Below are 57,671 nucleotides of genomic sequence, written 5' to 3'. Positions count from 1 at the left end.
ACCCACCTGGTTGAGTAAGGCTATTGTTAAGCAAACCTTGTATACCTTCATTTGGTTTTATGATTGATGCGGATTCATCTTTATCACTTACAGACCAGTTCAAATGGCTAATCTTGTTTTCTGTCATCCAATTTACCCATTTTTGAGCTTCTGTCGGGTTATAACCTCCATTTCCGCTTGAGTGTACAGAACCCCATTCGGTAGCCATTAAAGCAATACCATCATTCATCGCCTGATCGGCTCTATCTCTAAGCCATTCTCTGTGAGAATCGGCATAAAAATGTAAGGTATAGGCTAAATTAGGATCTCCTGTTATAGGGCTTGCTGCGGCAAGATGTACATCTTGCGACCAGGTAGGAGTGCCGACGATGATAAGATTGTCAGGATCTTTACTTCTGATAGCAGCAATGACTGGTGCTGCATAATTCTTAACTGTCTCCCAGGTGGTTGTATTTAGTGGTTCATTATAGATTTCATAGATCACATGATCATTATCTCCATATGTTTCTGCCATTTCTGTAAAAAATGTGATAGCTTCTCGCTGATAATCTTCTGCGTGATGTGTATGAAAGTCTATAATTACGTAGATACCTTCACTGATAGCTGCGTCTACTACAGTTTTTACTTTATTTAACTCAGCTTGAGGATTAAATGCATATCCAAATCCGGCTTCTTCAACACCCATGGCTGCTCTTGTAATAGGAGTTTTCCAGTCTGTAGCCAAATGATTTACTACTTCAGCAGTATAAAATTTTCCACCTACATCCTGAAAACTACTCCAAAATAAGCTCATACCAGCAAGGCTTATTTTGTTTCCATTTTCTGCGGTTACATGGCTTCCGTTTACTTGTAATCTTCCAAATCTTTCTACAATAGATTGCGATGTTACATGTTGGTAACTAAATAATGTTACCAATGATAACATGGCAATTTTTGAAAATTGACTTTTTTTAAAAAATGTAAAATTTAGTTTCATAATTTAAATTTTTGAGTTGTGTAATAAAAATTGAAATTTTCCTCAATTTTAGAATTATGAATTAACGAAGTAATTTTCATTTTAGTACAAGTAATAATCAACTATTCGTTATGATGAACATTTAAACGTTAAAGAAACTTGGAGGTAGGAGTGACAGGAAGAATTTTCTTTCTGAGTTATGATGAAGTATAGTATTTCTAAAAAAAGAATCCTATCATTTTGAACAAATAGTTCAAAAGATAGGATTCTTTTACTAAATTATTTAGACATATTATTCTTTAATAAACTTATATGTTTGATTTTGATCATCAATAAATAGTTGTATCATGTATATCCCATTTTTTAGGTCAGAGGTGTTTACAGAACCATTATATTTAGATTCAGAAATTAATTTCTTACCAGTGATATCAAAAATACTGTACTTCACATCTGCATTTGTCGCTGTATTTATATACAAGTTGTTTGTAACCGGTACTGGAGAGATACTCACTCCTAATTCTGCATCAAATGTTGGTACACCTAAAACAGCATTATCGTATTCATTATCAGGAATAACGTAAAACGACTCAATATTCATAGAACCTGAAAAATTCTCTCCAATAGCTATTCTTATATTTTGCGAATTATCACCTAATTGCACATTACGAATCGTAACAATTTCATATTCATTAAGGCTTGTGCTTGTTGTATTCTCTCCACCAATAAACTCGAAACTGTCATCTAATAGTAATACAAAGTTATTTGCAGCACTAGAAGAAAGAACTATCTGAATAGCATAAGTATTATTTGGAAGAAAACCATTTGCATTTACAACTACAGACTCTCCTGGTTTAAATCCTGATAAAATACCTTCTCCATCAAAGTCACCAATTGATAAATCTGGAGATATAAAATCAATTCTTGAATTGGTACTAGCATCTAATTCTGTTGGTCTTTCTACTTCAAATTTGATCCCAAAACCATTTGGAACTAAAGCACTATCACCACCTCCTGGTCCATCTGTGATTACGGCTTCACAGGATCCAAAAGAGTTGTCTTCCCAATTTTCAATAATACATTTTACAAAATTTCCAGAGCTTGTCAAATCATTATTTAATAAACCATCAACGCCTCCATTTCCAGTGATAACCGAAGCACCTTCAAACTTATCAGAGATTGACCAGTTCGCGTGACTGATGTTGTTTTCTTTCATGAAATCCATCCATACCAATGTTTGATCTTGATCAACATCACCATCACCACTTGCTGCAACTGTACCCCATTCTGTAACAAATAAAGCAATGCCTTGATTCATTGCATCTGTAGCACTTTGAATTAATGCATCGTGCTCGGTTTGAGCTGCATAAAAGTGTAATGTATAGGCTAAATTTAAATCTGCTCCGTTTAAATTTAAGTCTGATTCTCTTATTTGATTAGCAGCTGCTGCTCCAACTCCCTGAGAAAAACCTGGAGTACCTACTACAATTAGATTGTCTGGGTCAATAGCTCTAATGGCATTTATAACATTTATTGCATAAGGCTTTATAATATTATCCCAAGTTTGAGTAAAATTTGTTGGGCTAAAAGTATTAGGATCTCCTGTAATTCTAAAATCGTTAGTGTTAATTGGTTCATTAAAAATTTCATATATTATATGATCATTATCGCCATATTCCTCAGCTATTTCTTCAAAAAATCTAATTGCTATATCTTCAAAGTGATGTGCAAAATGGGTATGGAAATCCACAATGACATAAATATCATTTGCTATAGCGGCATCGATAATTACTTTGGCTTTAGCTAATTCAAATTCATAATTATTAAAAAGACCACTTCCACTAGGATTAGGTACTAAGCCTTGTGGAAAATTAGTGTTAAAATTGGTGATGTTAACCAGATCAGCTTCTTCTACGGCTATAGCTGCTCTAACAACCTGAGAGCCCCAGTTTTGTGCTAAATGATCAACTACTTCTGATTTGTAAAATTTACCACCAACGGTTTCAAATCCACTCCAGAAAATACTATTTCCAGCTACACTATAGGCTTGTCCATTTTTATTTTCAATACGATTGCCATTTACTTTTAGAAGACCATTATCAGTTACTGTAGTATTTTGGGCAAAAGCGATAGTCGAAATAAAAATAGATAACACAAAGGCTATGTGTCTACCATATGAGATTAGCGTATTAATTAATAAAAAGTTTTGAGTAAAAATAATTTTCATGATTTATGTTTAAATTAAGTTAATAAAATAAAGATTTATTTATCGTTTAGTCTGATTTAGATTTGTGATTAACGAAGTGTTTTTGTGTTTAGTATGATTGTATTGGATTATTCGTTGATGTATTCATTTAAGTAGGTTAAAAACTGTAATAGATATGTATAAGAAAGAATTTTCTTTCAATTTTTCCTTATTTAATGAATTGTTAATAGTTTTGTAATTTAAATTGGAGAATTCCTTTACCTTTTTAGATAAGGAATGAATAAGAGATATTTAGAGGCAGTGTTAAACTACTTGTTATACATTAAAAATCTATTTTATCGGTGAACTATTTGAAATACTATGCTAAGCTATTTTTTTAAATTTTAGCACAGCATACATGCTATCCAGAAACTAAGAAAAAGCCAGTGCTTATTAGATCTCAAAGCTTCATAACGAAGTTCTACAGTATAAAGAGGAGTAAATTTTTTCGATAAATTTAGTTAATCGATGATACCTAGTTTCCAGACTACAATAGCCATAGAAAGGATTGCAATTATAAAAAAACCTATAAAAAAATATAAACTTCTCTTTTTGAGAGAGGAGTTAAAACCTCCAGAAGGTTTCATAACAGTTCGATTTTATTGATTGATGTGTTTTTATAAGACGGTATCTAGATGTAAATGTTACACTTTCTGCGGTTTAAATTGTAAAATTCTTTTAGTAAACGTTGTTGCTTCTAAAGGATTTAATACAGAATCAAACAATTCCATCAGTTCTGAAGTATGATTCCAACGTTTTTGTTTTAGTAAATTAAAATGTACAAAAGAACTCCACATCACTGCTTTTAATTCTGTTTTATCGTGATTCCACATACGTATCTCTACATGTAACTGGCTTTCAGAATAATCAAATAGCTGAGAATCAATATGTACTGTTTCCATTAACAGCGCTGGTTTTAGATATGCAATTTGGTTCGTTCCAACTACCCAACTGATTCCCTGAGTTTTTGCCATCTTAAATAGATCGAGATCATAATGATCAATAATCTGATCTTCACGGGCATTAATCATATAATTTATATATTCTGCATTGTTTAGGTGATTAAATGGATCGCAATGTTGAAATCTTATTTTGGCTTTGCTTTCTAAATTTTTTGGCAGTGTAGTCATAATTAAAATAGTTTTTATACCAATTGGTATATTTTGGTTTAAAAAAATTATCGTTTCAATTCTTTAAGTATCATTTCGTCAATAAGATCCATAGTTTGTAATAAATAATTTACATCATCCATCGTATGTGTCATAAAAATGGCTCCGGTAATCATTGTATATAATCTTTTGGCGTATATAAGAGAATCAACTTTTCCCCGTATTTCACCTGCTTCTTTTCCAGCATCAAGTAGTTTGGCAATATTTGTTTCAATCTTAGAGATAGTGTATTGTACATATTGAAATAATGGAGTGTTCTGATGCTTTGCATCAACCCCCATATTTAATATAGGGCATCCTCCAATTTCCTGGCTGTAATCGTAATATTTTCTGTAAAAATCTGTAATCAACAATAATTTCTCAATCGGCGAGCTGGTCAGAGATTGATGATCAGTTATACGTCTAAGCATCTTTTTAACTGTCATTGTAAAAGCTGCTATGGCTAATTCTTCTTTATTTTTGAAATTCCCATAAATGGCACCTTTCGTTAGGGCAGTAGCGGCAGTTATATCACTTAAACTTGTTGCGGCATACCCATTTTTATTAAATATAGGAGCAACGGTCTGAATTATAAACTCTTTAGTCTGTTCTGCCTTTGTGAGCATATGAATAAAAATTGTACCCAAATATATTCAAAATATACCAATCAGTATATTTTAAATTGGTTTTTAACATTGAAGTGGTTTGATTTTTTTTGATTCTGGCGAGAAATGGCTGTTTTTTGATCAATTGAACAATTTTTTGCACTTCATAGAAAAGACTATAGAAACCTGTTGTGCATTTAGACATTTTTGAGATAAATTTTTTATTGAATCTCCCTAATTGACGCTTTTTTAACATAATTGTTTCTAAACGCACAACAGTTTATAGAAATGTAGTAGTATGCTCAATTCAGGCTGGAAATGCTATTAATCTTAATAAAAATATAACGTAAGAAACAATAGATTATAGCTATCTTGTGATATCAATCGTATGCTGATGAAAGAGTTTTGTTTTTCCTTTGTTATAGTTATAATTAGTAACTTTTCTTACGGACAATTAGTAATTAATGAATTAGATTCCAGTACTCCCGGTATTGATGATCTGGAAATTATAGAAATCAAATCCGATACTCCTAATTTTTCTACAGATGGTTATGTTTTAGTGTTGTTTAATGGTTCTTCCAGTGGAAACGATGCAAGTTACTTTTCATTAGATCTAGATGGATATACTACAGATATGAATGGATTGCTTCTTATAGGTAGTTCCAAAGTTTCTCCTGTGCCAGATTGCATTCTTTTTGATAATACCATTCAGAATGGGGCTGATGCAATTGCTATTTACTTGGGAAATGAAATTGATTTTCCTGAATTTACACAGGCAACCACGGCCAATTTAATTGATGCATTAGTGTATGATACGGGTCAGAGTGATGATAGTAATCTATTAAACTTATTAGGGGAGACAGTACAGATTAACGAGGCTCAAAATGGAAATAGAGACACAGAATCCATACAGCGCAAAGATGATGGGACTTATGAGGTAAAAACACCAACTCCAGATGTTCTTAATGACGGAGGAGGGATACAAGATAATGGGATTTCATTTACCACGTTCCAGAATCAGTATGATGAAGGAGATACCATAGCTATTGTGTTTACCACAGAAACCAATGTGACTGATGATCTCATTTTTGATTTTTCTGTTACGAATGATGGTTTTACAACTGCAGATTATTCAGGGAGTATTTCTGTCATAATTCCTGGTGGAATGAATACTGCGACGAATACCATCCAGCTTATTGACGATACTGATGATGAGGGTGATGAGGTGATGAAAATTACCTTTGGAGTAATTCCCTCAGGTTTTAGGCGTCTTACTGATAATAAGGAAATCAGGATTGTAGATAATGATTTTACGATGGCTCTCTGGGGATCACCATTAGATCCTACTTTTGATATTGTTACTAATACTGCTCCTGTAAATTATTATGATTCACTAGAAGGTTTATCAGATGCTATTCTGGTTCAGGCGATACAGGATATTATTGCAGATCCAGCGACAGTAAGATCACAGACATATGCGGATGTTATTGATATTCTTAAAGCAGCAGATCAGAGTCCGTTGAACAGTAATAAAGTATGGTTGCTATATACAGAACAAGAGCGATCTAAATTAGATTTTCAGACTAGTGGAGGTAGCAGTACCGGTCGATGGAATAGAGAACATACGTATCCAAGATCAAGAGGAGGTTTTGATAGTATAGAAGCAGATGATTTTGCAGATGGAATAGATATATTTACCGCTACACGAGCAGATTCTCTAAGGCATGCAAATTCTGATGCTCACGGATTAAGAGCAGCAGATGGTCCAGAGAACAGCTCCAGAGGAAATCAGGATTATGGAGAATATTCTGGACCCCAAGGCACTTTGGGGAGCTGGAAAGGCGATGTAGCCAGAAGTGTTTTTTTTCTTGCAATACGATACAATGGAATAGCAGTAGTCGATGGGGACCTGCCTAATAGTACTATGGGACAATTAGGAGATTTAACCACTTTGTTGGACTGGCACAGAAATGACCCTCCAGATGATTTTGAAATGAACCGGAATAATATCATTTATTCCTGGCAGTTTAATCGCAATCCTTTTATTGATCAACCTGATCTTGTAGAATATATTTGGGGAGATAATATAGGTGAAATATGGTTTAATTCATTGTCTGTAACGAATAATGAACTTACAAAAATATCAATATTCCCTAATCCGACTAAAGAATTTTTATTTGTTGAAGGCATATCCAATAAAAGCACTATAGAAATTTTTGATATAGTAGGAAATAGCCTTTTATCGTTACATTTTGATCAAGATATACGTATTCCTGTAGAGAGTTTTGCGAAAGGAGTTTACATTGCAAAAATAGTTTCAGAGGGAAGAATAATACAAAAACGAATCATTATTCAATAGGTTTATAGATCTCCTTTTATGATATTTAGGTAAGGTAATTATTAAGGGCTATAAAAATATCAGGTAAACCGATTTGTGATCAATTCACCTGATGTTTTAGAGTATCTGTTTGTTTGTTAGTTGTTTAGGTTACTAAATCCGTTTGATTTCTGAATACCAGATTATTGTCAAACTCATCTAATAATATGATACTATCAGTGGATACATTTCCTGCTAAAATTTCCTTAGATAATGCATTGAGTACCTCTTTCTGAATGGTTCTTTTTACAGGTCTGGCTCCAAATTCTGGTTGATATCCTCGTTCGGCCAGAAAATCAATTGCTTCATTTGTAGCATCCAATGTGATATGTTGTTTTGATAACATTCTGGACACTTGTTTCAGCTGTAGCTTTACAATTTCATTGATATTGCCTCTTGTCAAAGGAGTAAATACGATAATATCATCAATTCTGTTTAGAAACTCTGGTCGAACAGATTGTTTTAATAGTCCCAGAACTTCTACTTTGGCACTTTCCATAGCTGCGTCTACATTATCGACTGCCTTGAATTTATCCTGAATGATATGTCCTCCCAGATTGCTGGTCATAATAATGATGGTATTTCTAAAATCAGCAACTCTCCCTTTATTATCTGTTAGTCTGCCTTCATCAAGTACTTGCAATAGAATATTAAAAGTATCAGGATGTGCTTTTTCGATTTCATCTAATAATACTACAGAATATGGTTTTCTTCTTACTGCTTCTGTCAATTGTCCTCCTTCATCATAGCCGATATAGCCAGGAGGCGCTCCTACTAATCTACTTACAGAATGACGCTCCTGGTATTCACTCATATCAATACGAGTCATTGCTGTTTCATCATCAAACAAATAATCAGCCAGTGCTTTTGCTAATTCTGTTTTACCAACACCAGTAGTACCCAGGAATAAAAAAGATCCTATAGGTTTTTTTTGGTCTTGCAATCCTGCTCGACTTCTACGAACAGCATCACTTACAGCCAGTATTGCTTCAGACTGCCCTACAACGCGCTTTTGTAATTCTTTTTCGAGAACTAATAATTTTTCGCGTTCACTTTGTAGCATTTTGGTAACCGGAATTCCAGTCCATTTGGCAACGACTTCTGCAATATCATCATTAGTCACTTCCTCTTTTATAAGAGAAGAAGCATTCTGCTGTTGATCTAGTTGTTCCTGTAGTGTTTCTAGCTGTTCTTGAACGTCTTTAATTTTTCCATAACGTAATTCAGCAACTTTTCCATACTCTCCATTACGCTCAGCACGCTCAGCTTCCTGTTTGTAGGTTTCTATACTAGTTTTAGCATTTTGTATTGCATCAACCACTTCTTTTTCACTTTGCCATTTTGCAAATATCTCATTACGTTCTTCTTTAAAATTAGCAAGATCAGCGTTTAATGATTTTAATTTGGTTTCATCATTTTCACGTTTAATTGCTTCAATTTCAATTTCTAGCTGCATGATTTTACGATCCAGAACGTCTAATTCTTCGGGTTTAGAGTTGATCTCCATCCTAAGCTTAGAAGCAGCCTCATCCATTAGATCAATGGCTTTGTCTGGTAAAAATCTATTAGTAATATATCGTTGAGATAGTTCTACAGCCGCAATTATTGCTTCATCTTTAATTCTAACTTTATGATGGGTTTCGTATTTTTCTTTGATACCTCTTAAGATTGAAATGGCACTTTCTGTATCAGGTTCGTCTACCATTACTTTCTGGAAACGTCTTTCGAGTGCTTTATCTTTCTCAAAGTATTTTTGATATTCATCCAGTGTTGTCGCGCCGATCGCCCGTAATTCTCCGCGAGCCAAAGCTGGTTTTAGTATATTAGCGGCATCCATAGCACCTTGCCCACCTCCAGCGCCTACAAGTGTATGTATCTCATCAATAAACAATACGATATTTCCATCACTGGATGTTACTTCTTTTACTACGGCCTTTAATCGTTCTTCAAATTCTCCCTTGAATTTTGCGCCTGCAATCAAAGCTCCCATATCTAATGAATAGATCTGTTTGTCTTTTAGGTTATCGGGTATATCTCCAGCAATGATACGATGCGCTAATCCTTCTGCGATGGCAGTTTTACCTACACCAGGTTCTCCAACTAGCATAGGGTTATTTTTAGTACGACGAGATAAAATTTGCAATATTCTACGAATTTCTTCGTCACGCCCGATTACCGGATCTAACTTTCCATTTTCTGCGAGTTCATTGAGGTTTTTAGCGTATTTGTTAAGAGATTGATAGGTGTCTTCTGCATTTTGAGAAGTAACGCGTTCTCCTTTTCTGATCTCAGTAATAGCTTCGGTTAAATGTTTTTGAGTAACTCCCTGATCCTTTAAGATCTGAGCTATTTTACTTTTAGATTTAAAAATAGCTAAAATCAGATGCTCAATAGAGACATATTCATCATTCATTTTTTTGGCAATAATACTAGCTTCATTTAGCGTGGTTCCTACATCTCGCGATAATTGCAATTCTCCACCACTTACTTTAGGAAAGCTATCCAACGTGCTGTCTAAAACTTGTTGAAGAAGTGAAATGTTAACATTTAGTTTTTTTAATAAGAACGGGAGTACACTTTCGTCTACAGTAAAGATTGCTTTAAAAATATGCTCATTTTCTATTTGCTGGTGACCAAAACTTTGTGCAAGTTCTTGTGCTTGTTGTATGGTCTCCTGAGATTTTATAGTAAAATTATTAAAATTCATTGTATTTGTTTTTTTAGTAAAACAGAAATCAACTATTAAAAATTAAGTATAGCGCTTATGGTAATTTTATAAGTATAGCATTTCATTAGGTTATATTTCGTTTGTGATAGAAGTTAATCAAACTATGTTCCTATAAAAATAACCGGTCAAATTGTCTTTTTTTCTATTTAAAAAACAGTCAAAATGACATTTCTTGTTCGTTATTACACGATTACAAACATTCCTGGAACGAATGTGTACTTGTATACGTTTTAATTCTGTAGATAAGTATTAATCGAACTCATCTTAAGTAATGCTTTGACCTTCAGAACTTTTATTTTGTTAATTTTTTTAAACATAGTTATACGATTTGTGATTAAAAAATTCGTATAAATTCATTGAATTATTTTTTCTTTATGCAAGGCAAAAAAATCAAGCATAGCTATAGCTACGGTTTATTTTTTAAACGAAGTAGAAAGGAAAAAGAAACGGTGAATATGCGAAATTTTTAGTTATAAATCGTATTAGAGCTAAACTGATAAGTTACTTCAATATAGCACAGAATTTCCAGATTTCAATACCAAATTTTCTAACAAGATGTTGATTTGTCAATAATCACTGTTACTTATTTTCATTAAAGGCTGAAGGAAGTAACTGAGGAATAAACTTTATCAATAAAGGTAAAAGTAAGCTTCCTCCAGGCAAAATAAATATAGCGAGAGAAGGAATTGTTTTGCATACATCCAGTAATTGCTGTTTTACCTGTTGTTTTTCTTCTTTAGATAAATCTCTTACAGTAGATTGCCCTAGTAATATCATAAGTTCTTTACTTTCTACTATTTCTTTTGTCAGTCTTTTCTTATTTCTAAGAATTAATATACTAACCGTTCTGGAAGTTTGCTTGTAAAAATGATGTGCCGGATTAGAATAATTAAAAAAAGAAATATCTTTTTTATGCTGTTTCACAAAAGATTGAACAGAGCTAAGGGATTCTTTGACCCATTCTCGAGGTAATGCAAGCTCTGCACCCAAAGCACGAATAAAATCCTGTTCACCAAGATCAATTTCCCGATCATTCCAGACGGCTAAACTGGTTAGATCCAGAATATATCTTTTTTCTAACTCATCCGTATAATTTTCCAGATGTATTTGATCAAAACTGGCATCCTCTTCAGTACTGACCTCGGTATACCTTACAGAAGATGCAAATAACTTGACCAATAGTTCGTCATAATTATCTTTCTCTAATTTAGAATTGAGTGCAAGAAAAACAGTATTGGTTATAGCTTCTTCTAAACTGGATGCATATTCAATGGGATTCTTATCGTGAATCAAAAAATGCTCAAAAGCGAGTACATCTATAAACAGGAGTGCATTGGTGAGTAAATGACTAAAATTCTTCTTAAAAATGGATTCATTTGTTTGTATCCGTGTATGTATTATTTTTTCCAGTTTTTCATTTTTGCTATTTGTTAAAGCGTTTACAAAAGAGAAAAAAGATTTTTTTGTATCTAGATATTCATAAAATTGTATAAGTGCATTGATACAATCTTTTTTGGTTCCGTTTTCAATGGTTTCGTAGTATGTGATTACCAAAGCAGAGAATAGGTTGATCTTAGTTCTTTCTTCTTCAGAATATAGAATTTCAGAATTAATGGGTACTAAAACACTAACCGAAGTACCATAAATAAACCCGGTTTTTCTAAGTTCTGGATATAGCGCATCCATTGATGAAAATCGTACTAGATTTTCATTCAGATTTCTTAAAAACTTATCTATCCAACCAGAAGTTGAAGGGTTCATTGAGTTATTGCATTTAGTACAAAGTTAAATTTATTTTAAATAAAAACACATTTGGAATATTAGTTTAAAGTTTTTTTGACTTCCTCAAAGAAGAAGTTCGTTTAGGATTGGTGTACGCAGGCTTTTTTTTTTCGACTAGTATGCAGGTTATACGATTTATAACTAAAAATTTCGCATATTCATCGTTTCTTTTTCCTTTCTACTTCGTTTAAAAAATAAACCGTAGCTATAGCTATGCTTGATTTTTTTGCCTTGCATAAAGAAAAAATAATTCAATGAATTTATACGAATTTTTTAATCACAAATCGTATTAGTCCTTAGTTTATAAGAAGATATATTTTGGTATGATAAAAATTTATTCATTGATAGTATGTATTTTAGTTGTTATAACTATGAAGTTTTGTAACTTTTTTTGATTCTAATCAAAAAGAACATTCTTTTAATGAGTTGTAAAAAGTAAACTACTTCTATTACAGATATCATATGATCAAATCATTTTGCCGTAATTTTTTTATGCCTGATAAAAAGCAACATAAGGTCATAAAAGAATTAAAAATCATGCCTGCTTTTAGAACTAATAAAGAAATTGTAAGTAAAAAAATACTCAAGAGAAGATTAATAGGTTACCTTTTGAGAAAGGTAAAATAATGTCTATTACACTTCCGGAATTTAGTGATCAGAAAAACTTCGGAGTCACTAGATGGTATTTTCAAGCGGGAGATTTAATTAAAGAAGGAGATATCATTTGTGAATTAGAAAATGATACAGTTACTATGGAACTTGAATGCGTAGCTGATGGAAGAATAATTTCGATTTACACAGCTAATAAGATCCTAAAAACAGGAGAAGAAGTATGTAAAGTAGAAACCACATAAATCATGAAAAATCAAATATTATTATTCATTTGTATAGCAATAATTTCTTGTAAGGAAGGTAAAAAACCAACATACGAAAATATAGAAATAGAACAAATAGGACCAGACCCTGTTGTTCATGAATCGTTAACAGAGGAACAGTTAGAAAAAATTAAAGAAATTTATAATGCTTTTAAAGAAGTATATCCGATATCGTTGCAAGAAACAATAAAAAATTTTAAAAGAGATCACCATCCTGATAAGGAGATTGAGCTATGGTCTGCTATGGTAACATCATATAAAAAAGCATCATCAAAAAATAAAGGAGAAGATCTATTAGAAAAACGTAAAGAAATCTTCAGGTTGATATTAATGAGGTCTGTCACATCAGAAGAAGACGTTTTAAAAAATCTGGATTTACAGACTATAACAAAAACTGAGGCAAAGGAAATTTTAGATAGTTATCAAATAGATAAAAAACCAATCAAGATAGAAACACATTAGCTTACTAATGTCGTCGTTGCCGGCTTTTATCAAACAGAAAAAATAAACCAGATTAACAAGATAAAAGAAACTACCCAACCAATATATGTTGTCCAATTTATGCGTTTTCTGGGAATGGGAATTATGACTGCTTCTTTATCTGAGAAATTTAATTTTTGTTGTATACGTTTAAAAACAGATTCTGGGTTGTATTGTAGCTCGTTAACAGACGGGTGGATTAAAGATTTTTTAACCTCATTTATCTCGTCTTCAATTTCTGGATATTTTTTTAGTGTATTATATACTTCGATATTTTCTTTTTCTGACAAAGTACCGTATACATAGAGTTCCAATATTTCAGACGATATGTATTGTTTGCTATCCATAATTATTAATTCAGGGGTTTTCTGAATATATTATAGCAAATTCTGTTCCGAGTTTTAAGCAAATCAATTGGAGTATTCATTTTATCAGAGACCTGCTTTTTGAACCCTTTAAAAAAGCAGTGAATTAAGTACCGATTTATATATGAGTTCTATATTCGGAGTATTTGCCATATCAGAAAATACTTTTTTCCTTTGGTATGGTGTGTCTAATACGATTTGTGATTAAAAAATTCGTATAAATTCATTGAATTATTTTTTCTTTATGCAAGGCAAAAAAATCAAGCATAGCTATAGCTACGGTTTATTTTTTAAACGAAGTAGAAAGGAAAAAGAAACGATGAATATGCGAAATTTTTAGTTATAAATCGTATAATAAATAATTTGCGGGTTGGTTTTTTGATATTTTAAAGAACTTCAATGATATTAGCTTATCTGATTACACAGATACTAAGAAAGATTTTTACTATATTTATTTCATACAAAGCAAAAGAGGTTATTAATAAGAAAACTCCTATTAATAACCTCTTTTGCTTTATAAAATGTAATTATTGAATAATTGCACCACAGCTTACTCTACTTCCGGCAGCACCTGATGGCTGAGAAGTATAATCATCGGTACCTTGATGCACGATAATAGCCTTGCCTACAATATTTTTTTTCTCATCATCACAACTAATGCACCAATCATTTGTAGCAAAAGTTATAGAACCTTTACCATCAGGAGAAGCATTAAAATTACCAATATCACCTTTATGATATCCTTCTTTAGCGCCCCATTTCCCGTGAGGTTCCAAGGTTGGATTCCAGTGACCTCCGGTAGACTTACCATCAGCAGAAGAACAATCGGCTTTTTGGTGGATATGAATAGCATGAGCTCCTTCAGAAAGACCGTTCAAATTTGCTACCATAGTAACCAATTCCCCCTCTTGAGTAAAAACAACAGTACCAGAAACAGAACTTTCACTTTTTGGATTTAATGAAATCTCTAAGGTTTTTGTTTCCTTAATGTCTTCTTTAATTTTTTCAACAGTTTTTTCCTCTGTTACTTCTTTTTCAGCATTAGTATTTTCTTTTTTTTCACCTTTACAGCTTAAAATAGTTATGGTCAAAAGAGTAAGCACTACGAGGTTTAGCGTTTTCATAATTTTGATGATTTGTTATGTTTTCAGACCCAATATAGTGCAGTTTTCGCTTATGGCAAAAGATTTAAGATGTTTTTAAAAACTTACCCTGATTAGCTGGAGTGCACTAATTCCGGAAATGATATCCTAAGTAACAGACTATTTATAATATCCAGTTTCTCAGAGAGTAATTATAAAAGATTTCTATGTTGCACGAAAAAAATCATAATTCCCTGATTTTTTTCGTTTCGGTTCTAAAAGTTAATACGCTTTTGGGTATTATAGAGTGATACGATTTGTGATTAAAAAATTCGTATAAATTCATTGAATTATTTTTTCTTTATGCAAGGCAAAAAAATCAAGCATAGCTATAGCTACGGTTTATTTTTTAAACGAAGTAGAAAGGAAAAAGAAACGATGAATATGCGAAATTTTTAGTTATAAATCGTATGAATACTATAGTATGATAAAAATATAGTGATACACGTATGAATTAAAAACTAGGAAGAATACCTTCTGGATTCAAAAAAAAATATATTCGTCAGTAATACGTGCTTTTAATTAACACTTTAGTAAATAAATGCTGTTTTTTTTAACGAGTCCAGAATATTCTCTTTCTCATATGTAGTATTATATGTACTATATATTTTTAAATGTTATATAGATTTGACATGCTGTTTAATAAAAGTAGCGAGATTATTTTTTATATGTAAAGTGTGTGCTTAGGTAAGAATCAGTATTTCATATAATTAAAATTAAAAATATTTTAAACATAACCGTTGTAGAATATTCTTTGTCAAGAATTAATTGTTTAATGTTTTTGTAACTTGGTTAGTCAAAATGCAAGAAAAATCTTTCTAAAGTATTCTTATCAGTCATAAATAGTGCAAAAAAGCATACTGCTATACCGTAATTATAAAAAGGTCTAATTGTTCTTTTGCTTTTAAGGCATTAATTGAAAATGTGTTTTAACTTTTTTTTAACCCCAGTGTTCATATAGGCTAACTAACTATCGATAGTTAGTGAAAACTATAAAATTTTAACATTGATGAATTCTTATTAAAAATGTAAATATGTTGAATATTAATTATTGATTTTGGTTTTATGTGATAAAAGCATGGGTTTTTTCTAATTTTAAACAACAGAAACTCAAAACTTTTTATTTATGAAAAAAATGTATTCGTTTATTATTTTTACAATTTTGACTAGTCAGATAATGTTTTCACAAAATATTATGGATGGTATTGTAAAAAAACATTTTGACAATGTAACGGCCAAATCTGATTTAACAACTGATGACGTGTTAGATTGGAAAATCACAGATGTGGTTCCTTCCTTAAACCCAGCAATACAACACGTATATGTGCAGCAGTATCATTTAGGGATTCCGATTCAGTATGCAACTTACAAACTGACAATCAAGGATAAACAGACAGTGACGTGGAAAATTAATCAATTCATAACAGATGTAAAATCCAGAATTACTTCTTCAAAATCTGCGCTTTCTCCAGAGAATGCCATTCTTAAGGTAGTAAGCGCTCATAACTTACCATCGCCACAGTTGGTTCGTTCTAAAAGCAAGACTGATGGGGCATTGGTTTATGATAATTCTGGTATATCATTACAACCAATAGAAGCAAAACAGGTTTATATCAAAGAAGGTGAAGACCTTAAATTAACCTGGAGAGTAAGTATATACCAGGAAGATGGTCAACATTGGTGGAATGCTAATGTGGATGCAGTATCGGGTAAAATTTTACATACAGAAGATTGGGTAATCAGCTGTAATTTTGGCGATAGCCATGAATCACATGAGCATGAATCAAGATTATTTAAGGATGTCACTAAGATGCCAGAAGCTACCACGGCAGCTTTGGCTCCAGATTCATATAATGTATATCCTGTACCAATAGAGAGTCCTAATCACGGGAATCGTTCTATAGTAACAAATCCCGCAAATCTTACCGCGTCTCCATTTGGATGGCACGATACAAACGGTAGTAGTGGAGCCGAGTTTACAATTACCAGAGGTAATAATGTATGGGCTCAGGATGATAGTAATGGTAATAATGGTACTGGTTTTTCTCCAGATGGAGGTTCAGGATTGGATTTTGATTTTCCTATCGACTTTAATCAGCAACCAAGTGTATGGAGAAGTGCTGCGATCACTAATTTGTTCTTTTGGAATAATATTATGCACGATGTTTTCTATCAATACGGTTTTGATGAAGCTAGTGGAAATTTCCAGGAAAATAATTACGGAAACGGCGGTGTAGGAAGTGATTCTGTGAATGCTGATGCACAAGACGGTAGTGGAACTAATAATGCAAATTTCTCTACTCCTCCAGATGGAGGGAATCCAAGAATGCAGATGTTTCTATTTACGAATCCAACAAGAGATGGTGATTTAGATAATGTTATTATAGCTCATGAGTATGGGCACGGAATTTCTATTAGATTAGTAGGAGGCCCAAGTTCTAATAATTTAGGTGGTTCTGAACAAATGGGTGAAGGATGGTCTGATTGGTTTGGATTGATGTTAACTATGAAAGCTGGAGATGTAGGTACTACAGGAAGAGGTGTAGGAACCTATGCTATCGGACAGCCAACTACTGGTGGAGGGATAAGACCTACAGCATATTCTACAAACAGATCTATTAATAATACAGATTATGCTGATATTGGTGGATTAGCCAGACCTCACGGAGTAGGCTATGCGTTTGCAACTATTTTATGGGATATGACCTGGGGTTTAATTGATGCAGAAGGCTTTGATGATAATTTCTACACAGGAACTGGAGGTAATAATATAGCCATGGCACTTGTCATAGAAGGGCTGAAAAATACTGCCAACAATCCTGGATTCGTATCTGGTAGAGATGGTATTTTACAAGCAGATCAAGATCTTTATGGCGGGCAATATGAGTGTATTATATGGAAAGCTTTTGCTGATCGCGGAGTGGGGCAAGATGCTGATGAAAATAACAATGGTGGTTCTAATGGTCAGAGTGATCAGACTGTTTCTTTTGTGAATCCATGTGATGGAGGAGGGCCTGGTCCTGGAACTGATGAATGTACTGGAGATATCTCTTCATTCCCATATGCCGAAAGTTTTGAAGGAACTGTAGGAGCTTGGTCTCAGGTAACTTCTGGTGATGATCTAAATTGGACTGTGAATTCTGGAGGGACACCTTCTAATGGTACTGGTCCTGGTGCTGCGGCTGCTGGAACGTCTTATATTTATGTAGAAGCATCTGGTAATGGTTCTGGTTATCCGTCTAAAAGAGCAATTCTAAACTCACCTTGTTTAGATCTAAGTGGAGTATCTGAAGCAAGTCTCTCATTTCAGTATCATATGGTTGGCTCTGCAATAGGAACTTTTACTGTAGAGGCAAGAACAGACAATACTGGAGATTGGGATAATATCTTTAGCAGAACAGGAGCTCAGGGTAGTGACTGGAATGCTGCAGATATCGATCTGGCTTCTTATGTTGGGAATGCAAGTGTGCAATTACGACTAAATGTTGTTACAGGAAATAGCTGGCAAGGAGATATTGCCATTGATGATCTTATGATAGAAGAAGGTGGCAGTGGTCCTGGTCCTGATCCATGTGAAGCATTAAATTTTAATGATTTTACGATAACTCCTTTTGCTAATCAAGATGCAGCTGGTATTTTCTCTATAGTAAGTGGTGGTGCAGGATTATCATTAGTGGATAATACTTGGAAATATATTTCTCTAGCGTATAATGTTACTGCAAATACAGTGATCGAATTTGATTTTAGTAGTACGGCAGAAGGAGAAATTCACGCAGTAGGTTTTGAAGATGATAATGGATTGACACCTACAAGGTATTTCAAGGTTTATGGTACTCAAAATTATGGAATAACTAATTATGATAATTATTCAAGCGGAACTACTACCTATGTAATTCCTGTAGGAGACTTCTACACAGGTAGTATGGATAAGTTGTTGTTTATCAATGATAACGATACAGGCTCAGGAAACACATCTATATTTTCTAATGTTAAGATTTATGAAGGTTCTTGTGGCGGATCTAGAGTGGCAGCAAGTTTTGGGGCTAATACACCTATTATAGGAGATGAAGGAGAAGGTGTTTTATCATCCATATCGATGGCTCCAAATCCAACAAAAGATAGTTTTGTAATTAATGTATTAACTCAAAATAAGAAAGATGCAGCTAATATATCTGCTACAATCTATACAGTTTTAGGAAGAAAACATTCTGTGATTAGATTACATGCTGGAGAAAATAATATTTCGGCTAAAAATTTAGCATTATCCTCAGGTATTTATCTTGTAAGTATAGAAAGTGAAGGAGAAAAAATTATACAAAAATTAGTGATCCAATAAATCTCTAAATATTATATAATAGTAAAAACTCTTTTAATAGTAAAAGCGCCTTACATTTTGTTAAGGCGCTTTTTGTATATATGTGTATTTAATATGTTGATTATCATAATAATAAAATGTGATTGTAACATAGAAATTCATGGTAGCATAGTATGATCCCATCTCTGATTTAAAATTACCAGTTCAAGTTTTCTCTTTTTTCATTTACATAAAAAAAGACTGTTTTTTATCTGAGTACTTAAAACAGAATCAGTATAGTTGAAAAATACTTGTTTTCAATCCAAAATCGTATACTTCTATAGTTTTGATCAGACAGATGTTACTATTTTTTGTGTTTTACTATGATTAGATAGTTTTGATCGTTCTTGAAAATACAAAACGATCAAAGGTACTACCCCATGAGAAAGACGATATAATACTTCGTGTAGATTTTGATGAATGGATTGTATAGGGAAATCCCAATAAAAATTGGCAACTATTCTTGCTAAAGCTGTCAAAAGCCCCCAAAACACAGCATACCATAAGGTATATTTTTGTGTTTTAGGAATAAAGATAAAAACGGCTACTACAAAATCAAGGATTCCGGCAATATATAAAAATATGACAGCTGTACTTTCCGTACAACCAAAGATTTGTATTACCATATCAATGAATTTTCCAGGTATCGGATAAAACCCAAAGGCATATAACCCATGAGAAAAGAAGGTCAGCGCTATTAAAATTTTAGAAGTTGTGATAAGCAGTGTTTGGTTATAATGTTCCCTATACGTATAGAGTAAAATAAAGGGTAATCCAAATTGAATACTATGCTCAAAAAATTGAGCGACATGATAAAATTTTTCCTTGGTTAGGAGTATACTAAGTAATACAAGGCTACATCCACCCAGAAAAATTGGAATTCGAAACCATTTGGCAAGATTTTTACGGATACCCAAAGAGCATAAAGCAGCGATTAGATATAATACACCATGTATTCTAATGCCATTTTGGATAAAACGATCTGTACTAATACTAGTAGCATATTCCTGCCATGATACATTCAGAAGATTCTCGACAACCGGTGTAAGCAGGGATTCATCCCAGAAAAAGGAGCGGTAAGGAGCATCCCAGAAGAGATGTTGGTATGCACGACCAATAAAAATTAAAAAAACAGAAGCTTGAAGAAGTATTTGAGTTTGAGATTTTGTCATGACTACAAAGTAAACTGTAAATACATTAATTCATCGAAAACTCATTGTTATTTTTTTGAAAAATATTGTTGCGATGATTAATTTTTAAGTAATTCAAGCGGGACATACTGTGAACCTTCTTAAGCTATAAGATTTGACTTTTTAATAGCTTGGTTTTTACTCGATAATCGAGATTTAAATGCTCAGAGGCTTGCATCGAAATCAAAATGTTTTTTTCAATAAATGCCTTGTGGGCTTGCCCCGAGGTAGTTTACTATTTCTTGTGCAATAATTACTCATATCAATCGATAAATATTGGTTAATACTCTGTAGTAGTTTAGTCTAATCTTGTTTTTAGAATATTGAGATAAAAAGCAAATTTGTATGGGTAATTTTAAAACGAGATAGTATAAATAACGCCTTTTTTATACCAAAAAAACCAATGCCTGATACATACTATATTTTATTAATGTAATAGGTTTTAGACATAATAGAATTACTGGGCTAAATGTTAATTGATTGTAAAACAGAAGTTATTCTTTTAGCACTCTTTTGTTGGCAGGTTTAATTTTAAATTAAAAAAAAATAAAAATGATTTTCACCTTATTTAATAGATTAGTTTTATGATTAAAATGTAATTTTATACCAACCAATTTAACTATATTTTCTATGAAAAGAGCATTTACTCTTTTTGTAATTCTTCTTGGATTACAAATACAAGCTTCTAATGACAAATACCGACTCACTTTACGAGGTAATCCTGCTACGTCTATAGTTGTAGGATGGGATCAAACCTCAGGTAGTAGCCCCAAAGTATATTATGGCACTACAGATTATGGAACTAATTATGATGATTATCCAAATGTGAAATCACCAGATAGGACTGTTTCTTACAAAGGGATGGAGAATACGTTTGCAAGATTAACCGGATTACGACCAGATACCGCCTATTATTTTGTGATCAGGGATAGTCGCGGGACTAGTGAGCGTTTTTGGTTTAAAACCGCACCAGCTGATAATAGTAGGTTATCCTTTATTGCAGGAGGAGATTCTCGTAACAATAGAACTCCCAGAAGAAATGCAAATACTCTTGTTTCAAAACTAAAGCCTCATGCAGTTTTATTCGGAGGCGATATGACAGATAGAGATTCCAGTAGCCAATGGCAAACCTGGTTCAATGACTGGCAGTTAACTATAGCCTCAGATGGTAGGATGTTTCCTATTATTGCTGCCAGAGGGAATCACGAAGATAGTAATAGAAGTATTTATAATCTATTTGATACACCATCATCAAACATTTATTATGCAATTACTTTTGGGAATAACCTGATAAGAACTTATACGTTGAATACAGAAACATCAATTTCAGGAAATCAAACTACGTGGTTAAAAAATGATTTAAATGCAAATTCTGATGTAGTCTGGAAGATGGCTCAGTATCATAAACCTATGCGTCCGCACGTACGCTCAAAAGATGAAGGTAATAGCCAGTATAATAATTGGGCACGACTCTTCTATGATAAAGGTGTCAGATTAGTAGTAGAGTGTGATGCGCATACCGTAAAAACGACCTGGCCACTTCGCCCATCATCTAGTTCTGGTAATGATGAAGGTTTTAAGAGAGATGATGAGGATGGAACTGTCTATGTAGGAGAAGGTTGCTGGGGGGCACCATTACGGACTAATAATGATCGTAAAGACTGGACACGCAATTCATCAAAGTTCAATCAGTTTAAATGGATTTTTGTTGATGAAAATAAAATAGAGACAAGAACGATTAAAGTAGATAATGCATCACAAGTAGGACAGGTTTCTAATAATAACGTTTTTCGTATCCCATCAAATCTGGATATCTGGAACCCTTCTAATGGTAGTGTAGTGACAATAAATAAAGGTACTATCATAAATCCGGACAGTGGTAGGATAGAAGTTGCTATCAATAATGGTCGTGATGACGTAGAAGAAGGACAAAATGGAGATTTGTATAGAGATAGTAGTGATCTTGAACTTGTATATGATAGTCATAATGATGCGGGGAACCAGATCGTAGGACTACGATTTAACTCGATAGCGTTGCCCAAAAATGCAACGATTACAAATGCCTATATTCAGTTTACTGCTGATGAAGATAATAGTGCAGATGCAGCGTTAGAAATTTCATTGCACAATAGCAGTAATTCTTCCGCCTTTTCTAGTTCTAATAATGTTTCTGGAAGATCCGTTTTTTCTAGTAAAGTAAACTGGAATCCTTCTTCCTGGTCAAGTAATCAAAGCGGAAGTGCTCAACGTTCTCCGAATCTTAAGAATATGGTGCAAAGACTGGTGAATAAAAGTAATTGGAGATCGGGTAATAGTGCCAGTTTTATAATAAGAGGTATAGGGATTAGCTTAACAAATACTTCTGCAAAAAGAGTAGCAGATTCTTATGAGGGAGGAGCAAATAAAGCAGCTCGATTAGTGGTAGACTATGAAACTGATGATACAGGCTCGGTTGATATATGTGCAGGTATTCCAGCTTGGGATAGTGAGGAAAACTATGCTATTGGGAGTAGAGTAGTACATGAAGGCTCTTTGTTTGAAAGAGTAGATGGCGGATGGACAAATTTAGGTTCCTGTAGTAGTAGATCCAGCATTGATTCTCAAAAAATGTTGGTTCAGAAACCGTTTTTAGACGGAGAGGCCGATTTTAAAGTATTCCCGAACCCTTTTAAGAATCAAATAAATATTTTTGCGACATCCACACTTACATCCAATAAAAAATACACAGCCGTTATTTATAACCTTAATGGAAGTATTATCTATAGAAAAAAGCTTTCAAATACATCGCAGGATACAACAATTACATTAAATTCAAAGGTGAGTCAGAAAGGGATTTACCTGTTGACAATTAATGATCAAGATGGTACTACCTTGTTTACAAAACGATTGGTAAAAAGGTAAGTGATCAAATTTTACCTTTTGATGTTATAGTAAAGAGTTCTAGATAGAATGCTTTTGCCTCTATCTTCTTAGGCTAAAATTATTTCATAAAAACCTATATAGATCTAAATTTTTGGTCTAATAAAAATAACCATCTCATATTGAGATGGTTATTTTTTTTGAAAGATTATAAAATCTATCAGAAAGTCATAATCCCCTTTCGACTTTAAGCTTTCATCAATTCTTTATACCAATTCTTATTAAATGAAATCGCCGTAAACTGAATCAAATTATTTATTAATTCAGACGAGAAGGAAAATTCATAGATACTAGCGCTACACTATCGATGTTTTTTGTTTCAGTGTAAAACAAAAAGAAATGACTTTAGCAGAGAATTGAATTAATTAGTTTCTAATTCTAAAAATAGTTTGCTCGAATGATGCCCTTCTAAAATTTTATTCTACACTATATAATTAGATCAAAGTAAGTCAAAATAGTGATGACTTAGGTGAATAGATTTTTCTTCAAAAATTTGAGATAAAAAATTATATGCTTTTCCGGTTAAGTTTTTCAATAATTTTTCATTCGTTGGCCTGATACCTTGTAATTACTAGACATACTGGGTTGTGTTATTATCATAAGTTTTATAGCAGTATAAAAAAAATCAAGGATTAAAAGGGCTTAAGATAGAATTAACGGAAACATCGGGATATGCATTAAAAAAATAAGTAATAAAAATAAATTTTTGGATTTTTTAGTAAGAATTCAAAACCAGTTTGATCTCTGATATTCGGGTTTTAGTATTTAAGAGGTGCTATTTATCGAGTTTTTCTTTATTTATTGAGCTACATTTTCCTTGCTTTTTACAGTAGCATTAATAAATGCTGTGCATACATGATTTTATTGTTCTAAGAAAAATATTTTCTATAAAAAATACAGGTGTGCTTTCTAAGGTCTACTTTTTTAGCGATTGTATACCCGGTTTTCAGATATTGAGGCTTTAGAAGAGATATAACGTTTAGAGGTGTTTCGATATGTTAAAAAAGTAGTATAATTATGGTTTAAGCGTAAAAATTATGACATTTTATCGATTATTCCTTTTTTTAGTATAAGAAAAATACTACATTCGTAACTAAGAAAACAAAAAAACCCCAAAATATGACATTTACTAGTACTCTTCCGGGACGTAGTCCCAAGAGGTTAAGCCTCTATTGCCTAATTTTATTTACTTTTTTATTTGTTAATGGACTGAATGCCAGTACATGGTATATGAATAAAACTCAAAATGGAGATCATTTACAATACTTAATTGACCAAGCAGCCTCTGGAGATATAATTTACTTTATTGAAGCAGGAAATTATAATCTGAATGGTAAAGTTATAGTTGTGAATAAAGGAATTACTTTTCAAGGGTTTACTCCCAACGGTTATAATGCTAATGTAAGGGGTAGTTCTGGTATCGGAACAAACCTTACGAATGTCACTTCATTTCTTATTAGGTCAAATGATGTGAAATTTACTAATATTAAAATTTCTGCTGTTAATAATGAGGTTGTGTTGGTTGATGCACGTTCTCAGACGTATATTGATAATTTTAGATCCCCTGGTTATACTGCAGATGATCAATATACAGGTATTGCATTTACTAACGTAGAGTTATCTGGTGGATTCTATAGTTGTTTTGCAGGCAATGGTATGCAAGTAGATTTTAAAAATGTATCCTTTTTAGATTTTGCAAGGATAGGATATATAAACGATCGTAGAACACGAGTTAATGGAATGAAAAAAGCTACTTTTTTTAGATGTAAATTTAAACCTGTAACGCCTTCTGGAGCTTTTGGATTTGATAGTAGAGGTATTTCACTTGATGCAGGTAATACTTCTTACCCTGTTGTATGGAGTGGCGAAGGTACTTACATTCTCGAGTGTGACTTCGAAAATACTGGAGTAGCACTTTCTAGAATCAAAAATATAAACATAAGTGTAAATACCTTTACAGATAACAATGCGTATGTAGATATGATCCATGTAGAGGAGTTCTCTAATAATATTCTAATTTCTTACAATCAATTTGTTTGTAATGCGCAATCAACCAGAACAGATTTTGAAAGAAGTAGAATTATTACTCTGGATAGTGAATTGCAGGCAGTAACTAATATTAATATTCAAAATAATACAGTATCAGGAGAATATAACTTTTTTGTAAATGGCTATGCACCCACAAACATAAGTATTAAGAACAATAACCTATCAAGTGCTTATCCGTTTGGTGTGAATATGATAGACTTTAAGTATTATGAGAATAGATATAAGACAGGAGAAGAAATTGCTGCAAATCAAGAATTTGTTTCCAGAAATATTACAATTACAGGAAATACAGGTTTTCAAAACTGGTCAAAAGGATGTGAAATCAATGTACCCTATAGTGGAGGTAATAACAATATAAATAGTGCTCAATTTGCTTCTGGTAAATTAAATTTAACGAGCATCAATGATCCTATTGAACTGAGAGGTACAGGAATTTATGAAATCGTTAATGCAGGAAATACCAATAGGAAACTTGCTTCAGACGGTAATAGCTATACTTTAAAAACTGCGAATGCAAGTAATAATAGTGTTAAATGGGAGATTACCTGGGTTCCACCATTCTATTATCATATCAAAAATGTAAGCAATAACAGACATTTGGAGACGCATAAAGGATATACAGAAAAAGAAATTCTAGATGGTGTTCAGGAAAATGTATATCCATTCTTAGCATATCAGGGGAATGATATTCCAAAATGGATTTTGAGAGAAGGAGGAATGAGTGGTTTATTTAAAATTTTACCGGCAGGGAACGAAAAACAATCTGTTCTTGCTATGGATGGAACGACTCCAAAACTAATCATGCATAAACAATTTAATAGTGATGGAACACGATCAGTCAAAGAGCCTGATAACTTTGGGAGATGGTGGATCAATCCTTCTTCTACTGCAAAAAATGCTGGTCTTCTTCAAAAAACGCCTGTAGAAGGATTGCAAATAGTTCCTAACATTGTTAGCGATATTGCCTCAATTTATTTTGAAGATGAAAATAATCCTGTGATTAGCGTAGCTTTCTATAATGCAGCAGGAATGCTGGTACGAAAAGAAAAAATACATACACATACGAATAATGTTTTGGATGTATCTCAATTAGCCAGTGGTATTTATTTATTACGTTCCTCAAACGATTTCGTCAAAAGACTTGTTGTGAAATAATAAAGTATCAACATCTGGTAAACTAATAAAAAAGATATTTAAAAATTATAGTAAGACTGCCCAAAAACTTTTGGACGGTCTTTTCTATATTAGTGGCTGGTCTTATATGATATTATACGATATGATTGTACTGATTATTGCCAAAATCTAATCTTTACCGAGATTTTTGATCAGACATTAAACGTTTAGTAATCACCAGATATTCTATGATAAATAGATATTAATAGTGTAATAAAAGTAAGGGTAAAATAGAGTTTTGTAATCTACATTATTACTCTTGCCAATATTATCAACCTATTATTTTTATAAATATTTTGTGTTAAATTGAGGGAATTTTACTTTTTTTGTATTAAATTCACTCCAGATTTTAATCTAACTCACAACTTTTAAAACCAATAAACAATGTTAAACGGCCTTCAGAATTCGTATGTATACTATCTAAGATGTTACAAATCATTAATGTATACTAAATGAAGTAAAACTAACTTTATAAATTATTAAAAATTGTGGTATAGTTTTAATTTGAGTACTAGAAAGATTAAAAAAACAGTTTGCAGCATCAAAATTATACCCGTAAGAATGATTATAAATAGAAAAATATACAATTATTCATTTGATTCACTTGGTGGATATTCAATTGATTAATAATAAGAGTAATACATAACAGATATTAAATTACATAAGATGATAACAATCGCTTTAAACAAAAAGGATACTTAAAAATAGTATTTAGATCGAGTTACAGTTATGAAATAAATCTAAATTCTTTGATTTTAATTAAGAAAAGATACCCCTTTAGATTTAGAACCCCCTCCATAGTTAGATGAAATAGTAATGTATTGTGTTTGATAAAACACAGGTACAGCATATTTCGTTTTTTTTAATCTTTAAAAAATAAATAAAGTTACAATTAGCATGTCAATCATTAAGGCATCTTATTGAAGATATCCCATGGCATATTTATAGAGTGTTGGGCTCATAGATATCCACAAAACTAAAGCTTACTAATATTGTACACAAAATCGTCATAAATGAATAACTAAAATCATTTAAACAACGAATTATTTTAAAACAAATTCCAATGGCAATGGTAAGTGAAAACATTTTTAAAGAACAAAAGGAAATCATTATTCTTGGAGCAGGAATAGCTGGTTTAGTTGCAGGGTACGAGTTAAAGAAAAAAGGGTATACAGTTAAAATTTATGAAGCGAGTGACAGGATAGGAGGAAGGGTTTTTACTAAATATTTTAATCCAGACTTATATGGGGAACTAGGAGCAATGAGAATTCCTGATGACCACGAGTTAGTACTTCATTATATTAAAGAATTAGGGCTTTGCAATAAGCTCAGGAGGTTTAAGACAGTTTTTAATGAAGATAATTGTTATGCAGATCTGAATAATAAAATATACAGGATCGATAAAGTAATCAAAGAATTAAGTTTATGTTACCTAAACAGGTTTGATCAGAATTTAAAATCAGAGACAGCAAGAAAATATATTACCGGGCTCAAAATTTTGATCGAAGCCATTTCTCCGGTAGAAATCAGAGAACTTTTTACCAGAGACCTTTATAACGGGCTTGCACAAGAAATAGATACATTATTTTGTAATAATGAAATTAAGTATGATGAAGAAGAAGTTACATTTAGAAATATATTGAAGCACGCAGATAAATTTCTAGACAAGGTAAACCCTTCACTACAATTATTTTTAAGAGATATTATTTTAGAAACAAAAAAAGAATTGTACAGATTAGAAGGAGGGATGAGTATATTTCCTGAAGCATTGGCACAATTTTTAAAAGAAGAAATACATCTCAATAAACCAGTGAGCGGTATTTCAGTTTTAGGAGATGAGGTTCATATAGAATTTAATGATGGTGATACTATTATAAGTTCTGAAACTATCTGTACTATACCATATAGTGTGCTTAAAAATTTGAAGTTATCCGGTTTTTCTGATTCAAAACTTAGAGCAATTAATGATTTGAAGTATGCTGATGCCTCTAAGGTATTGTTTTTGTGTAAAGAACGATTTTGGGAAAATGAAAAACATAAAATAAAAAGTGGCGCTTCTATCACAGATAATAAATTAAGGCAGGTGTATTACCCGGATAATGAAAGTAAAACCAAAGAAGGAGTTTTGTTAGGATCATATGCAATTGGTGGAGATTCTAAAGAAATCGCATCGATGCGCAAACAAGATAGGCTCAATGAGGTAAAAGAATTGATAGGAAGGTTTCATCCCGAAATAAAAGAAAATAATATGGTATTAAAAACAGAAAGTATTTCCTGGGAGGATCATAAATGGACATTAGGGGGATGCAGTGTTATGTGGAACGGAGAAAATGATCAGGAATTAGGAGATCCTATAGATCAATTGTATGAAGATATCATTAAACCAGAAGGGAATTTGTTTTTTGCAGGTGAACACTGCTCAGAAAAACAAGCCTGGATAGAAGGAGCGATCAGATCTTCTTTAGAACAAATAGAGGCTATTACCAAAAAAGATTTGGCAAAGGTAGCAGTTTAAATTATAATTTAGTTTTTAGATATGTCAGTTTTAGACTTTCCCCGTATTCACTTTTCGGGTATTTGCTCTTTACATGAACCAACGGGGAATAATAATTTTTCAGGGAATATAGACCTAACAAAAAATCAAATTTATGATGAAAAGGGTAGGTTAATTGATTTTAATACCAACCCAGAGGAGTTTTATAAGTACTTCACCTCCATAGGAGATCGATTTGATACTGATGGGAAATTATCAAAAGAAGGAAATTTTAATCCTACGGCTGGTAGAGATTATGAAGGCAACAGTCGCGTTTTATGGGATGCAAAGGTAACAAGTTATCAACTGTCTCCTCAGGAAACCATTACTCAGGGAGTACTGATAGGTGAATCAGTAAGCCTTTGGGGGCATTATAATGAATACCTGCAAACAAGTTTTAATCAGCCCAAAGTGGTTAAACTGGATCCAACAGATGCAAGTACGAGACAAATTTTTGGAGGACAATTTACGGTAGGTGAAAGGCTTACTGATATTTCATCCGGATATTATATTAATGGCAATATTAATCAAGTTCAACATGCCAGATGGAATAAAACAATGCATTATAAGGATCTTCCGGAACATTGGAATAATGATGAGATCGGAAGAGCTGCCGTATACCAATTTGTAATTTCAGAAAAAGACATAATTGAATTAGATGAACAATCTAATGCCACTTGTACACATTTGTTCAAAGAAATCCTGAAGAATAAACAAGAAGCACAAGGGATCGTTGTTCAGTTTACATTATGCAATGCATCAAATCCTGTAGCACCTGATACACCTGCATTTTACTCACTCTACGGTACTATTGGTATCTGGAATCCTTCTACAGAGATGGCAACATATCCGGCTGGTAGAGTATTTGTGCCAAATTATAAAAATTTACAAAATCAATGGTGTAAGAATTTGGGGATGCTAAGTGCAAAAATAAAAAAAGATCATGTGTCGCTCAATGCTATTATTGGTTTTCCTTTTTCAAAGAGAAGTCTACATGCCATTAATGGTCCTTTGCATGAGGTAGGAGTGGTTTGTATAGAAGAAAATCTGAACCTTTTTTCTAAAGGATTAGATAAACCGATTATAAAACTCACAAAAGAATCATTTTCTACCCCAGATTTTTTAGTAAGCTGTGGAGTTCTGGATATTCCTATCTGTAATGAATTTACAGATGAAGAATGGCATCATATAGAACAAAACGACTTGTATTTTGCCGTAGAAAGTTCACAAGGAACATCTGATCTTGTATTAATGGAGCAATCGATTATAATACAGGCAGATCAGGCAAGTATATATCTGGAAATTCCTTCAGAAAAGAATAACCTCTTTTTTGATGAATCTATAGAAATCAGGAGTTTTAAGAGAGGAAAGCCTTGTTCTATAGAAGAGATTCAGATCGTACAACAATACAATCCGTTTTTTCATCCTTTTAATAATTCAGATTTTTTATTAGATACGATAAAAAAAGCATCCATATCTGTGGCAACAGAAGATGATCATACTATTTTTTCTGATCAGATAGTTTTTTCTACCGATATTGATGGTAAGGCAACAATTACGCTAAGAGGAATATCCAGCGGTTCTCTGCGGGTATTCTTTATTCATAACGATCAGGAGAAAGAAAAAATATCGAATCTTTTAAAAAAAGATGATTTTGAAGCTTATACGATAGAGAGTTTACAATCAATATATCCTGATTCTAATATGCTACATGCGGTTGTTATGAATGATGATTGGCATCTTTTTAATAAAGATCCCGGTTCAATGAGTTTTGATTTTATGTATAAAGAAGTGTTGTCTTTTTATGAATTACTATTTCCCTTTATGAATAGAGAAGTTTTTAGCCTGGCCAATAAGCCAAAGACAAAAACATATGCCAGATTATCCTGGCAGATGTGTGATCCAATGAATAAATCAAAATCCTATTATATGCCGCCTACTAGGGATTTATCGTACCCAAAAGCATTACTATTTAAAGAATTCCTGACACACGTATCGGCGATAGGATATGTACCCAAAAAAGAAACGAGATGAGTGTTACAGAAACCCAGATTACTGCAACAACTGAAATAACCACGAGAGAAGAACTCATTTGCTATTTAAAAGAAGCAGTAGAATTAGAGATGACCCTGATGGTACAATACATATATGCAGCGTATTCTGTACCTAATTTGGTAACAGGAAAAGAATATGTAAAAAGAGGGTTGTGGAGTGAGGAGCAACTTTCTTTTATGTGTGGAGATGGAGAGGAGCGAATGGATCAAGGAGCAAGAGGATTGATCTTGGGTATTGCCAAGGAAGAAATGATACATTTTCTTATGGCAAACAATTTATTAATGGCCATTGGGGGAACGTTTTATGTAAGCTCTCCCAGCTATTCTAAAGTGTCTAAATTTTACCCGGTAGGTCTGGAAATGGCTTTAGAACCATTTTCTAAGAATAGTATCGAAAGATTTATGCACCTGGAATCACCACATACTTTTGTGACAGAAGGTAAAAACCAACCTCAACCCGGTACAGACTTGGCATATACAAGTGTGAGTGATTTATACCGAAAAATAAAAAACGCTTTTATCAAGTTTCCAGAATTTATTTCTGTCGAAAAAGGAAAAACGGGAGGAGAACATCATCTTTTCTTAAATGAAAAAACAAATACCTTATTTCCTAGTTATCAATGTAGGGTAGATGATGTACAATCTGCAATTTTTGCAATAGACCTTATTGCAGAACAAGGTGAAGGCGTTCCTACGGATGATAAAAGTCTGGAAGAATCTCATTTTAATAAATTTAGGAAAATAAAAGAATATTTAGAGAATCACGAGACACCTTTAATGTATCCCTGTCTTAAAAACCCTTCTGTTCATGGCGAAATCGGTACCATAAAAGTTACAAATGAGGTAGCAAAAGAAGCGATGTATATCTTTAATGAATGTTTTGGTATTAGTATGCAAATGATGACTCAACATTTTGGATTACGCCCGACAGAAACACTCAGAAGATCTTATTTAATGAATGCATCCATAGATATTATGTCTGGGGTTATGCGGTATTTGGGGATATTTATAATGAACATTGAATCGGGTATAGAAAAGTATACAGCAGGTCCTTCTTTTGAATTGCCCAAACCTATAATATTTATTACTGATCACGACAAAGCTTTAGCGCAAATGAGTGCTAAGTTCAAGGAGCTACACACCCGTGCAGTTAGATTAGAAATTTTACCACCTTCTGTTGTAGAACTACTGGAATATTTTGTTGAGTATACAAGGACTTTAGAATAAGCTGTTGTGTATTAAGAAAAGAAAAAAATCATATGGACACCAACGTAAGATAACAAATTAATGCTATTATTAATAAAAGGACTAGATACCGTTTCTACCATGGGTTTACTCAATAAAACTACCTCTTTTTACAGGATATTTTGTTATAAGCAAACTCAAATGGATATAAATTATTCAGATTACAATGAAAAGAAGAAGTAGAGATAGCAAGGATATCTATTCGTTTTATTTTGAAATTTGGAGAAAAACTAATGATTTTAGTATCGAATATCTTCTTCTGAAAATGGTATTTACTTTAAAAAAACAAACTGTCTTAAAATTATGAATTTACCTCAATTGCCAGATACTTGGCAAGCTGCTTATATTAGTTTATGGAAACCTATGATGCCAGAAAATTTTATTTCTAATGGGATGGCTTGGTTTGATTATGACAAAGGATTATACCGTATTGATGGATTATCAAACCCGTGGGATGTCAAAACAACAGGTTATAAATTATGGCTTTCTGAAATAGGTGTTCAAGCAGAGAAAAAAAAACAGAAAAAGACAATCAATATTTATCCAGACAAACTTGTAGAGAATTTAGAAAACCATGTTTATGAAGGGAAACATCCATTACCCCAAAATGTATTGTCTTTATGGAATGCTAGTCATATAGGTCAAACAGAAATAGAAGAGCAAAGCGTGGATATATGGGAATCCGAATCTCAGGATAAAAAATTGTATATATCTTCAGTAACCCACGTTCCTTTAAAAATGGAATTAAAAAAGAATGAGCAAACTCATGTTAAGAAATTCATATCTCCTCTGATAGGAGAAATTCAAGAAACGATATTTAAATTAAGAAAATGATAATAGATACATTATTTAACCCTAAGTTACCATCAGTTATTGAAGATCCATATAAATATTATGAGCAGTATAGAAATACAGATCCGGTTCATTTTGGAGTTTCATTACATAAAGAACTAGAAGGTACTTGGTATTTATTTAATTATAAGGATATTAACCAGGTGCTTAAGTCTAAGAATTTTGTTAGAACCCCTCCTAGAGAGGAGATCGAGTTAGTACCTCCTATATATAGAAGTTTTAAAAGTGTCATTTCAAAATGGCTTGTTTTTCAGGATCCACCGGAACATACCAGAATAAGATCAGTACTAAATAACGCTTTTTCCGGTAGGTCATTAAAGAACATGGAAGCTATTATTGAGAGTATTACCTTAGAATTGTTAGAAAAGATTGAACAAAAAAATGAAATAGAATTTATTTCTGAATTTGCACTACCACTACCTATTCGGGTAATCTGCAAAATTTTGGGAATATCATCAGAAGATAGTTCAAAATTTGAAGAGTTGTCTTTAGCGCTATTAGCAGCAAGCTTTTCTGTAGATAGAAAAAATGAAGATGTATTTGCATTAGCTGAAAAATCAATGCAGGAGTTTATCGAATATTTCACGGATGTGATATCAAAAAAAGCAAATAATCTAGAAGATGATCTGATCAGTTTAATGATAGAAAGCGGTATTGATGATAAATTGAATAAAGAAGAAATTATTTCTAATTGCATTCATATTTTGAATGCAGGTTTTGAAACAACAATTAATTTAATTGCAAAAGGAACACATGCATTGCAAAGTAACCGAAAGTTTTATGTTGACTTTAAAAAGGAATCTAATGATTATAAGGCATTAGCAGAAGAATTGTTACGATATGATAATCCTGTACAAATGGTTACCAGATGGGTTACAGAAACTTTTAGTATATCAGGAAAAACGATAGAGAAAGGAAGCCAGATTGCATTAATGCTGGGAGCATCAAACAGAGATTCTCAGATTTTTGAAAACCCGGATACTTTGGTTTTACACCGTAAAAAGATGCATCTTTCCTTTGGCGGAGGTATTCATTATTGCTTAGGATCTGCATTAGCTAGACTTGAAGCTAAAGTAGCTTTCAGGCATTTGGACACTATTATAGTAAATTATGAATTAGATGATAAAAGAGATAAAGCTATTGTATGGGGCAATTCCATTGTCTTTCATGGGTTTAGAGAATTATGGCTTAGAAAAATAGACAGGCAAGTTTTATAGTATACTATTTGCTGTTTTTATTTGTACTTCTCCATTGTAAACGTAATCAATACTTATCAGGTCTCTCGATTCTATTTCACCATCTAATTGTATGATATGGCTACTCTTCAATACTTATATGATACGATTTATAACTAAAAATTTCGCATATTCATCGTTTCTTTTTCCTTTCTACTTCGTTTAAAAAATAAACGGTAGCTATAGCTATGCTTGATTTTTTTGCCTTGCATAAAGAAAAAATAATTCAATGAATTTATACGAATTTTTTAATCACAAATCGTATGAGTTCTATATATAAATCTACATGATGCATATTGGCTAAAAATAAAATTATCAAAAACACCATTAAATTATTGATTTAAAAATATGTAACTCAATATATAACGACATTGATATAATTAGAGCTTTAAATTACGCTTTCTTCGATGGGAAAATTGATATTTATAATGATCGTCTTGCATGAGATAAATGCTGGAAAAAAAACAAGCTTTATTCAGTATATAAATTAAAAAAGTGGTATTTTGTCTTTCAAATTTTGTTTTTCAACGTGAAAAATGTAATTTACGCTAAAACCGTAATAATTTTAACATTTAATTAACCTAATTTTTGAAAAATATGAATAAAATTACTAAAAAAATGATTTGGGTTCTTTGTCTTACTTCGATATCCTCGTTGTCTGCTCAGACTTTACTTAATGGTTTTTTCCCTAAAAAAAACGACCTCACTATTGCATCGTCTTATTCTTTTAAAAGTTTTGATAATTTCTTTCGTGGAACAACTATTACAGAAGGAAACCCCGCAGATATGGGGGCGATTAACTCATCCATTTTTAATTTATACGGAGAATATGGTGTTACTAATTGGTTGTCTACGACAATCAATCTTCCATACATCTCAAGTACAAATGAGAACAATGTGGCAGATCCTATTTTGGGAGAGACAGAGATAGAAAGTATACAGGATTTAAGTTTGTTTTTAAAAGCAAAAATAGTAGATAAAACGTTTTCTAATTCATCCAGATTATCTCTGGGAGGTGCATCGGGTGTCATTTTGCCAGTGGGAGGATATGATGGAATCGGGATTATGGCAATAGGACAAAACTCCACTGCTTATGAAGGTTGTGGTTTTGTTCAATATAATACCTCAATCAATCTATTTCTTGAAGTACAAGCTGCCTATAGTTTAAGAGAAAACCCAGATGCGAATGTTCCGGATGCAATGTTGTATAGTGCTAAATTAGGATATTATAATAAATGGTTCTATACACACGCTAAAATCGGGGTTCAGAATTCTTTGACAGGTTTTGACCTGGGGTCTCAAGAGTTTGCAGATGTCGGGGGACCACAGGCATTATTAGAAACTGAAGTAGATTATACTAATTTCTATTTTGATATATATGTACCCGTTTATAAAGATGCTCTCGGGATTTCTTCTGGATATGCTACTAACATGGAAGGAAGAAACTACGTAAATGCAACATCATTTTCTCTAGGACTGGTCTATAAATCAAATTAAACATTCCTAACAAAACAGATGCTATGAAAAAAAAACACCTTGTAATAGTACTCTTATCCTTATTTATTGTTTTTGGAGTGACCGCTCAAAAACGAATTGATCATATGGTATGGGATCAACTTTTATTGGTTAATGTATCCGATGAAGGTAATGTTGATTACAAAGGATTTATTAGAGATAAATTTTTATTTGATAAATATTTTAAATCCTTATCGACTAATTATCCATCTGACAATTCAGAAAGTACAGAGAAACTAGCATATTGGGTGAATCTATATAATGCTATTGTCATGAAAATGATAATTGACAAGTATCCTGTTGGTTCCATAAATGATATAAAAAATCCATGGAAGCAGAAAATAATTAAGATTAACAATACAGCGTACAGTCTTGATGATATTGAACATACTGTTTTAAGAAAAATGAACGAACCTAGAATTCATTTTTTACTGAACTGTGCAGCAAAATCTTCTCCTAAATTATGGAATCGAGCTTATACAGGTAGAAATATCACTGAAGCTTTAAACGAAAGGACTATTGATTATATTAATGATCCTACAAAGAATCAGATTACAGCTAATAATGCTAAACTATCACAGGTATTCGAATGGTATGCCAAAGATTTTAATTCAGGAGCTATTAAAAGTTATATCAATAAATATTCTAAAACAAAAATTAAAAATAACATAAAGATAGAATACTTACAATATGATTGGAGTCTGAATGAACGATAACATCCATTTAACATAAGAACAGCTTAGAAATTTCTGTAATTCGTAATTTTTAGATTAACGACAAAACCTCTAGAGGTTTTGTCGTTTTTCATTATATACCATAGCTGCCCCAAAATTATTCATTCAATTTTTCTCTCCAGAAAATAAAAACTAGCATAGCTATCTATGGCTAATTTTTATAACGAAAGATCGAGTAAAAGATATCATTTTATTAGGTATATTCAAGTTAGAAATAGACTTATACGATTTGTGATTAAAAAATTCGTATAAATTCATTGAATTATTTTTTCTTTATGCAAGGCAAAAAAATCAAGCATAGCTATAGCTACGGTTTATTTTTTAAACGAAGTAGAAAGGAAAAAGAAACGATGAATATGCGAAATTTTTAGTTATAAATCGTATAAAACCTGTTTTATTGAGCTGATCTTGAGTAATACTTTTGAATTCATAAAAAACAAAGTGAAAGAAATATTAAAACAATTCATTTTAGCACTTAATAAGTTTGACAAAACGAAATAAATGCTATTGTCGAAAATACCTTAATAAAATCTTTTAAAAAAGCAGTACTAATTTTGAAATAAGGTAAGGATTTTGACACACGCTATTTTATTTTAAAGGATTGTGTTCGATAATATCAATTTGTAAATGGTGAAGAAAAGGCAACTTGTTTTTTTACGGAAGGATTTCGGGATATTTCAAAAACAGTTTCTTACGGTTACAGTGTTTATAGCGTAAAAATGAGTTTAACACATTTTTAACCCAAATCTAAAGTTAGAATACCTCAAAAAATTCGACATTTAAGAAAATTAACATCCACATATGAGTCTTTCTAAAATTTCTTTTACAAATACTGAGGGTCAGATGCTTTCAGGGCGCTTAGAATTGCCTGCCGATCAGCATCCTCATAACTTTGCTCTATTTGCACATTGCTTTACCTGTAATAAAAACTTAGGCGCAGTAAGAAATATTAGCAGAGCCTTAACCTCACAGGGCTTTGGAGTTTTGCGTTTTGATTTTACGGGGCTTGGAGAAAGTGAAGGTGATTTTGCTGATACTAATTTCTCTGGAAATGTAGATGATCTGATTGCAGCGGCTAATTATTTAGCAATAGAGCACAAAGCTCCTACGTTACTCATCGGACATTCATTGGGCGGTGCTGCTGCTATTTTTGCAGCTGCCCAGATAGATTCTATAAAAGCAGTAGCAACAATCGGAGCACCATCTGATCCTACACACGTGCAACACTTATTAAAAAGTGGTCTGGAAGAAATTGAAACTCACGGTAAAGCAGTAGTAAATCTAAGTGGAAGAGATTTTACAATAAAAAAGCAGTTTCTGGATGATCTGGAGACTAAATCACTATTCAATATAGCCGAAAATTTAGGAAAGGCATTGTTAGTAATGCATTCTCCACAAGATACTACTGTAGGCATAAAAAACGCTGAAGAAATATACCTTGCGGCAAAACACCCTAAAAGTTTTGTAACGCTAGATGGTGCAGATCACTTATTAATGAACAAAAAAGACTCTATATATGTAGGAAAAGTAATTGCGGGCTGGTCATCCAGGTATATGGATATTCCAACAACACCTCAATTAAAAACCACACACCAAGTAGTTGCGAGTCTGGGAAATGCAGAAGGATACACAACACAGTTAAAAGTAGGTGATCATTATATAGTAGCAGACGAGCCCGAAAGTGTTGGCGGTCATGATTTTGGACCATCACCATATGAATTAGTCTCTGCAGGACTATCTGCCTGTACCGCCATGACGATAAAAATGTACGTTTCCAGAAAAAATTGGGATCTACAAAATGTAGAAGTACATACCAGTTATAAAAAATCACACGCCGCAGATTGTGAAAACTGTGAGGATCCAACAGCCAAAATCGATACTTTTATAAGAGAAATTAAATTAGAAGGGAATCTGGATGAAAAACAAATCAATAGAATATTACAGATCGCTGATAAATGCCCTGTACACAAAACCTTGCATAGCGAAACGCAAGTAATCACAACTTTACTATAACAAGAATAAAGAGAACCTCAATTATAAAACAAAAGGGAAGTAATTTTCTATAAAACTTCCCTTTTATTTACTCAAAATAATCGAGATTTAAATGCTCCGAGACTTGCCTCGAAATCATTTTTTTTTTCAATAAATGCCTCGTAGGCTTGCCCCGAGGTAGTCTGCCGTACTTGTTTGGATCAGCGGTTGTAAGAAATATTATTCTGACCAATACTTTAATGTTACTATAACCCAACCATCTGCTGTTTCATTCTCAGAGTTTATTACTACTATTTCAGAAGATGCACCGTCAAAATATCCATCACGGGCGTCAAATCGATAGGTTCCCTCAGGAAGGCTTTCAAAAAAACCAATTTCATAACCAGAATCAAAAGAGAGTTCTCCAGTTTCTATATTTGTAGCTCCATAGCCTAATAACCTATCTGCGGGAATCTCTACCCCTGATCTTTCATCTACCAATCTAATATATACATCAAAACTTTTATCAGATTTGGTTATCTCATCATTTTTAATTTCTTCAATCGATTTTGTTTTTAAATCTTCTGTAGCATGCTCTGCATCACAAGAGAATAAAAAGCCAATAATAACGAATAATCCAATTTTTCTAATGTATTTCATTGTATAAGGTTTTAAGAATTAACAGAAGTAAATTTCGTAATCAATCACTCAATAAATAGCATGCCCTTGGTTACTAAAACATTAATAAATTGTGTTAATCATAAAGTCAATACCAATTTCATATGTAAATAAAATCTGTTATTTCCCGGAATCTTATACTAAATTACGAAACTGTTAATATTTGAGATTCTATAAAGCTATTCAATAAAATTTTATCTAATTTTAAGTTATAAAACCATAAACTAACTTAGAGCTTGCTTAAAAACCTTACTTCTCGAAAACAATTATTTTTTTAGTTTACATTCTTTTTAAACATACTCTTAAAACACAAACTCAAAATGAAAAAAATTACAACTATTATTTCAATTATTTTGCTATGCGTTAATTTTTCTATTGCGCAAGTAGTTACCCAATGCAATGGAGTTATAAATCCGTCGAACAGACTGTGGCAGGATTTTACGCAAGACCTGCAACAACCTGGAATGCTACCTGCCCCTATCCCTATTGATATTGATTATGCCGGACTTGTCAAAAAAGTAATTAATCCTGATTATACTGAATTAAAAAATGCTATTGAAAACCTCACTGCCAATGAAGGAGGAGTCATTTCTTTTAAAAATATAGCAAGTAATAAAACTATATTTTTTGATGAGCCTATAGAAATTAATAATAGCCCTTCGAGACCTTGTGTCACTATTTTAATTGAAGGAGCAAATAAAGTTACATTTGATGGTGGTAAAAGCTCCAGTGTTTTTGTAATCAGAAAGAGTGTAAAAGTTATTATTCAAAATACTATTTTTCAGGATGCAAGGCTAAAAAGAGAAATCATTCAAAATCGACAAAACTTTAGAGTTGGCGGTGGAGCTATCGAGATAACTGCAGGAGCTGCCCTTAGAGTTTATAGTTGTACATTTGCTGATAATACTGTTGATGAATGGGACGATATTCCGGGTGGGGGTTATACAGGTGTTGGTGAAAACCAGAATGGAGCTGCAATCCGATTCAACTATCACACTACAGGAGAAATATTTAAATGTAAATTTCTAAACAATAAAGCAGTAACCGGAGGAGCAATTGGTGCCACATCCATTAATAAATTAACTATTATGGATAGCTCTTTTGATAAAAATATTTCTACTTCATATAATACCAAAAACTCTACAAAAAGGAGAATTCCAGAAGGTGCAGGAGCACTTAGAGTAGATCGAACTGCAAAACCATTAGAAATCTATCGAACTCATTTCAAAGAAAATGCAGCAAATCTGAAGGCATCAGTTATGGAAGTATTTATACGTCCTCTCAGAGATAACGGAACTGAAACAGGTCCGTATCCTAATCTTTCCCAATTCGCATTGATTATTGATGATTGTATTTTTGAAAACAATAAATATTATAATTTTGAAGGAGCAAATGATCCAGAGAGAGGAGATTTTTTTGCAGGATGTTTACTTTTTCACGGCGGTAGATTAGATGCTAATTTTAATGGAGCCAAAATGAAAATTACCAATTCTAAATTTATAGGTAATGAGATTGGCGAATCTAATATCAGAGCCCTCATGGAATTTGAAATTTCTAATAGTCTATTTGCTAATACTAAAGTACTAAGAATCAAAGATAAAAATGGAAAATTCAGAATAGGCAAAGGTGCTTTAATGCTAAGAGGAGAGCCTAACAAAGGAGCTATTAATAACTGTACTTTTTATAATAATGAACCACATCCGCAAGATCCAAAAAATCAATCAATTGCTAGTGATATACATTTTTGGAACGGTACTCAGGAAAAATACACTTTGAACAATTCAATCTTTTATCGCTCAAATAAAAACAATAGAATAAAACAAGTAAGCCATCCAATAGCCGGAAGCGGAAATAATCAGTTCATCCCCGGAGCAGATATGTCTTTATTTAGTAATGTCTCCACGTCTTCTGTAGATAAGACGGATCCTAATATCATCCCTAATAGTATTACAGATATGTGTCTTGGTCAAAACACATTGATACAAGGTATTGGAGGGCTTGATGATTGCGATACTATAAACCCTTCTTCTTTTTTAGAGATTCCCGGGACAATCCAGGCAGAATCATTTACTACCAAAAATGGCAGCGTAGGCATAGCACGAATTCCAGGGACATCACGTAAAAACTTAGGGTTTATTAGAAATGGGGATTATGTAGAGTATGAAGTAAAAGTAAATACCGGAGGTATTTATAAAATAGATGCCTATGTGTCTAGTAATGGTGTCGGTGGGACATTACATTTTTTTATGAATACGGATAATCTAGGAGCTGTAAATGCAACAGTAAATAATGCCTGGCATTCATATATCAAGATATCTAAAGAAGTAATATTAAACGCGGGAATTCAAAAACTAAAACTAAATTTTGAAGGAGATAATGGATATCTATATAACATAGATCGGTTGATGTTTTCTAAAATAGATGCTTCCAGAAATATATCCATAGAAACTAATAATACAACAGAAAAAATTACACTCCACCCTAATCCGACTTCTGGATTTTTTGATATTGCAAGTACTTATAATACTGATGTGACTATAAAAAATGTAGATCTCTACTCAATCCATGGTAATTTAATTAAAAACCTGCAATCGACTGCATCAAATTATGATGTAAAAAATATACCAAAAGGAGTATATATCCTACGTTTCACTATAGAAAATACTGTCACCCAAGAAAAATCAGCACAGGTTGTTAAACTAGTTAAAGAATGAAACAAAAAGAAATGATTTTAGCGGGTAACTTCTTTGAGAAATAGGGTTAATCTGAGAATTACGATTCAATATTTTTTATAAGGAGCAAGAGAATAGTACATTCTCTTGCTCCTTATATAGCATACCGTCACAATGTTTTTTAATAAAAATAGTACAAGTTCTATATTTTTATTAATTTCAACCCTATGAACATTACTATTAAATCAATCCTGATGAGAATAAAATTCTCGACCAATATATTTTTCTTTTTTATTAGTTTCCTCTTAGTCTCAATTTACGCACAACCAACTCCTCCTAAAGGTGTTACCTGGGAAATAGTGCCAAATTTAACAGATGAGTTTGATACTTGGGATGAAACAAAATGGAGAAAGGAACTTTGGGATTATCCAGCGCCAAATAAAATGAAGGAAGAAAATTCTGGAGTGACTGATGGTAAATTATGGATTAAAGCATCTGTTTCTTCTGATAAAAATACTGAACGATGGTTTGAAACATCTAGAATATATTCGCTTGAGCAAATCTCATTTCCAATATATATAGAATGTCGTATGAAAACTGCTAACATCTCTGCTTACAATACATTCTGGTTGAATGATGGGGATGCCAAAGATAGGGATGAAATTGATATCTGCGAAAATATGTCTAATCCAATAAACAAGGATCCGAATTTACCGTATATAAGACAATCTCAATTTTTTATTTTAAAAAATGGTGTTGAAGAAAGAAGTAAAAGGGTACATCCGGAAATCAAGGATAATTTTGAAAGAGTCGCCGATTTTGATAATAGAAATCTCTCTGATAAGAATCCTGCAAAGGGTAAAAAATGGAATGAAGATTTTCAAACATTTGGACTCTACTGGAAGGATGCTAACCATATGACATATTATATTAATGGTGAAGAATCAGGAACAGATATTTCTAAAACAGATTTCACAAGAAGTCTCAATGTCATTTGGGATCTATGGACACATGACCACGATGGTGGGCTGGCAACTAAAGAGAGCTTACAAACGCAGAATGATAGTGCAAATACTATGTATATAGATTGGATACATACGTATACATATTCTAAATAGCAAGTTACTTCTTTATCGTGTGATTAAATATTTAGGGAATTCTCTTTTAGAGTATGTTTAAAAAGAATACAAATTGAAAATCAATAGTTTGAGGTTCTGAGGACACTTCAAATGATGAGCATATCAGGATATTTGAATTATTTGAAGTAAGCTTGCGGTTCTTAAAATATTTGTTTTCAGGAAGTAAGGTTTTTAAACAAGCTCTAATACGATTTGTGATTAAAAAATTCGTATAAATTCATTGAATTATTTTTTCTTTATGCAAGGCAAAAAAATCAAGCATAGCTATAGCTACGGTTTATTTTTTAAACGAAGTAGAAAGGAAAAAGAAACGATGAATATGCGAAATTTTTAGTTATAAATCGTATAACCCATACATCAGGTATAATATCCAGCATCGTAACCCGCTCTATATGTATGATTGCTATATCTTTTGGAAAAAATGGACCTTTTCTATTTAAAACAACTTCTTTATATTTTGCTTTTGGGTTTATAATACCTCTAGGCTTGCTTCGTTAATTATTACTATTTTGTGACTCGATGTCACAAAATAGTAAATATATCCATAAGAGTTATAACGTTACAGTTTTGCTGTATCATTTGGTGAGTAGTGCTAAATATAGGAGAGTTGTATTGACTAATTCAGTAGATAAGGTTTTATACGATTTGTGATTAAAAAATTCGTATAAATTCATTGAATTATTTTTTCTTTATGCAAGGCAAAAAAATCAAGCATAGCTATAGCTACGGTTTATTTTTTAAACGAAGTAGAAAGGAAAAAGAAACGATGAATATGCGAAATTTTTAGTTATAAATCGTATTAGTTGAAGTTTGTGAAGAGATAAGTGATAGATATGAAATTCTTTTTTTAGAAATAGGTACGGATAAGAATCATGTTCATTTTTTGATTCAGAGTATTCCGTCATATAGTGTTACAAAAATTGTTACGACTGTAAAAAGTTTGATAGCAGGGGAAGTTTTTCGCCGTTGCCCAGAAGTCAAAAAACAATTGTGGGGAGGTGAATTTTGGGGCAAAGGGTATTTTGTTAATACAGTTGGTCAACATGGCAGAGAACAAATGATAGCAAAATATGTCAAAAATCAAGGGATTGAAGAAGAGTATAAGGTTTTGAAAAAAGATAATCAGCTAAAATTATTTTAATGCCTCGTGGGCTTGCCCCAAGGATTATTTACTTTCCTGAGCGGTAACTATATACAGCAATAATAAACTTATACTAAAAAGTACTGAACGCATATTCTAGAGTTGAATTCCTTATTTTTTTAAATTACTTATAGAACTTATTTGGAGTTTTTCAATTCACTCTAATCATACATACTCTTCTTTGTCTAAATCTAAAAATGAGTTCTATCTTCAAATTTAATTATTTATTGATGAAGTGATTTGCACTTTTTTGATTCTAGCAAAAAATGGTAGTTTTTTAACCAATTTAATTGTTTTTCGTTCTTTATAGTAGCACTACGATGTAATAATAAGAGTATGTTTAAAAACCCTTCTGCCTGCTGGTCATTACTTTGACAACCTTGACTTTACTTCAAGTAAGCAACATATCTCGATATGTCGTCGATTTGAAGTGTCGTCAGAACACCAAACTACTGACAATCAGTTTGGATTGTTTTTAAACATGCTCTAAGACAAAAGTTGAGTAAAAAAAATCGTTTTTATAGCAAATTGAGCATAGTTGAAACGATTTCAAGAGTGAAAAGAAGAGTATTCTCCAAAATATCACAAAAGATTTATGACCTTAAACATCCGCTCAAATATAGTTGACCGCTTTATTAAAATAAGCTCTGTAAAACTCTTTTTTTATTACAATATTTTTAATCTCAAAAACTCCTTTTAATGGGGAAAAAATCATACTTTTAGCATTCATTTCATATCAATATTAAAATGAAAAACCATGCCAAATAATATAAGGTAGGTAAGGGATAAGGTATGGAACTTATCCTGAAAACTGATTTGTCCTAAAAAACTAATTTTTCATTTAAAAGCTACTACTCACGATGAGTACATTTTTAAAAACATATCCAATACCTTTTTAATCAAAAAAACAAAGTTAAAATTTATTAAATCTGATAATTCTCTAAATAAAAAAAGTAAAACAATATGAATACAGATGTTATTATTGTAGGAGGTGGACCTGTAGGGTTAACCATGATGCTGATGCTCCAATACCACGGAGTGGATGCAATACTAATTGATAAGGGAAATGGTATTATCACCTATCCAAGAGTAGGTACGGTTGGTGTACGATCTATGGAAATATTTCGTAAACTTGGTATCAGTGGTAAAATGCAAAAAAGTGGATGGCCAGAAGATCACCCGTTGGATATATCCTGGACAACTTCTCTCGGGGGTCACGAACTACTAAGAATTAAAAGAGGAACCTATAATGACCGCCTTCTTCCTACCTTTTCTCCAGAAACGGAGCAAGTGTGTCCTCACCACTGGTTATGCCCTATTTTACTAAAAGAGATAGCTGATACTGCACCCAAATCTCTTTTACTTAACACTAAAATGATCTCTTTTACTCAGTCTGATACCGGAGTTATAGTAAAAACACAAAATACTAAAGAAGGTACACAAAGTACCATTCAGGGAAAATATCTAATTGCCTGCGATGGTGCCAGAAGTAGTATACGAGAACAATGTGATGTTACCTTTGAACAGTTTCATGAATCAAATCACTTTCAGAATATTCTTTTTGAAGCTCCCTATCTAAAAAACCTCCTTGGAACTTCTAATGCGCTTGTTCATTTCTTAGTATCTCCTACAGGTTTACGATATCCACTTCGATCTATGGATGGTAGGTCTTTATATCGTATTACCGTGAAACCTCAAAAAGACAAAACTCCATATGAGTTAGTTAATATGGCTTTAAATTATGAGACCCCTTTTTATATTAAATCTAATGTTCATTGGGAGTTATCACATAGAATTGTAGATAAGTACAGAGATAAAAGAATATTCTTTGCTGGAGATGCTGCTCATGTTATTTCTCCTTCAGGAGGATTTGGGATGAATACCGGTGTGGCAGATACTGAAAACCTGGCGTGGAAAATTTCTGAAGTACTAAAAGGAAATGCCGATGAGCGGATTCTAGATTCATATCACGATGAAAGAAGACCTATTGCCTTAAAAAGTTTAGAAAAGTCTAAAGAAAATTTATCTAGAACTTTGAACAGAAAAGTTCCTACAGCTATCGCACTGGATACCTCTGAAGGGGGAAAATGTAGAAAAGAGTTCACGGATGTGTTAATTAAACAACAGGTAGGGAAAGAATTTGATGCTCCAGATGTACATTTGGGATTAGGGTATTCCTCAGATCTTATAGATAAAAAACAAAAAAATACAGCAGATAAAAATAACACTCCTAATAACTGGCAAAAATCTGCCATGGTGGGATACAGAGCTCCTCATGTATTCATAGGTAAAGATCAATCCATCATAGATCTTTTTGGGAAAAATTATGTGATTCTTTGTTTTGGCACAAAGGAAGAATTGATTTCTTTAGAAAAATTGATTGCTGATGCGTTACTACCTATACAAGCTAGATTGGTAACAGATGAAGATGCAAAAAAAATCTATCAGGAAAAATATTTTTTAATTCGTCCTGATGGCTATATTTCCTGGAAAAATAATGGACTAAATGAAGACACTATAGACCAGCTTAAAACAGTATGCAGGAGTCGCAATAAACAAATTGCTGCATTATAATACCATTCCTGATTTTTAAAACAAAATACTCTCTTTGAACTCATCTTGAATAGTGGTTTTGAACCGAAAAGTTTAGCTTTTCTGCTATAAGGAAGTGGTTTTTTCAGCATAGCCATACGGTTAAAAAAATCAACAAAATTAGTGTGCAAAATGTAAATTCTGAAGTTCAAAGCATTACTCAAGATGAGTTCTTTTATATTTTTTTTTTAGAATCAATATTAACAATGGATTTTTTTAATGAAGCATAATTTCTTTTTCCAAAATATAAAAATTGCTACTTTTTATTTGCGTATTTTTCAAATAGAATTGATACCATTTATCCAATGACTTTATTGGAATAAAATGTTATTTTCTACCTTAAATTTCAGAATGAAATATATATACAGTAAATTCAAATAACAGATAGTATTAGTAGTGCTATGGAATTAAAGTTTAATTCAGCTATCAAAGAATAGAAGATCCGCTGTTTTTATAATAGAGGCAAATTCATCCTTAAGACTTGCAATTGCTGTATCATGAATTAGTTGTGCACTATATTCCTGACCATTAGCACCTATTTTATTAAAAGTGGCTACAGCATCTTCTACCAGATAAGTTGTAAATCCATAATTACCAGCCATTCTCGTAGTTGTAGATACACAATGATCTGTTGTAAGCCCTACTATTACCAGAGTATCGATGTTATTGCCTTGTAATCTTTCTTTTAGATCGGTATTTATAAAAGCGCTATTAACATTTTTTTCAATAATAGATTCACCAGATTGGGGTATAATAAAACCTTTGAACTCATTACCGGTATTTCCTTTTGCTAGTGGAGAAACGGGATTGGTGGAGCAGTGTTTGATATGAAAAACCGGCAAATCGTTTTTTCTCCAAATCGCTAATAATTGCTCCATATTATCTTCTGCATTTAGGTTATTACGTTCACCGCCCCAATAGGCAATATCTTTAAAACCTTCCTGGACATCAATCAGTAGAAGTGCAGGATTGTCTTGTTTTTTTAATTTCATAGTAATGTATTTATCTTCAAGTTATTTTGATAGTGGGAACTCCATGTTATTTCTTTTTTCTGAAATCAGTGTTGAAAATGACTCCTAGTTGCAAACGATCAAAATTTCTATTTGTAAAATGATTTTTAAGATACCCTAATTGAATACTCAGATTCGGTTTAAAAGTATATCCAATGGCTCCATACAATCTATTCTGACCAAAAATAGGTTCTTGTAGGTTGATAAAAACTTCATCATATAGATTAAGAAACCATTTTTTATTTATGACATATGTAAGTTGTAGTCGATATCGGGCTCTATGTTCTGTAAAATTATCAGATTGCGCACTGATAAATCGTTGTTCAAGTCTATACCGATGCTCGAACTTGAACTTTCCAATACTGTTTTTTAGGATAAATTGCTCAAATATCCTATGTTCATCAGTGTTTTCTTCTTCGGGAATATCAGCAAAGCTTCCATCGGTATTGATGTATCCATATCCCATAGTGGCAATAGCATTATCATTTATATGATAATTTAGTCCCGTACGGAGTAATAATTGATTAAATGTAGTGGCAATTTCATAAAACCTGAATTGTGCTTCGGTATGTATACTTAATTTATCAGTTATCTGGTTTGTGCCAAAATACATATACCACGCACCTAATTCATCTTCGCCGGTTTCTTGTGCATTACTGATAGTAATGGTCATTATGATAGTTAGCGTTAAAATGGTTTTTCTCATCATTATTTTGCAATACTATTTTTTAAGGTTTTTATTTTATTAGCAAAGTGATTCAAACTTTCTTGATTATGGCGAAAAATAGTTGTTTTTTGATCAATTGCAATGTTTTTTTTTGCCCTTCATAGCAGCGCTACGAAGTTAGAAAAAGCCGAAAATTCAGTCAAAAAGAGCATTTTTACATCGAATTGAAAAAAAGCTTAAACCACTTCTATATTAAAAAAATTATTTGATCGAAAAGACTTTGACCTCTTTAAAAGGGGATACATTTAATTCTTCTATAGTTTTCTGATATGGTTTCCAGTCTTCCTCAAAGAACTTGTTAGTAGTTTTTAACGCCTCATTTAATGCATCTTTAGCTTGTTTGATTAATGTTGTTTCGGTATCTGTTAATCCATTTTGTCGACTTGTTGTATACCATCTGGCGGTTCCTAATCGTTGCATTACAGTTACTTCGGGATTACGAGTGATTCCTTGTCTTTTGTCTTCCTTACCAAGGTAGATTGCTATTGTGGTGTTAATTTTCTTAATAATATCTTTAGAACCTTTGATCTGGTCTTTGAATTTATTTTTATCAAGTTTTTTTAGTTCTTTCTGATACTTAGCAGCTATTTCTTTACTCTCTACTAATTGTTTTACCGCATTTGTAGCAGATGCTGTCATGGTTTCTAAGTTTTTTGATGCGCTATATATTTCATCAATGTTTTGCTTAGAAACTTGTAGCCTTGGATCTGATGCTACCTGGATATTCGTTTCAGATTTCTGATCACCGTAGTGAATGACCAATTTATATGTTCCAGGTTTAACATCAACTCCTCCTGGCTCTTTCTTAGTTTTTTGAATGGTTCTGGAGGGTTGATCTACTCCTTTTTCATCCATATCCCATACTATTTTATGAATACCGGTAGAGTCAGGTGTTTTTTGTTTCAATGTTCTGATTAACCGATTTCCGTCATAGATTTTTAGATGGATAGAGTCCCACTTTGTTTTGGCTTCATTGTTTTCATCCTCATTTGTTTCTTCCTCTTCTTCTTCCTCTTCTTTATCAGTTTCTTCTTTTGTCTTTTCTTCTACTGTTACGAAATAGGAGATATGCGCACCATAATCACGATTTTCAGCATTATACAATGCATCACCACCAAAACGACTTCCGGTAGGTTGTTGATATACGGCTTGATATGCTATAGGTGGATCAAAGAGTTGTAATTTTTTGTTTAAAATATTTTTATTCTTTGCCAAAGCACGCAAAGGTCTTATATCATCCAATACCCATGCTGCTCTACCAAAAGTCCCAATCACCAAATCGTGTTCTCTGGTTTGAATGACTAAGTCTTTTACAGGAACAGTCGGGAAACCCGCTGTCCATTTTACCCAGCTACTTCCTGCATTAAAAGATATGTATAGGCCATCATCTGTCCCCAGAAAGAGTAAGTTTTTTTCTATAGGATCTTCTACAATACTGAGGGTATAACTTTTTACATCATTTCCATCAACAATCCGTTGCCAGGTGTTTCCATAATCAGTCGTTCTATATGCATATGGCGTGTAATTAAATCTACGATAATCATTGGCCACTAATAATGCTTCACCTTTATTCTTATTAGAAGCTTTGATTTGCACAATCCAACTACCTGCCGGTAATCCTTTTATGTTTTTAGAAATATCTGTCCAGTTTGCACCTCCATCTTTTGTTATATGAACACGCCCATCATCTGTGGCTGCCCAAAGCATATTTTGTTCTAATACAGAAGGTTCTACCACCAAAATAGTGCAATGGTTTTCTGCTCCTGTAGCATCCATTGTTAATCCACCACTTTCTGCTTGTTTTAATTTTTCGGGATTATTGGTAGACAGGTCGGGAGAAATAATTTCCCAGGTCAATCCCTTATCTCTACTTTTATGTACATATTGACTACCAAAATATATGGTACTATTATCAAATGGGTCTATGTTAATAGCAGCATTCCAATTAAACCTTAATTTTATGGCAGGATCAGGATGTGTAGGGCGCACAGTATAGTTATTCCCGGTAATCCAATCATAACGACTAACATATCCCTGCTGACTCATAGACCAGCCATATCTGGAATCATCTCGATCCGGAACGACATCAAATCCATCTCCAAAAGAAATTTCCTGCCAGTATGAATTTCTGATTCCCTGATCTTTCCAAACATATGCAGGACCTCGCCAACTACCATTATCTTGCATTCCTCCATAAACATTATAAGGAAATTCGTTATCTACATTGATATGATAGAATTGTGCTACGGGCAAATTGCCAATAAACCTCCATGTTTTTCCACCATCTCTGGTAATATTTAGTCCACCATCATTACCATCAATCATAAAATTCCCATCCTGCGGGTGTATCCACCAGGCGTGATGATCAGGATGTACTCCATTATCTACTCCATAAGCAGGCATTAATTGATTGAAATTTTTACCACCATCTTCCGACACGTTCACATAGGTAAATACAGAATAGATGCGATTTTCATTCTGAGGGTCTACATGAATATCCGAATAATAGAAAGGACGGTTGCCAATATCTTTTTTGTCATTTATTTTTGTCCAGTTAAAACCTCCATCCTCTGATTTGTACAAAGCATTTTTCTTTGCTTCTATCAGTGCATAGATTGTATTTGGTTTATTTTTTGCGATAGCAATTCCTATTCTTCCTAAATCTCCTTTTGGTAATCCATCTTTGTGAGTTCTTTGCTGCCAGGTTTTACCACCATCGTGAGTAATAAAGAGACCAGACCCTTTTCCACCAGATTTAAAAAACCACGGATCACGCTTATGTTCCCATAAAGCGGCAATCAATTTATTAGGGTTCGAAGGGTCTATGATCAGATCAGCGGCACCAGTTTTATTATTTGCAAATAAGATTTTATTCCAGGTTTTGCCTCCATTGGTTGTTTTAAAAACGCCTCTTTCCGGATGTTCCCCCCAGGGAGCACCAATAGCGGCTACATAAACAATATCAGGGTTTGTAGGGTCTATTATAATTCTATGAATATGTCTCGTCTTTTCCAGTCCCATCGATACCCAGTTCTTACCTCCATCCAGAGATCTAAAGATTCCATATCCACCATTAAGACTATTTCTTGGGTTACCCTCTCCAGTTCCTACCCAAATAACGGAAGGGTTGGATTGTTGTATAGCTACTGCTCCAATAGATGCCGTTATTTCTTTATTAAAAATAGACTCCCATTTAATGCCGCCAGAGGTAGATTTCCATAAACCACCAGAAGCAGTTCCTGCATACATAATATCGGTGTCAGCATTGACAACATCTATGGTCGTTACGCGGCCACTCATGCCACCAGGGCCAATATTGCGAGGTTTTTTGTTTTTTACATAGTTTATAGAAAACTCCTGAGCAGTAATAATAGACGATAGTATCAGGATTAATAGAAAAAAATATTTTTTCATTTTGGTGTAAGTGAGAGTTAATTATAGTTGTATCCGTTGTTCTAGTTTTGTTAAAAAATCTACGGTTGGGTATTTATTTTGTAAATCAAATAATTCATCTTTTGTTATTCTGGGAGAAATATGAGTGGCGATTATTCGCTTGGGGTTTATATATTTTTTGATAAGTATAGGGGCTTGATGTTCTAACAACATCCAATAAGGTAAAATCGCAATATCGATATCTTTTTTGATAAGTTGTAATTGATCAAAAAGATGAATATCTTCCATCCAGTTAGTATCTCCTACGTGGAGAATTTTTTTATGACCAAAATCAATAATATATCCTACATTTTCTACAGTAATATGCCTTTTGCCAGCATGATTGATTTTTATTCCTGTAATTTTTAGATCTTTTAGAACACTTGTTTGTGGTGTATAATCATTTGTAATGATGCTGATTAACCTATCAGGATGTGTACTGATTTCTTTTGTAATTTGCTGTGATCCGTATAATAAGGCTGTTTTATTAGCTTTTAGGTATTCATCAGCAAGTGGCGCACTAAAATGATCTCCATGATGATGTGTGAATATAATTGCATCCGGTCGCAGTTGATGAGTTATTTTATGAGTCAAGGAAACAGGAGGAAAAAGATAATCTTTACCATACTCAGTATGCAATCCATCTATTAAAACAGAAGAGGTATGGTTTGTAATATATACACCCATATTTCCAGTATATACAAGCAATAGTTCCTTTTGGGAAAAACAAGAAATGCTTAGAGAAAGGATAGTAAAAAGAAAGAATCTTTTTAACATTTTTGATAGATTATGTAAATATGAGCTTAAAGTTAAGAAAATGAAAATGCGAAACTCTTAAAGAGGTGTTAAGGTGAAAAAGAGTTAGCTTTGATTCAAAAATATAGGACACATGAAATTTATAGAGCTTACAGTAAAGAATCATACCATTGTTCATGGATTTGATGCAAGGAATCAAGAAATTGTAGAAGATGTAAAAGTAGATGAAGCATCAAAAAAGCTAGTAGCGATTGATAGAATTTTATCAGTAAGTGAAAAGTTTATATTAGTAAAATATGCCTATAATAGAGTTATTTATTGGGAGTATATGGAGAGCTATAAAAAGGTAAAGAAGATGTTGACATCATCATAAGCAGTATTGATTTGTATTTGTATAAAAACCACAAAGATTTGTCATCGCGTTAATGATTTACAATTAAAGCTACATGATTGAAGAGTTTTATTGAAAATGAAATAAAGTGGATTATTATTTACTTATACTAAATAGCTTTCCGCCTTTTGCTATTCCTAACAGAAATTAGTTCAAAGTTTTTATTAACTTTTACTATTATAATTTTGCCAGTTTTTACATTGATCATTTTCCACCGAAAACCATAAGATGTTTCAAAAATTGAAGAACGCGCCATTTTTCTTAAATCAATTTCATCAATTTTTTCAATTACTTCTGTAGCTAATAGCCCTAATCCTCTTTTTAGAACTTCTTCTTCAGAAAGTCTTCGATCAATAGTATTTTGAATAAAGTTCGGATTATCTGTAAGATTGACAAAGGTTTTTGGATATGAAAACCAACAAGAGAGTACTAATGCACATAGTATATAATGTTTCATATTCGTAATTTTTTAAATCACGTACTATACTCCCCTGATAATACGTGCGTATTAGATTTTTATATTTGTAATCATATTGTATTTGTTTTTCACTGATTATTGACTATTGACAATCTTAATAGAGGGGATTATAAAGTTAAAGTATTAAAGTGTTTTTTACGATTTCTTTGTGTTAAAAAAATGCGAATATTCTTAAAATTAGACCTTTAAGGGCCTAAAAAAAAGAAGTTTGTTTATAAAAATTAATAAAAATTTAAACAAAAATGAATTGGCTTATTTTTATTCTTTTTTTGTACCTGTAACTTTCTAATCATTATTAGGGCAAGTAACCTTTTATCTCATTCATTGGAGTGATGTAATCAGATGTAACAATTTTGTTAGATTTTCGATACTTAGAAGCGATAAAATCCAGTCTCTATAGTCATTTTTTACTTTTGCATGGTGATAGCCTATATGTTGCTTAAATCTGTAATTAATTTCTCTTTTTTTTGAGTACGACTTTTTTACTAGAGTTAAGAGACTATGTAATGCACTTGTTTTTTAATATTATGTTTGGCAGATATATTTTATGATGATTAGGAAATGCAAAGAATCTATTAACTGACATGCTATTAGTCGGGTTGATGGCAAAATCTCCAAAACATATGTTAATTATTCTATATTAGGATGAGCTATAGTTTTCATCTTTTATAAAATGTACTAACTTTATCTAATGAAAAAGAAAAAGGAAATTTTAAAAAGTGGGTTTGCTTTTAGAAAATACGAAGCACCTGAACAATCTCCATTCGAAAAACTTTTTGATATATTTCAGGAAATCATAACGCATACTTCTGGTGATCTGGATGAAGCGCTGGATTGGATGAAAGAACTAGATAAGGAGTATCAGTTAACCAGTGAAACGTATACTTTGGATGATTTTATAGAAGATCTAAAAAAGAAAGGATACATTAAAGAAGAAGTCAAACCTGATGGAAAAGGAGGAATGTCTATTACGTCTAAAACAGAACGGGCAATTAGAAAAAAAGCGCTGGATCAAATTTTCGGGAAGCTAAAACGAAGCGGATCAGGGAATCACAGAACCAAGTATACGGGTAGAGGTGATGAGCATGCAGGAGAGTTTAGGAACTATCAATATGGAGATGCATTAGAGCGTATTTCTATCACAGAAAGTCTGAAAAACGCTCAGATAAATCATGGCATCGGGGAACTGAATCTTACAGAAGATGATCTGGTAGTAGAAGAAACCCAGTTTAAAGCACAGATGAGTACGGTATTGATGATCGATATAAGTCATAGTATGATCTTATATGGAGAAGATCGTATTACTCCTGCCAAAAAAGTAGCGATGGCATTAGCAGAATTAATCACTACCCGTTATCCGAAGGATACATTGGATATCTTAGTTTTTGGTAATGACGCCTGGCCAATTGCTATCAAAGATTTGCCGTATCTGCAGGTAGGCCCCTATCATACCAATACAGTTGCAGGTTTACAACTAGCGATGGATATGTTAAGAAGAAAGAGAAATACCAATAAGCAAATTTTCATGATTACAGATGGTAAACCCAGCTGTTTGATTCTGCCAGATGGTCAATATTATAAGAATAGTAATGGATTAGATAAGCATATTGTGAATAAATGCTATATGATGGCGCAGCAAGCTCGTAAATTACATATACCGATTACTACGTTTATGATCGCCAGAGATCCTTATCTAATGCAGTTTGTAAGAGAATTTACACATGCGAATCAAGGAAAAGCATTTTATACCGGTCTAAAAGGATTAGGAGAAATGATTTTTGAAGATTATGAAACTAATAGAAAAAAAAGAATTAGAGGATAATAGTATAAACTAGAATTTTTTGAAAAAAAAATATGAATATAAAAAATATAACCACGATTGGTCAATTAAAAGAATCAGGATATAAGAGTAAAAGTATAAAAGAAGAACTTAGAGAAAATCTAAGAGATAAAATAAATAGAAAAGAAGATACTTTTACAGGTATTCATGGATATGAGAATACAGTGATTCCTGAGCTGGAGAGAGCAATTTTATCCAGGCATAATATTAATTTATTAGGGTTAAGAGGACAAGCGAAAACGCGGTTGGCAAGACAAATGACGAATCTTTTGGATGAATGGATTCCTGTTGTAGATGGATCTGAGATCAATGATGATCCATTTCAACCCATATCAAGGTATGCAGTTAGTCTAATTGCAGAAAAAGGAGAAGATACTCCAATATCCTGGGTACATCGCAGCGATCGTTTTGCTGAGAAATTAGCCACTCCAGATGTTACAGTAGCTGATATTATCGGAGATGTAGATCCTATTAAAGCGGCTAATCTAAAGCTAAGTTATGCAGACGACAGAGTGATTCATTTTGGGATGATTCCAAGAGCTAATCGCTGTATCTTTGTTATTAACGAGTTACCGGATTTACAGGCTCGTATCCAGGTAGCCCTATTTAATATTTTACAAGAAGGAGATATACAGATAAGAGGATTTAAACTGCGTCTCCCACTGGATATGCAATTTGTATTTACTGCCAATCCAGAAGATTATACAAATCGGGGAAGTATCGTTACTCCATTAAAAGATAGAATAGGATCTCAGATTCTTACACATTATCCAGAGACTATCGAAATAGCAAAAACAATTACCCAGCAAGAAGCCCAACTTGATACCAGGCAAAGTGGTTTAGTTTACGTACCGGATCTGGCAAAAGATTTGTTAGAGCAACTTAGTTTTCAGGCAAGAGAAAGTGAATTTATTGATCATAAAAGCGGAGTAAGTGCCAGGATGAGTATCACGGCTTATGAAAACTTATTAAGTACAGCAGAATACAGAGCTTTAAAATCCGGAGAAGAAAAAACGATGGTGCGACTAAGTGATTTTATGGGAGTCGTTCCGGCAATTACGGGTAAGGTAGAACTGGTATATGAAGGAGAGCAGGAGGGAGCAGCATCTGTAGCACATTCCTTAATCTCTGATTCGATCAAAACCTTATTCCCGGATTATTTTCCTAAAATAGAACGATTAGAAAAAGAAAGCGAACAAAGCCCCTATCAAGAATTGATTGATTGGTTTTTTGAAGAAAGTGGTTTCGAACTTTTGGATGATATAGCTGATAGCGATTATAGAGAAAAGCTCGATGGAATACCCCCACTAAATAATTTGATAAAAAAGTATCAGGAAGATATTGATCAACAAGATCGATATTTTGTAAAAGAATTTTTGTTATGGGGATTGGTAGAATATAAAAAACTCAGTAAATATAGATTGTCAGAAGGGTTTAGATTCAAAGATTTGTACGGGAGTTATATAAGTGATCTATAATAAAGTCATTTTGATCAATTCAGAACAAAATGAAATTGCGATTATATCGCTTTACCTATAAATTATTCAGGATGACTAAAAATAGAAGTTTCGCTAATGAAATCATTATGTTTTTTACTCATAGTTATTAATAGTTTGCTATTTAGTTTGTATTAACCTTGATAAAACCTCTTTGTTAATGGGGGTGAAAGTAATTACTAGTAGTATTAATTATTAAACGATTAATAATTTTGTCTATAGTGTACAATAAAAAAAGAAACCTCATAAAAAAGCCTCAATATTGAGGCTTTTTTATGAGGACTTTTTTAAAACACATTTTATTGCATAAAGCAGTAAAGTTTAGTATAAACTACGAAATACTTTATGGTCTTCTTCCTCTCGGTATTTCATTGGACTTGGTTCTTTTATTAAATGGTCTCTGTTTAAGGTCATTCCCTACACGTTTTGCACTATCTATTCTATTTTGGTATTTTTTGTTCACATCAGAATTCTGTTCATTTGCCAGTGCTGCGTTTTTTTTAAGTATTCGTATTTTTGGCCCTGTATGTTTTGCTATTTTTACTTTTGTTTTATTCGGTACACTTTTAGAGACTTCATCAACAACATTCATATAATCATTTTTTGCTTTATAAGCAGCGGCTTTATCTGACTTGTGTTTTCGTTCTTTTTTTGCTTCAAAGGAAGATTCGATTGATTTTCTGAAATCCGTTATACTCAAAGTATTGTTTTAAATTATAAGGTTGATACTATTATAAGAGTATGTTTAAAAACCCTTCTGCCTGCTGGTCATTACTTTGACAACCTTGACTTTACT

At 32.6% G+C, this 57,671-nt stretch carries 37 protein-coding genes and 2 pseudogenes (1 of these 39 running past the window's edge); 22 read left to right on the top strand and 17 right to left on the bottom strand.

Annotated elements, in window-relative coordinates:
• The 5 genes from F0000_RS04975 to F0000_RS04960 form a co-directional block, all read right to left on the bottom strand.
• Nucleotides 1-976, bottom strand: the 5' portion of a protein-coding gene (locus F0000_RS04975; RefSeq protein WP_149623607.1) for a cellulase family glycosylhydrolase. The gene continues 296 nt to the left of window position 1, outside the view; the window shows 976 of its 1,272 coding nt (coding positions 1-976); its start codon is at nucleotides 974-976; its stop codon lies off the left edge, out of view.
• A gap of 271 nt (nucleotides 977-1,247) precedes the next feature.
• Entirely contained in the window at nucleotides 1,248-3,179 is a 1,932-nt protein-coding gene (locus tag F0000_RS04970) for a cellulase family glycosylhydrolase (RefSeq protein ID WP_149623606.1), read from the bottom strand.
• A 479-nt stretch (nucleotides 3,180-3,658) separates the two neighbouring features.
• Entirely contained in the window at nucleotides 3,659-3,784 is a 126-nt protein-coding gene (locus F0000_RS28215; RefSeq protein WP_255452620.1) for a hypothetical protein, read from the bottom strand.
• A 57-nt stretch (nucleotides 3,785-3,841) separates the two neighbouring features.
• On the bottom strand, nucleotides 3,842-4,327 hold the full coding sequence (locus F0000_RS04965; protein WP_149623605.1) for a thioesterase family protein: 486 nt from the start codon (nucleotides 4,325-4,327) through the stop codon (nucleotides 3,842-3,844).
• A 47-nt stretch (nucleotides 4,328-4,374) separates the two neighbouring features.
• Nucleotides 4,375-4,971, bottom strand: coding sequence for a TetR/AcrR family transcriptional regulator (locus F0000_RS04960; RefSeq protein ID WP_149623604.1), 597 nt, complete (start codon nucleotides 4,969-4,971; stop codon nucleotides 4,375-4,377).
• Nucleotides 4,972-5,344: 373 nt separating this feature from the next.
• Between F0000_RS04960 and F0000_RS04955 the strand changes: the two genes are divergently transcribed.
• Nucleotides 5,345-7,309, top strand: coding sequence for an endonuclease (locus F0000_RS04955; RefSeq protein ID WP_149623603.1), 1,965 nt, complete (start codon nucleotides 5,345-5,347; stop codon nucleotides 7,307-7,309).
• A gap of 124 nt (nucleotides 7,310-7,433) precedes the next feature.
• On the opposite strand, the gene clpB is transcribed toward F0000_RS04955, so the two are convergent.
• Together clpB and F0000_RS04945 are read right to left on the bottom strand one after the other, a co-directional pair.
• On the bottom strand, nucleotides 7,434-10,034 hold the full coding sequence (gene clpB / locus F0000_RS04950; RefSeq protein ID WP_149623602.1) for an ATP-dependent chaperone ClpB: 2,601 nt from the start codon (nucleotides 10,032-10,034) through the stop codon (nucleotides 7,434-7,436).
• 600 nt (nucleotides 10,035-10,634) lie between these two features.
• Complete coding sequence (locus F0000_RS04945) at nucleotides 10,635-11,816, bottom strand: LETM1-related biofilm-associated protein (RefSeq protein WP_149623601.1); 1,182 nt, start codon at nucleotides 11,814-11,816, stop codon at nucleotides 10,635-10,637.
• 647 nt (nucleotides 11,817-12,463) lie between these two features.
• On the opposite strand from F0000_RS04945, the gene F0000_RS04940 reads away from it, so the two are divergent.
• Together F0000_RS04940 and F0000_RS04935 are read left to right on the top strand one after the other, a co-directional pair.
• Nucleotides 12,464-12,691 (top strand): biotin/lipoyl-containing protein, encoded by a 228-nt coding sequence (locus F0000_RS04940; protein WP_149623600.1) that lies wholly within the window; start codon nucleotides 12,464-12,466, stop codon nucleotides 12,689-12,691.
• 3 nt (nucleotides 12,692-12,694) lie between these two features.
• Entirely contained in the window at nucleotides 12,695-13,174 is a 480-nt protein-coding gene (locus F0000_RS04935) for a hypothetical protein (protein WP_149623599.1), read from the top strand.
• 29 nt (nucleotides 13,175-13,203) lie between these two features.
• Here the strand turns inward: F0000_RS04935 and F0000_RS04930 are convergent, their stop codons facing one another.
• Nucleotides 13,204-13,539, bottom strand: a complete 336-nt coding sequence (locus F0000_RS04930; RefSeq protein WP_149623598.1) for a hypothetical protein — start codon at nucleotides 13,537-13,539, stop codon at nucleotides 13,204-13,206.
• A 545-nt stretch (nucleotides 13,540-14,084) separates the two neighbouring features.
• Nucleotides 14,085-14,681, bottom strand: coding sequence for a superoxide dismutase family protein (locus F0000_RS04925; RefSeq protein ID WP_149623597.1), 597 nt, complete (start codon nucleotides 14,679-14,681; stop codon nucleotides 14,085-14,087).
• Nucleotides 14,682-15,825: 1,144 nt separating this feature from the next.
• On the opposite strand from F0000_RS04925, the gene F0000_RS04920 reads away from it, so the two are divergent.
• Nucleotides 15,826-19,035 carry a M36 family metallopeptidase gene (locus F0000_RS04920; protein ID WP_149623596.1) on the top strand — a complete coding sequence of 1,070 codons (3,210 nt, stop codon included), beginning with the start codon at nucleotides 15,826-15,828 and terminating at the stop codon, nucleotides 19,033-19,035.
• A gap of 308 nt (nucleotides 19,036-19,343) precedes the next feature.
• On the opposite strand, the gene F0000_RS04915 is transcribed toward F0000_RS04920, so the two are convergent.
• The gene (locus F0000_RS04915) at nucleotides 19,344-20,225 is read right to left on the bottom strand and encodes a DoxX-like family protein (protein WP_149623595.1); all 882 of its coding nucleotides are present in this window, start codon (nucleotides 20,223-20,225) and stop codon (nucleotides 19,344-19,346) included.
• 648 nt (nucleotides 20,226-20,873) lie between these two features.
• Between F0000_RS04915 and F0000_RS04910 the strand changes: the two genes are divergently transcribed.
• The 10 genes from F0000_RS04910 to F0000_RS04865 all read left to right on the top strand — a co-directional run bounded on the left by F0000_RS04910 (nucleotide 20,874) and on the right by F0000_RS04865 (nucleotide 38,565).
• Complete coding sequence (locus F0000_RS04910) at nucleotides 20,874-23,144, top strand: fibronectin type III domain-containing protein (RefSeq protein ID WP_149623594.1); 2,271 nt, start codon at nucleotides 20,874-20,876, stop codon at nucleotides 23,142-23,144.
• Nucleotides 23,145-24,281: 1,137 nt separating this feature from the next.
• Nucleotides 24,282-26,366 carry a T9SS type A sorting domain-containing protein gene (locus F0000_RS04905; protein WP_149623593.1) on the top strand — a complete coding sequence of 695 codons (2,085 nt, stop codon included), beginning with the start codon at nucleotides 24,282-24,284 and terminating at the stop codon, nucleotides 26,364-26,366.
• Nucleotides 26,367-27,447: 1,081 nt separating this feature from the next.
• Nucleotides 27,448-28,899, top strand: coding sequence for an NAD(P)/FAD-dependent oxidoreductase (locus F0000_RS04900; protein ID WP_149623592.1), 1,452 nt, complete (start codon nucleotides 27,448-27,450; stop codon nucleotides 28,897-28,899).
• A 21-nt stretch (nucleotides 28,900-28,920) separates the two neighbouring features.
• The gene (locus tag F0000_RS04895; protein WP_149623590.1) at nucleotides 28,921-30,951 is read left to right on the top strand and encodes a hypothetical protein; all 2,031 of its coding nucleotides are present in this window, start codon (nucleotides 28,921-28,923) and stop codon (nucleotides 30,949-30,951) included.
• On the top strand, nucleotides 30,948-32,198 hold the full coding sequence (locus F0000_RS04890; RefSeq protein ID WP_149623588.1) for a ferritin-like domain-containing protein: 1,251 nt from the start codon (nucleotides 30,948-30,950) through the stop codon (nucleotides 32,196-32,198). Before F0000_RS04895 ends, F0000_RS04890 begins: the two co-directional genes overlap by 4 nt.
• A gap of 321 nt (nucleotides 32,199-32,519) precedes the next feature.
• Entirely contained in the window at nucleotides 32,520-33,050 is a 531-nt protein-coding gene (vioE, locus tag F0000_RS04885; protein WP_149623586.1) for a violacein biosynthesis enzyme VioE, read from the top strand.
• A complete protein-coding gene (locus tag F0000_RS04880) occupies nucleotides 33,047-34,285 on the top strand; it encodes a cytochrome P450 (protein WP_149623585.1) in 1,239 nt (412 codons plus the stop codon). Before vioE ends, F0000_RS04880 begins: the two co-directional genes overlap by 4 nt.
• A gap of 615 nt (nucleotides 34,286-34,900) precedes the next feature.
• On the top strand, nucleotides 34,901-35,800 hold the full coding sequence (locus F0000_RS04875) for a hypothetical protein (RefSeq protein ID WP_149623583.1): 900 nt from the start codon (nucleotides 34,901-34,903) through the stop codon (nucleotides 35,798-35,800).
• 23 nt (nucleotides 35,801-35,823) lie between these two features.
• Entirely contained in the window at nucleotides 35,824-36,534 is a 711-nt protein-coding gene (locus tag F0000_RS04870; RefSeq protein WP_149623581.1) for a DUF547 domain-containing protein, read from the top strand.
• Nucleotides 36,535-37,353: 819 nt separating this feature from the next.
• Nucleotides 37,354-38,565: a bifunctional alpha/beta hydrolase/OsmC family protein gene (locus F0000_RS04865; protein ID WP_149623579.1), complete on the top strand. Its 1,212-nt coding sequence runs from the start codon at nucleotides 37,354-37,356 to the stop codon at nucleotides 38,563-38,565.
• A 198-nt stretch (nucleotides 38,566-38,763) separates the two neighbouring features.
• On the opposite strand, the gene F0000_RS04860 is transcribed toward F0000_RS04865, so the two are convergent.
• Entirely contained in the window at nucleotides 38,764-39,183 is a 420-nt protein-coding gene (locus F0000_RS04860) for a hypothetical protein (protein WP_149623577.1), read from the bottom strand.
• 338 nt (nucleotides 39,184-39,521) lie between these two features.
• Between F0000_RS04860 and F0000_RS04850 the strand changes: the two genes are divergently transcribed.
• From F0000_RS04850 to F0000_RS04830, 5 genes and pseudogenes are all read left to right on the top strand, one after another.
• Nucleotides 39,522-41,915: a carbohydrate-binding protein gene (locus F0000_RS04850; RefSeq protein WP_149623575.1), complete on the top strand. Its 2,394-nt coding sequence runs from the start codon at nucleotides 39,522-39,524 to the stop codon at nucleotides 41,913-41,915.
• Nucleotides 41,916-42,127: 212 nt separating this feature from the next.
• Nucleotides 42,128-42,991: a family 16 glycosylhydrolase gene (locus F0000_RS04845; protein ID WP_149623574.1), complete on the top strand. Its 864-nt coding sequence runs from the start codon at nucleotides 42,128-42,130 to the stop codon at nucleotides 42,989-42,991.
• Between the two features lie 540 nt (nucleotides 42,992-43,531).
• Nucleotides 43,532-43,660: pseudogene (locus F0000_RS28210) on the top strand (IS200/IS605 family transposase); the annotation flags it as partial.
• Between the two features lie 151 nt (nucleotides 43,661-43,811).
• A pseudogene (tnpA, locus tag F0000_RS04835) lies at nucleotides 43,812-44,153 on the top strand (IS200/IS605 family transposase); the annotation flags it as partial.
• Nucleotides 44,154-45,116: 963 nt separating this feature from the next.
• Nucleotides 45,117-46,727 (top strand): FAD-dependent monooxygenase, encoded by a 1,611-nt coding sequence (locus F0000_RS04830; RefSeq protein ID WP_149623572.1) that lies wholly within the window; start codon nucleotides 45,117-45,119, stop codon nucleotides 46,725-46,727.
• Between the two features lie 437 nt (nucleotides 46,728-47,164).
• On the opposite strand, the gene F0000_RS04825 is transcribed toward F0000_RS04830, so the two are convergent.
• The 4 genes from F0000_RS04825 to F0000_RS04810 form a co-directional block, all read right to left on the bottom strand.
• Nucleotides 47,165-47,737, bottom strand: a complete 573-nt coding sequence (locus F0000_RS04825) for a cysteine hydrolase family protein (RefSeq protein WP_149623571.1) — start codon at nucleotides 47,735-47,737, stop codon at nucleotides 47,165-47,167.
• Between the two features lie 46 nt (nucleotides 47,738-47,783).
• The gene (locus F0000_RS04820; RefSeq protein ID WP_149623570.1) at nucleotides 47,784-48,461 is read right to left on the bottom strand and encodes a DUF2490 domain-containing protein; all 678 of its coding nucleotides are present in this window, start codon (nucleotides 48,459-48,461) and stop codon (nucleotides 47,784-47,786) included.
• Nucleotides 48,462-48,683: 222 nt separating this feature from the next.
• Entirely contained in the window at nucleotides 48,684-51,896 is a 3,213-nt protein-coding gene (locus F0000_RS04815) for a hypothetical protein (protein WP_149623569.1), read from the bottom strand.
• A 21-nt stretch (nucleotides 51,897-51,917) separates the two neighbouring features.
• Entirely contained in the window at nucleotides 51,918-52,601 is a 684-nt protein-coding gene (locus tag F0000_RS04810; RefSeq protein ID WP_188112022.1) for an MBL fold metallo-hydrolase, read from the bottom strand.
• Nucleotides 52,602-52,803: 202 nt separating this feature from the next.
• Here F0000_RS04810 and F0000_RS04805 point away from each other — a divergent pair, with 202 nt between their 5' ends.
• The gene (locus F0000_RS04805) at nucleotides 52,804-53,043 is read left to right on the top strand and encodes a hypothetical protein (protein ID WP_149623567.1); all 240 of its coding nucleotides are present in this window, start codon (nucleotides 52,804-52,806) and stop codon (nucleotides 53,041-53,043) included.
• 127 nt (nucleotides 53,044-53,170) lie between these two features.
• Here the strand turns inward: F0000_RS04805 and F0000_RS04800 are convergent, their stop codons facing one another.
• A complete protein-coding gene (locus F0000_RS04800; protein ID WP_149623565.1) occupies nucleotides 53,171-53,518 on the bottom strand; it encodes a hypothetical protein in 348 nt (115 codons plus the stop codon).
• Nucleotides 53,519-54,230: 712 nt separating this feature from the next.
• Here F0000_RS04800 and F0000_RS04795 point away from each other — a divergent pair.
• Entirely contained in the window at nucleotides 54,231-55,361 is a 1,131-nt protein-coding gene (locus F0000_RS04795; RefSeq protein WP_149623564.1) for a VWA domain-containing protein, read from the top strand.
• A gap of 32 nt (nucleotides 55,362-55,393) precedes the next feature.
• Nucleotides 55,394-56,857, top strand: coding sequence for a magnesium chelatase (locus tag F0000_RS04790; protein ID WP_149623563.1), 1,464 nt, complete (start codon nucleotides 55,394-55,396; stop codon nucleotides 56,855-56,857).
• A 361-nt stretch (nucleotides 56,858-57,218) separates the two neighbouring features.
• Here the strand turns inward: F0000_RS04790 and F0000_RS04785 are convergent, their stop codons facing one another.
• Nucleotides 57,219-57,575 (bottom strand): hypothetical protein, encoded by a 357-nt coding sequence (locus F0000_RS04785; protein WP_149623562.1) that lies wholly within the window; start codon nucleotides 57,573-57,575, stop codon nucleotides 57,219-57,221.
• Nucleotides 57,576-57,671: the final 96 nt, after the last annotated feature.

Source organism: Aquimarina sp. RZ0 (genome assembly GCF_008370685.1).
Taxonomy (GTDB): domain Bacteria; phylum Bacteroidota; class Bacteroidia; order Flavobacteriales; family Flavobacteriaceae; genus Aquimarina.
Note: the sequence above shows the minus strand (reverse complement) of the source record. Positions and strands in the feature narration are given on the sequence as shown.

What these genes read in the sequence shown, in the direction of transcription:
- F0000_RS04970 (WP_149623606.1), bottom strand. Translation starts at nt 3,179, where the DNA reads ATGAAAATTATTTTTACTCAAAACTTTTTATTAATTAATACGCTAATC.
- F0000_RS28215 (WP_255452620.1), bottom strand. Translation starts at nt 3,784, where the DNA reads ATGAAACCTTCTGGAGGTTTTAACTCCTCTCTCAAAAAGAGAAGTTTA.
- F0000_RS04965 (WP_149623605.1), bottom strand. Translation starts at nt 4,327, where the DNA reads ATGACTACACTGCCAAAAAATTTAGAAAGCAAAGCCAAAATAAGATTT.
- F0000_RS04960 (WP_149623604.1), bottom strand. Translation starts at nt 4,971, where the DNA reads ATGCTCACAAAGGCAGAACAGACTAAAGAGTTTATAATTCAGACCGTT.
- F0000_RS04955 (WP_149623603.1), top strand. Translation starts at nt 5,345, where the DNA reads ATGAAAGAGTTTTGTTTTTCCTTTGTTATAGTTATAATTAGTAACTTT.
- clpB (WP_149623602.1), bottom strand. Translation starts at nt 10,034, where the DNA reads ATGAATTTTAATAATTTTACTATAAAATCTCAGGAGACCATACAACAA.
- F0000_RS04945 (WP_149623601.1), bottom strand. Translation starts at nt 11,816, where the DNA reads ATGAACCCTTCAACTTCTGGTTGGATAGATAAGTTTTTAAGAAATCTG.
- F0000_RS04940 (WP_149623600.1), top strand. Translation starts at nt 12,464, where the DNA reads ATGTCTATTACACTTCCGGAATTTAGTGATCAGAAAAACTTCGGAGTC.
- F0000_RS04935 (WP_149623599.1), top strand. Translation starts at nt 12,695, where the DNA reads ATGAAAAATCAAATATTATTATTCATTTGTATAGCAATAATTTCTTGT.
- F0000_RS04930 (WP_149623598.1), bottom strand. Translation starts at nt 13,539, where the DNA reads ATGGATAGCAAACAATACATATCGTCTGAAATATTGGAACTCTATGTA.
- F0000_RS04925 (WP_149623597.1), bottom strand. Translation starts at nt 14,681, where the DNA reads ATGAAAACGCTAAACCTCGTAGTGCTTACTCTTTTGACCATAACTATT.
- F0000_RS04920 (WP_149623596.1), top strand. Translation starts at nt 15,826, where the DNA reads ATGAAAAAAATGTATTCGTTTATTATTTTTACAATTTTGACTAGTCAG.
- F0000_RS04915 (WP_149623595.1), bottom strand. Translation starts at nt 20,225, where the DNA reads ATGACAAAATCTCAAACTCAAATACTTCTTCAAGCTTCTGTTTTTTTA.
- F0000_RS04910 (WP_149623594.1), top strand. Translation starts at nt 20,874, where the DNA reads ATGAAAAGAGCATTTACTCTTTTTGTAATTCTTCTTGGATTACAAATA.
- F0000_RS04905 (WP_149623593.1), top strand. Translation starts at nt 24,282, where the DNA reads ATGACATTTACTAGTACTCTTCCGGGACGTAGTCCCAAGAGGTTAAGC.
- F0000_RS04900 (WP_149623592.1), top strand. Translation starts at nt 27,448, where the DNA reads ATGGCAATGGTAAGTGAAAACATTTTTAAAGAACAAAAGGAAATCATT.
- F0000_RS04895 (WP_149623590.1), top strand. Translation starts at nt 28,921, where the DNA reads ATGTCAGTTTTAGACTTTCCCCGTATTCACTTTTCGGGTATTTGCTCT.
- F0000_RS04890 (WP_149623588.1), top strand. Translation starts at nt 30,948, where the DNA reads ATGAGTGTTACAGAAACCCAGATTACTGCAACAACTGAAATAACCACG.
- vioE (WP_149623586.1), top strand. Translation starts at nt 32,520, where the DNA reads ATGAATTTACCTCAATTGCCAGATACTTGGCAAGCTGCTTATATTAGT.
- F0000_RS04880 (WP_149623585.1), top strand. Translation starts at nt 33,047, where the DNA reads ATGATAATAGATACATTATTTAACCCTAAGTTACCATCAGTTATTGAA.
- F0000_RS04875 (WP_149623583.1), top strand. Translation starts at nt 34,901, where the DNA reads ATGAATAAAATTACTAAAAAAATGATTTGGGTTCTTTGTCTTACTTCG.
- F0000_RS04870 (WP_149623581.1), top strand. Translation starts at nt 35,824, where the DNA reads ATGAAAAAAAAACACCTTGTAATAGTACTCTTATCCTTATTTATTGTT.
- F0000_RS04865 (WP_149623579.1), top strand. Translation starts at nt 37,354, where the DNA reads ATGAGTCTTTCTAAAATTTCTTTTACAAATACTGAGGGTCAGATGCTT.
- F0000_RS04860 (WP_149623577.1), bottom strand. Translation starts at nt 39,183, where the DNA reads ATGAAATACATTAGAAAAATTGGATTATTCGTTATTATTGGCTTTTTA.
- F0000_RS04850 (WP_149623575.1), top strand. Translation starts at nt 39,522, where the DNA reads ATGAAAAAAATTACAACTATTATTTCAATTATTTTGCTATGCGTTAAT.
- F0000_RS04845 (WP_149623574.1), top strand. Translation starts at nt 42,128, where the DNA reads ATGAGAATAAAATTCTCGACCAATATATTTTTCTTTTTTATTAGTTTC.
- F0000_RS04830 (WP_149623572.1), top strand. Translation starts at nt 45,117, where the DNA reads ATGAATACAGATGTTATTATTGTAGGAGGTGGACCTGTAGGGTTAACC.
- F0000_RS04825 (WP_149623571.1), bottom strand. Translation starts at nt 47,737, where the DNA reads ATGAAATTAAAAAAACAAGACAATCCTGCACTTCTACTGATTGATGTC.
- F0000_RS04820 (WP_149623570.1), bottom strand. Translation starts at nt 48,461, where the DNA reads ATGAGAAAAACCATTTTAACGCTAACTATCATAATGACCATTACTATC.
- F0000_RS04815 (WP_149623569.1), bottom strand. Translation starts at nt 51,896, where the DNA reads ATGAAAAAATATTTTTTTCTATTAATCCTGATACTATCGTCTATTATT.
- F0000_RS04810 (WP_188112022.1), bottom strand. Translation starts at nt 52,601, where the DNA reads ATGGGTGTATATATTACAAACCATACCTCTTCTGTTTTAATAGATGGA.
- F0000_RS04805 (WP_149623567.1), top strand. Translation starts at nt 52,804, where the DNA reads ATGAAATTTATAGAGCTTACAGTAAAGAATCATACCATTGTTCATGGA.
- F0000_RS04800 (WP_149623565.1), bottom strand. Translation starts at nt 53,518, where the DNA reads ATGAAACATTATATACTATGTGCATTAGTACTCTCTTGTTGGTTTTCA.
- F0000_RS04795 (WP_149623564.1), top strand. Translation starts at nt 54,231, where the DNA reads ATGAAAAAGAAAAAGGAAATTTTAAAAAGTGGGTTTGCTTTTAGAAAA.
- F0000_RS04790 (WP_149623563.1), top strand. Translation starts at nt 55,394, where the DNA reads ATGAATATAAAAAATATAACCACGATTGGTCAATTAAAAGAATCAGGA.